Below are 57671 nucleotides of genomic sequence, written 5' to 3'. Positions count from 1 at the left end.
GAGGCCGCGAACGTGCAGCCGCACTCCGGCGCGCAGGCCAACGCGGCGGCGATGTTCGCGCTGCTCAAGCCGGGCGACACGATCATGGGTCTGAACCTTGCGCACGGCGGGCACCTGACCCACGGCATGAAGATCAACTTCTCCGGCAAGCTCTACAACGTGGTGCCCTACCACGTCGACGAGGAGTCCGGTCAGGTCGACATGGGCGAGGTCGAGCGCCTGGCCAAGGAGAGCCGTCCGCAGCTGATCGTGGCCGGCTGGTCGGCGTACCCGCGCCAGCTGGACTTCGCGGCGTTCCGCCGGATCGCCGACGAGGTCGGCGCGTACCTGATGGTCGACATGGCGCACTTCGCCGGCCTGGTGGCGGCCGGGCTGCACCCGAACCCGGTGCCGCACGCCCACGTCGTGACCACCACCACGCACAAGACCCTCGGCGGTCCGCGCGGCGGTGTGATCCTGTCCACCCAGGAGCTCGCCAAGAAGATCAACTCGGCGGTCTTCCCGGGCCAGCAGGGCGGCCCGCTGGAGCACGTCATCGCGGCGAAGGCGGTGTCCTTCAAGGTCGCGGCGAGCGAGGAGTTCAAGGAGCGCCAGCAGCGCACCCTGGACGGCGCGCGCATCCTCGCCGAGCGCCTGACGCGGTCCGACATCACCGAGCACGGCGTCTCCGTGCTGTCCGGCGGCACCGACGTGCACCTGGTCCTGGTGGACCTGCGCAACAGCGAGCTGGACGGTCAGCAGGCCGAGGACCGCCTCCACGAGGTCGGCATCACGGTCAACCGCAACGCCGTCCCGAACGACCCGCGGCCCCCGATGGTCACCTCGGGCCTGCGGATCGGCACCCCGGCACTGGCCACCCGCGGCTTCCAGGCGGAGGACTTCCGCGAGGTCGCCGACATCATCGCCGAGGCGCTCAAGCCGTCGTACGACGCCGAGGCGCTGAAGGCCCGGGTGACCACCCTGGCCGGGAAGCACCCGCTGTACCCGTCGCTGTGACCGGCGCGCGGCCGTCGCCGTGATCGGCTCGACGCCGTCGCTGTAACCCGTGCCACTCGGCTCATCGCGGAGCGCCCCCGTGGCGCACGCGCCGCGGCCGTGTGACGCGTTTCATGAAGTACGCCCCGAAAGGTGCCGTCACGGCGGCGCCCGCGGGGTGAACAGGCCGTGTGCCCGGGGTCGTTGACCTCGGGCACACGGCTTTTCCGTCCGCCTTACGGCGATTTTCCGCCCCATAGGCTGAGAACCGACTCCTCAACGACGCGGAGTCCTTCGCACCGCAGCAGGACGGAACACGTACGGCAATGGACATGAGCGCGGGCAACCGCAAGGGGATCGGCCTCTTCGCCCTGACCATGATCGGCATCGGTTCGATCTTCGGCTCCGGCTGGCTCTTCGGCGCCGGTTCCACCGCGCAGGTCGCGGGGCCCGCGGCGCTGGCCGCCTGGGTCATCGGCGCCGTCTTCATCGGCATGATCGCGATGTCCTACGCGGAGGTCGGTGCCGCGTACCCGATCCCCGGCGGCATGGCCCGCTACGGCCACCTCTCGCACGGCCCGGTGCTCGGCTTCCTGACCGGCTGGGCGGTGTGGATCGCGGTCGCCTCGCTGATCCCGATCGAGTCCATCGCCGCCACCCAGTACATGTCCTCCTGGGGCTTCGGCTGGGCCCAGGGCCTGGTCGACCCGGCCACCAACCACCTGACCCCCACCGGGAGCGGCGTCGCGCTGCTGCTGACCTTCGTGCTGTGGCTGACCTGCTACTGGTCGGTCCAGCTGCTGGCCCGCGCCAACACGGTCCTGACGCTGGTCAAGTTCGCGATCCCGGTCCTGGCCGTGGCCGCGCTGATCGCCTCCGGGTTCCACACCTCGAACTTCACCGCGCACGGCGGCTTCGCTCCGTACGGCTGGCCGGCCGTGCTGACCGCCGTGACCACCTGCGGCGTGGTCTTCGCCTTCAACGGCTTCCAGGCCGTGGTCAACCTCGGCGGCGCCGCCAAGAACCCCGGCCGGGCCATCCCGGTCGCGCTGGTCGGCGCGCTCTCGCTGGGTCTGGTGATCTACCTGGCCCTGCAGACGGCGTTCATCGGCGCCGTACCGCCGGAGCAGCTGGCGCAGGCGGGCGGCTGGCACGGCGTGAACCTCAACTCGCCCTTCGCCGACCTGGCCAAGATCCTGATGCTGCACTGGGTCGTCACGATGCTCCAGTTCGGCGCCTTCATCTCGCCGGCCGGCTCCAACATCGCCAACGTCGCGTCCGCCGCGTACATGGTCCAGAACCTCGCCGAGACCGGCTTCTTCCCCAAGAAGCTGGCCGCCGTCCATCCGCGGTACGGCACCGCCCGGCCCGCGATGTGGCTCAACCTCGGCTTCTCGGTCCTGCTGCTGGTCACCGTCGGCCACAGCTGGAACGCGCTGGCCAGCGTGGTCTCGGCGGCCATGGTGATCTCGTACCTCATCGGCCCGATCGCGGTCGGCGTCTTCCGGCAGACCAGGCCGGACCTGCCGCGCCCGTTCCGGCTGCCCGCCGCGAAGGTGCTGTGCCCGGTCACCTTCGCCTTCGCCGCGTGCGCGCTGTACTGGTCGAAGTGGCCGGACACCGGCAAGGTCGCGCTGCTGACGCTGGTGGCGGCGCCGGTCGCCGCGGTGGTGCTGTGGCGGCGCGGCGAGACGCATCTGCGCAGGCAGTTCGCGCCCGCCTGGTGGCTGGTCGGCTTCCTCGCGTGGATGTCCGCGGTCTCCGCGCTCGGCAGCCCGGACTTCGGCGGCCACGGCGTCATCCCCGGCGGCCTGGACATCGCCCTGGTCGCGCTCTCCGCCGTCGCCTTCTACTTCTGGGCCGTACGCGCCGGGGTCCGCGCCCACGAAACCGGTCTGACCGGCACCGACCCCGCCCTCGACACCGGACGTGGCTCCCCTGCGTCTTCTGCCGTTGCGCCGGAGGACAACCGTCCGATGGCCTCCGTCTGAGAGTCTGTCCGCCGTCCGGGTTAGGCTCGACAGTCGGCGCAGAAACGTACCTCCCGTTTCGTCCGCGCCTTTAGCCCCATTTGCTCCACCGTCCACCACGAGCAGACAAGGGAGTCCGCCACCGTGGCCATCTCCGTCTTCGACCTCTTCTCCATCGGCATCGGCCCGTCCAGCTCCCACACGGTCGGCCCGATGCGCGCCGCCCGGATGTTCGTCGGACGCCTCAAGAAGGACGGCCTGCTCGCGCAGACGACGGCGGTACGGGCCGAACTCTTCGGCTCCCTCGGCGCCACCGGCCACGGCCACGGCACGCCCAAGGCCGTCCTGCTCGGCCTGGAGGGCCACTCCCCGCGCACCGTGGACGTCGAGACCGCCGACGACGAGGTCGAGCGGATCCGCAAGAGCGGCCGGCTGCGGCTGCTCGGCGCGGAGATAGGCACCGACCACGAGATCGCCTTCGACGAGTCGACCGAGCTGATCCTGCACCGCCGCCGCTCGCTGCCGTACCACGCCAACGGCATGACCCTCTTCGCCTACGACGCGGGCGGCGCGCCCCTGCTGGAGAAGACCTACTACTCCGTCGGCGGCGGCTTCGTCGTCGACGAGGACGCGGTCGGCGAGGACCGCATCAAGCTCGACGACACGGTCCTGAAGTACCCCTTCCGCACCGGCGACGAGCTGCTGCGCCTCTCCCGCGAGACCGGCCTGTCCATCTCCTCCCTCATGCTGGAGAACGAGAAGGCGTGGCGCACGGAGGACGAGATCCGCGCCGGACTGCTGGAGATCTGGCAGGTCATGCGCGACTGTGTGTCCCGCGGCACGTCCCGCGAGGGCATCCTGCCCGGCGGCCTGAAGGTACGCCGCCGCGCCGCCAACGGCGCCCGCGCGCTGCGCGCCGAGGGCAACGCCCAGGCCAACGCGATGGAGTGGACCACCCTCTACGCGATGGCCGTCAACGAGGAGAACGCGGCCGGCGGCCGGGTCGTCACCGCCCCCACCAACGGCGCGGCCGGCATCATCCCCGCCGTGCTGCACTACTACGTCAACTTCGTGCCCGGCGCCGACGAGGAAGGCGTCGTCCGCTTCCTGCTCGCCGCCTCCGCCATCGGCATGCTCTTCAAGGAGAACGCCTCCATCTCCGGCGCCGAGGTCGGCTGCCAGGGCGAGGTCGGCTCGGCCTGCTCGATGGCGGCCGGCGGCCTCGCCGAGGTCCTCGGCGGCACCCCCGAGCAGGTCGAGAACGCCGCCGAGATCGGCATGGAGCACAACCTCGGCCTGACCTGCGACCCGGTCGGCGGCCTCGTCCAGATCCCGTGCATCGAACGCAACGGCATGGCCGCCGTCAAGGCCGTCACCGCCGCCCGCATGGCCCTGCGCGGCGACGGCCGCCACCACGTCTCCCTCGACAAGGTCATCAAGACCATGAAGGAAACCGGCGCCGACATGTCCGTCAAGTACAAGGAGACGGCGCGCGGGGGGCTGGCGGTCAACATCATCGAGTGCTGAGGGCCCTCCGGGCCCGGATCGCCGGCCGACAGGCGCGCGCGTCCCGCGCCCGAGACCTGGCGGGCGAGGGCTGGGGGTGCGCTGCGGAGAGCCACCTACGTGTCCCCGCAGCCCGGCCGGTGGGCGGCTCTCCCTTCCTCCGGCCGACTGCTTAAGCGCAGACCTTCCCGACCTCTTGCAGGAACACGGTCCAGTTCGGTATTCGACGGCCGGGGACCGCGTTCTGCAGGGTGCGGCGGAGGGTGGTGTGGAGAGGCCAGGGTGAGCGCAAGATCGCTTCGTTGCGGCGGGCCAGGCGGGTCAGTTCGACGGGCTTCGGCATACGGTCGCTCTTCTCGCGGTTGCACTGCGTGTGGGCCACGGCGAGGTTCCACAGGCTGTCCAGGTCGGGGCCGCGCCAGCCGCCGACACTGGCGAAGCGGCGCATCAGGGCGTGCGGGAAGACGTGGTCCACGGCGGTCGTCGTGCCGGAGTCCAACGGCTTGTCGCAGATGTGGCAGCGCCCGTGCTGGAACCCGGCCACGGCCTGGGCCACGCCGGTGACCGAGCGGCGCCGGTGCCGGTCCGTGACGTGCAGGGTGTCCAGGTCGACGTAGATGCCCTCCTTGATCAGGCTGCGGCCTATACCGGACGCGAAGCTGCTCTCCACGATGCTCCAGCGGGCGTCCAGCTCCGCGCGGAGCCTTCCCCGCTCGTACGAGCGCGCCACCTGTCCGAGGGCTTCGCTCAGCCGCACCGTGCGGTGGCGTCCGCGACCGGCGAGGTCGTAGAAGCGGTGCGGTGTCTCACCGCCGCCGTAGTTGTGGAACTTGCGCATGACCATCCCCGGAATCGACTGCTCCGCGGCGTCCAGCAGTCGGTCGGTGGGGCGGCCGAGCCGACGGGACTCCGCGCTCTCCTGCGCCGTGACGGTCAGGAAGTCCCTCGCGCCGAGCGCCTCTTCGCTCCCCGGCGCCTGCGGAGCCCGGCGTTCGAGGAACGCCATCGCGTACGAGGCGGCCAGGTCGCGCAGCGGGATTTCGGTGTGGCCCTTGGCCGCGTGGCGGAGCAGGGCGTCGCCGAGGGCGAATTTGTAGGTGCGGGCGTTGCGGCCCAGCAGGATGGCCATCCGCCACGATGCGCGGGCGGACGGGTCGGCGGCGTAGAAGTCGTCCTGGGTCATGTCCGCTCCTTTTCGAAGGCGAGGGACGACCAGTGGACGGTGTCGCGGCCGAGGTGGTCCGTGCCGGTGGTCTTCTGAAGTGGGCGCAGGCCGTGGCGGGTGGCCATGGCGACGGTTTCGGGGGCGGGGATGTCGTACATCCGGCGGCCCTCGGGCGGAGGGCCGTGCCGTAGGGAGATGAGCAGGCGACCGCCCGGGGCGAGGAGGGTGTGCAGGCGACGCATCGCGGCCGGGCGGTCTGGCTCCTCCACATGCATCCATACGGCGGAGAGGAGGATCGCGTCGAAGGTGCCGACCGCTCCGTCGAGACGGGCCAGGCCGGGCAGGGAGTCCGCCAGCCAGTGGATCGCCGGAGAAGGGTGCAGGCGGCGGGCGACGCGGTGCAGTTCCGGTACGGGCTCGACGGCGAGGACCTCGTGTCCGAGGGCGGCCAGGGCGGCGGCGTCCCTGCCGGAGCCCGCGCCGATGTCGGCCACGCGGGCAGGGGCCGTGGGCAGCAGGGGCAGGAAATCCCGGTGCACGGTCTCGAAGCGGACGCTCTCGTACCGCTCGGCCAGTGCTTCCGCGGCCTGGGCGTAGTACGGCTGGACGCCTGGTGTCCGCTGTCGTGCGGTGCCGGTTCCGGCGGCTGCTTCCCCGTTCGTCGTCATGCCCGCAGACTACGGCCCGGCACTGACAATCCCCGCCGACCTGCGTGTTCGGCCCTTCACTTGCCTATCTCCCAGGCGAACGGCGGCAGTTCGCGTGCCCGTAGGTAGACCTCCATGGCGCTGCCGGCGGGGACGAACGGGTGGACTCGGGCGCCTTCGAGGCCGGCCAGGAGGCGGGCGCAGTGGTGGACGCAGCCCGCCACCTCCCGGCCGTGGGGGTAGATGAGCGTGGCCGCGTCGTGGGGCCCTTCGCACGGGGTCGGGTCCGGTGCCGGTGCGGCGGGGCAGCGTGGCTGTGCGCAGCGGTGTCGGTTTTCCATGGAGGGCTCCCCCTGGGCGGACGGTGCGTGCGGTGCTGGTGGCCGGCGGTGGAGCGCCGGCGTTCATGGGGGTGTTGCTCGCCTGAGCGGTGGTCCATGCCTTCCTTGGGGAACATCTGGGCCGGTCATGAACTGTTCGGGGGCTGTGGGGTGGCGGTGGGGGTATGTGGGGTTTCAGGGGCGGGTGGGGTTGGCAAGCGGCCTGTTCGTACGAGGTGGAGGGTGAGGCAGAGCCAGGCGGCGGCGAGCAGCCAGCCCGCGAGCACGTCGCCGGGCCAGTGGACGCCCAGGTAGACGCGTGTGGCGCCGACCGCCGCCGTCCAGATGCCGAGCAGGGCGCAGGCCAGGCGGCGGGTGGGTGTTCGCCGGGCGCGGGTCAGCACCGCCCACGTGAGGATGCCGGCCACCAGGAGGGACGTCGTGGAGTGGCCGGAGGGGAAGGAGTGACCGGTGGCGCGGGCTGCCCAGTCGGCCTCGGAGGGGCGCGGGCGGGTGATCAGTTCCATCAGGCCGTAGCGGACCGCCTGGCCGAGGAGAAGGACGGTGAGGGCGGTGGCGGCCGCGCGCAGGCGCTCGCGCGTGTTCCTTCCGGCGAGTGCGCCCGCCAGGAGGGCCAGCGCGTACGGGACGGGGCCGGAGCCGGTGGCCGTGATCACGAGGGCGGCGGTACCCGCCGCGTCCGGCCGGTGGGTCACGGCCCAGGTGTGTGCGGCCCGTTCAGGGCCGAGCGGGGCCCAGCCGTGCGCGGCGAGCAGCGCGGCGGTGGCGGCGAGGGGCAGGGCGCACAGCGCGGCGGCGAGGAGCGGGCCGGGGGTGCGGAGCCGGCCTGGGCTGCGGAGTGGGCCAGGGGCGCGGAGTGGGCCAGGGACGCGTGGTCGTCGTGGGCGGGTTTCGGACGGTGTCACGAGGCCTCCGCCGGGGGCAGGGAGAGCTCGGTGACGGGCCGGGACGGAGTGGGGCCGGCGGGGCGGTCGCCGTCGGGGTGTCGTGCGGCGTGCGTCATCCGGTAAGTCTGCCAAGGTCAGAGATGGTTCGTGCCGGACGGATGTGCCGGGGGCAACTGCGAGGGCGGGGATACGGGCCTCGCGCGCGACGTCGCGGCTCGGTGCGCCGCGCACGCCGGCGGGCGGCCGAAACACGCGGGCGCCCGGTCTGGCCGAACTCCGGCGGTTCTCTGACCGACACGCGCCCCCTCCGTGGCCGGACCGCGCGCCCCCACCCCCAAAATCGAGGCCCGAACCTCTACGTATCGCTACCGAAACGGTAGTCGATCATCCTCGGTCGAAGAACGTCAACCACGGCCGCATGCCCGGCAACAACGCGTTGATCAGCGGAAGTTCGCCGTCAGGCACTGGCGCGAGGCGCCGTGGACATGCTGAACTGCTGATAACACCACGTGACGCATCGTAATCGATCGTTTTCGGTCGGCAGGAGGCCGCACATGCTGCATGGCGTCGACGTCAGCTCCCACAACCCCTCGTACTCGGCGACCGGACTGGACTTCGTCGTCATCAAGGCGACGGAGGGCCGCTCGTACATCAACCCGCATCAGAACGCGCAGGCCGCCAAGGCCCGTCAGGCGGGCTGTGTGGTGGGCTTCTACCACTTCCTGTGGCCGGGCAACATCGCGGCGCAGGCGAAGTACTTCGTCGAGAAGTGCGCGTCCGTGGAAGGCGACCTGCTGGCGGCGGACTGGGAGCGCACCGGCGGCGGCACGTACGCGAACAACGCGCAGAAGGACCAGTTCCTGAAGGAGGTCAAGCGGCTTCGGCCCACACACCGGGTGATCCTGTACTGCAACCGCGACTTCTGGCTCAACCACGACACGACCTCGTACGCCGGCGACGGCCTGTGGATCGCCGACTACGTCTCGGCCGGGCACCCGCGCATCAAGGCGCCGTGGCGCTTCCACCAGTACACGGACCGGCCGCTGGACAAGGACGTGGCCGACTTCCCGGACAGGGCCGCCCTGAAGGAATGGGCATCTCCGTCATAGAGTCTGAGGAGTCCTGTCCGTACCAGCACCGCGCACCCCGCGTACCGCGCTGGCCTCGTCAGAAGGAGCAGCCGTGACCGACCCGGCGTCCACGTCCCAGCAGCAGGAGATCGCCCGGGATCTCCAGGTGTCCGCGTCGTTCGACGTCCAGGCGGAGATCGAACGCCGTGTGGCCTTCCTCACGGAACGGCTGACGGCCACGGGCCTGCGCGCGCTCGTCCTGGGCATCAGCGGCGGCGTGGACTCCACCGCGGCCGGCCGGCTGTGCCAGCTGGCGGTGGAGCGGGCCCGTGACGCGGGGCACGACGCGACGTTCTACGCGATGCGGCTGCCGTACGGGGTCCAGGCCGACGAGCACGACGCGCAGCTCGCGCTGGACTTCATCAAGCCCGACCAGGTGCTGACCGTCGACATCCGCCCGGCGAGCGACGCGATGCTGGAGGCCGCGCTGGCCGGCGAGGTCACCTTCCGGGACGAGCGGCACCAGGACTTCGTCCAGGGCAACATCAAGGCCCGGCAGCGGATGATCGCGCAGTACGCGGTCGCGGGCGCCCAGGACGGCCTGGTCGTGGGTACCGACCACGCGGCCGAGGCGGTCTCCGGCTTCTTCACCAAGTACGGCGACGGCGCGGCGGACGTGGTGCCGCTCACCGGTCTGACCAAGCGCCGGGTCCGGGCGCTCGCCGAGGCGCTGGGCGCCCCGGCCGAGCTGGTCCGCAAGGTGCCGACCGCCGACCTGGAGACGCTGGACCCGGGCAAGCCGGACGAGGACGCCCTCGGTGTCACGTACAACGACATCGACGACTTCCTGGAGGGCAAGCCGGTCGGCGAGCAGGCGTACGAGGCGATCGTCCGCCGCTACCACGCCACGGCCCACAAGCGGGAACTGCCGACGGCTCCCTGAGCGGGCGCGGACGGTGTGCGGGCGCGGGGGCCGGTCCTGGCCCCCGCGCCCGCGCCGTCCTGCCCCGCCCCGTCGCACGTCGCGCACGTCGCCCGTCGCGCACGCCGCCTGTCGACTGCCTGACATGCTCCAGCCAGGGGAAGATCACCTGTGCGGTGCTCGATCTTGGTCCGCGGCGGGCAGGGACGGGGCATGCGAAGCCGTGAAACGCGCTCGGAAGATCGACTGTCAGTGGGGGCCTCTACGCTCCGAAGCATGGGTTACGCAGACCTGCGCGAACTCCAGACCGCGCTGACGACCGCATCCGACATCGCCTCCTCCCTCCAGGCGGCGCCCACCCGGCGGGACGCCGACCAGCTCGTCGACGTCCTGCGGCAGGCGCTGACCGCCGCCAGCTCGCTGAGCACGCTGACCGGCCCGACCGGCTGCGCCATACATCCGCACGGCGCGGTCGATCCGCTGTACGGCGACCCCGACGACCCGCTGCCCCCGGGGTACGGCCGGTGCCTGCTGTGCAACGACCGCCGCCGCCGTGCGGACGCCGGCCCGCACCGGCCGTACCACTGGGACCGGCAGGACCACTCGCTGCGCCGTAGCGCCTAAGGCGCTTCTGCACGCCTGCCGGGTCGTCGCCCGGCAGGCGTGCGGACATGTCGTGGGCGCAGGGCCGGGCTGCTCAGTCCTGTCGCTTCTTCTCCGGGCACAGGGCGATACGCCCCAGTACGGCCGCGACGACGAGTGCCACCAGGGCGACGAGGACGTAGTTCGGTACGGCGTTCCCGACCCGGGTGACCCACTCCTCGACGTGGACCTCCGCGTCCGCGTCCAGGATTCCGGGCAGTGCGCTGGTGCCGTTGAAGGTGAGGAACAGGACGCCGATGCCGATGAAGAACAGACCGGACACCAGGGAGGTGGTGTGCAGCCGCAGCTTCCCGACGCGGAACTCCCGGCCGCGCAGCCAGCCCCGGCTGCCCAGCGAGAACCGGTCCCAGAGCAGGGCGAGCACGAACAGCGGGAGGGCCATGCCGAGCGCGTAGACGGCGAGCATGGACGCGCCGTAGACCGGCGAGCCGCTGACCGCCGTGACCATCAGCACCGCGCCCAGGATCGGCCCGGCGCAAAATCCCGCCAGGCCGTAGACGCAGCCGAGCAGGAACGTGGACACCGCCGAGCGCGGGGTGATCCGGGCCGCCGCCCGCTGGGCCCGCTTGAAGGCGAAGCCGAGGCCGAAGACCTGGGCGACGCCCATCGCGATCACCACCCAGCCGCCGATGGCGACGAGCAGGTCCCGGTGGCCGTTGAACAGCCGGCTGGTGGCCGTGCTGGCCGCGCCGAGCGGGACCAGGGTGGTGGCGAGGCCCAGGTAGAACACGCCGGTACGGGCCAGCAGCCGGCCGGGGTGCGACAGCGAGTAGGCGAAGAAGGCCGGCAGCAGCAGCGCGCTGCACGGGCTGAGCAGGGCGAGGGCGCCGCCGAGGAAGGCGGCGAGGTAGCCGATGTCCGTCACTTCGCCGGCTCCTCCGCCTTGCCGGAGCCCTTGGCCGCGCCGCCGGACTTACCGGCCTTCTTGGCCTGCTCGGCGGCCTGGCGGACCGTCTGCTCGAAGACGTCGGTGGGCTGGGCCCCGGCGATGGGCCGGCCGTTGACGAGGAAGGACGGCGTGGACTGGACGCCGATCCCGTAGCCCTCGTTCTGGTCCTTCTTCAGGGCGGCCGCGGCGGCGGTGCCGTTCAGGTCGCCGCGGAACCGGTCGAGGTCGGCCACGCCGCTCTTGCGGGCCATCTCGACGAGCTTGTCCTCGGCCAGGGCGCTGCCCTTGTTGGTCTTGGCGTACAGCTCGTCGTGCATCTGCCAGAACCTGCCCTGCTGTCCCGCGGCCCACGAGGCGCGGGCGGCCCGCTCGGAGTCGGCGCCGTAGATCGTGAAGTTGCGGAACTCGATGCGCAGGGTGCCGTCGTCCACGAACTTCTTGATCAGTTCGGGCTGGGTCTCCCGGGTGAAGCGCCCGCAGAACGAGCACTGGTAGTCGGCGTACTCGACGAGGACGACCGGGGCGTCCTTCTTGCCGACGGCGAGCGGGTCGCCGTCCGTGCGCCGGCTGGTCTGCTGCGCGAGCTGGTCGTACAGCTGCTGCTGGCCGTCGTCCTCCTGGGGAGAGACGGAGGCGGCGGCGCGGGGGTGTTCGTGCCGCTGTCGGAGTCGCCTTCGACGGCCTTGCCGACGGCGATGCCGATGGCGACGAGTGCCACCACCAGGGCGACGACGGCGCCGATGGCGGCGATCTTGCGGGTGGGGGAAGCGGATGACGAGGAAGTGGGCATGGGGATGCTCCAGACGTACTGGTCGGGAAGGAGGTCGTGCCGTGCTGACGGGCAGCGGCCTAAATCCGCAGTACGGGCAGGAGCGCGGTGTGGTCGGTGGCGGGGGCCGTCCCGGTGGGCGGGCGGGCGAGCGCGAAGCAGGCGGGTGCCGCGGCGGCGAGCGGGGCGGGCGCGGTGGCGGCGGGCGCCAGCGGCTCGCCGCGGTTCGGGGTGGGGACCGGGACCGACTCGTTCTGGCTGGGGGCGTGCTGTCCGGAGCACTTCTTCGGTGCCTGGGCGACGGCGTGGTGCGCGGCCGGACCGACCGCGGCCTGGTCGCCCGCCTGTACGGCGGTCTGCGCCACGGCGGTCTGTACCACGGCAGCCTGCGCCATGGCGGCCGGCCGGACCGGCTCCGGCGGGACGCCGCCCACCCGGCACAGCAGGGGCGCGAAGGTGACGGCGAGCAGGAGCAGCAGGGTCGCGGCGGCCGAGCGGCGTACGCGTTCCATGCCCCTGGCCTCCTTCCGTCTCCCTCTGCCGGGCGCGCACCGGGATGCACCGGTGTGCGGCCGCCCATCCTACGGACCGTCGCCCCGGTGCCCCGCTACCGACCACCGTTCCCCGCCGCCGGGTTAGGTGCATAGCCCATGCTCTTGTTCGCATAACCATAGAGGGAATCGATTACCTAACCACTGAATGCAAGGCTGGTGTCGTAGCTCACCTTTGATCTCGCATCGTTTGATCGACTTTCGAGGACCTTTGTCCGCAATTGCCGCTTTGGCAAGGTCGCGACCGGCCTGCGATAGTCGGTTCCAGCGACCCCCATTGACCCGGGCCACGGTCGTCCAGACCCCGCGGGTACACCCCTTTCGCCCGCCGGCGGTCGACACTGGGGCCTCACCCGCGTACCGCGCGGGAGGGCCCCAGTCGCGTTCCGGGGCCGTACGGACGCACCGGCCGCCGCACGCGGCGCGGCCGCTCAGCGGTCGATGACCCGCATCTCGAACCAGGTCGTCTTGCCGCGCGGCAGCAGATCCACGCCCCAGCGGTCGGAGAGCTTGTCGACGAGGAAGAGGCCGCGGCCGCTGATGTCCATCTCGTGGACCGGCATCAGACAGGGCAGGCCGCGGGACGGGTCGCGGACCTCTATCCGTATCCAGCCACGGCGGCGGAGCATCCGCAGTCCGAAGGTGCGGGCGCCGGTGTGCCGGACGGCGTTGCCGACCAGTTCCGACACCAAGAGCACGGCGTGCTCCGACAGTTGCTGGGGGACGTTCCACCGCTTCTGGAGCACGGCCTGGGTCAACCGGCGGGCGGTGAAGGCCGACTCGGGGCGGGAGGGCAGACGCACCTCGTCCAGCGTGGGGTCGCCCACCAGCTCCAGCGCCCGGACGGCGGGGGCGTCGGCGGGCGGGCCGCTCCGTGCGCCCGCACCGGGGAGACCCTCGGGAAGTCCCCAGCGTGCGGCGGCCGAGCCGCTCCGCGGCCGCGGCTGCTCCATTCCTTCGAGGCCCGCCATGCCCCCCATCATGGCTGTTACCGGGGGGTCACGGGGGCGGAACCGAGGGAATGCCCTGCCCGGAACGCCCGGTTCCGGCCCCCGCCTTGGCATATGCCGAAGGCAGGGGGAACCCGGCTGAATCCATGCTGACCTGCGGTGACTTCATGTGCCAACCCGATGAACGTGCACGGCGGAGGCACCCCCTCGGGGACGTTCCGGCGTTGACTGCAATTCCCCCACACGAGGCATCGATCGTCAGCCACACCTCAGCGGTCCCGCCAACCACGCGGAATCTAGCGGAACTTGGCCTTACCCGGGCCTTCCTCGACAAAGCTGCGCATACCGGTCTCCCGGTCCTCGGTGGCGAAGAGGCCCGCGAACCAGGTGCGCTCGATCGTCAGACCGGTGTCGATGTCAGTCTCCAGGCCCGCGTCGACGGCCTCCTTGGCGGCCCGCAGCGCGATGGCGGGACCGGCCGCGAGCCGGGCGGCCCAGGCGTGCGCCTGCTCGTACACCTCGGCGGCGGGCACGACCCGGTCGACCAGCCCGAGCGAGAGCGCTTCGTCGGCCCGCACCTGGCGGCCCGTGAAGATCAGGTCCTTGGCCTTGGACGGGCCGACGAGCCGGGCCAGCCGCTGGGTGCCGCCGGCGCCGGGGATCAGGCCGAGCAGGATCTCCGGCTGGCCGAGCTTGGCGTTGTCGGCGGCGATCCGGAAGTCGGCGCACAGGGCCAGCTCGCAGCCGCCGCCCAGCGCGTATCCGGTGACGGCGGCGACCACGGGCTTGGGGACGCGGGCCACGGCGGTGAAGGAGTCCTGCAAGGCCTTGGAGCGCTCGATCATGGCCGCGTGGTCCATGTTCTGCATTTCCTTGATGTCCGCGCCGGCCGCGAACACCTTCTCGCCGCCCCAGATGACGACGGCGCGCACGTCGTCGCGGCGGGTGGCCTCCTCGGCCAGCTCGCGCAGCCGGTCCTGGGTGGCGACGTCCAGTGCGTTCATCGGCGGGCGGTCCAGGCGGATGGTGCCGACGCCCTCGGCGACCTCGAAGTTCACAGTCATGAGGGCAGGTTAGTCCGCGTTAACGCGGCACGGACCGGCGCCCTTCGGCCAACGGCACGGACGCCGCCGGTGGAGCCGCACCACCCGCCGGGCGCCACCACCGGGCCGCGCCCACCGCCGGGCCGCGCCCACCGCCGGACCGCGCCCACCGCCGGGCCAAGCCACCACCGGGCCACGTCGTCATCGGACCACGTCGTCACCGAAGCCGCGCGCCCACCACCGGGGCCGCGCCCACCGGCGGGCCCCGTCCGCCACCGGACCGCCGACCGTCCCTACCGGCCGGACCGCCACTTCTCCCAGGACATGTTCCACACATTGAGGCCGTTCTCGGGCGCGATCGTCTCGTCGTGGGAGTTCTTGACCGTGACCACGTCGCCGATCAGCGAGTTGGCGTAGAACCAGGCGGCCGGGGTGGAGCCGTCACCGCCGCCGCGCTGGTCGAAGAGGCCTATGCAGCCGTGGCTGGCGTTGCGGGAGCCGAACGTCGACCTGCCGGACCAGTAGTTGCCGTGGATGAACGTGCCGGACGTGCTCAGCCGCATCGCGTGCGGCACGTCCGCGATGTCGTACTCGCCGCCGAAGCCGACGGTCTCCCCGTTCATCCGGGTGACCTCGTGCTTCTCGCTGATCACCATCTGGCCGTTGTACGTCTCGGTGCCCGGCCCGCCCGCGGTGATCGGGATCGTCTTGATCTTCTTGCCGTCGCGGACGACGGACATCTCCTTCGCCTGCACGTCGACCGTGCTCACCTGGCTGCGGCCGATCGTGAAGGATATGTGCTTGGTCTGCGTGCCGTAGACGCCCGGGCGTCCCTCGACGCCCTTGAGGTCGATGTCGAGCGTGACCTTGGTGCCGGGCTTCCAGTACGTCTCGGGGCGGAAGTCGAGGCGGTCGTTGCCGAACCAGTGGCCCGCGATCGGCACCGCGGGCTCGGCCGTGACCTTGATGCCCTTCTGGACGCGCTCGGGGTCGGTTATCCCGCGGGTGAAGTTGATGGAGACCGGCATGCCGACGCCGACGGTCTGGCCGTCCTCCGGGGTGTACCGGCCGACGAAGGTGTTCTCCGGGACCAGGGTGGTGAACGTCGCGTGGCGGGCGGACTCGCGCAGCTGGTCGTCGACCGCGACGGCGTCGACCTTGTAGGTCGTCGCGGCGCGCAGCTTGCCGGTGGGCTGCCAGACCGAGCCGCCGGTCACCTTGCCCTCGACCGGATTGCCCTTGTCGTCCTGGACCTTGACCGACGTCAGCCGGCCCCGCGAGGAGCTGACCTTCAGCGCGCCGTCGGTGGCCACGTCCTTGGCGCCGTCCTTCGGCGTGATCGTCACACTCGCCTGCGAGGGCTGCTTGTCCGCGTCGGTCCCGCCGCCCTTCTTGTCCTCGCCCCCGCCACCGCAGGCGGTGACCAGTATCAGCAGCGCCGAGAGCAGCAGCGCGAGCACTCCGCCGCTCCTCGACGGCCCTGCCCGCCGCGCCCCCGGCACCGGCTGCCCCTGCTGCACGTTCACGACTGGCCCCTTTGTTCCCTCGCCCGGCCCGCACTCCCCCGTACGCGCATGTCTACCCACGCACGCTCAGCCGATAGATAACCACACCCCACTGACAGTGGCTTCACCCGGCGATGTCACCGTTCGGCCTCAAGTGATATGCGTGGGGCGGGATCGTACGAAAGAGGGTCCGGTTCGCCCCGAAGTCGGCCGGAAACGTCGTCGTCCCGCGGTGGCTCTCAGCGCAGCGCGGAGCCCGCCCGCCACGTCCGCCACGGCATGTTCCAGCCACCGAGGCCGTTGTCCGGCGCGACCACCCGGTCCCGGGAGTTCACGACCTCCACGACGTCACCGACCAGCGACCGCTCGTAGAACCAGCCGGCCGGGGTGTCCGGGCCGCCGCCCTGGGTGTCCCGCAGCCCGATGCAGCCGTGGCTCGTGTTGGCGCCGCCGAAGGTACGCGGCGGCGCCCAGTAGTTGCCGTGCAGGAACGTTCCCGACGTGGTCAGGCGCAGGGCGTGCGGCACGTCCGGGATGTCGTACTCGCCGCCGAAGCCCACCGTGTCCCCGTCCATACGGGTCACCGGGTGCCGCTCCAGGATCACCATCCTGCCGTTGTACGTGGGGCTGGTGAGGCTCCCGGCGGTCACCGGGAGCGTGGCCAGCCGCCGGCCGCCGCGCCACACCGTCATCGTGTGCGCCGCCGCGTCAACCCGGCTGGTCTGATCCCGGCCGATCCTGAACCGGATCCGCTTGCGCTGCGTACCGAGCACGCCGGGGGCGGCCCGGACGCCGCGCAGCCGCAGGTCCATCGAGACCCGCGTACCGGGACGCCAGCGGGTGCGCGGCCGGAAGTCCAGGCGGCGGGCGCCGAACCAGTGGGCGGCGACCTCGGTGGCGGGCCGGGCGGTGACCGAGACGGCGCGCTCGACGGCCGCCCGGTCGGCGACCGGCCGGTTGAACTCCAGCGAGACGATCATGCCGGTGCCGACGGTGGCGCCGTGCTCGGGCGTGAAGAAGCCGACGAGGCGGTGCGGCGGCACGACCGTGGTGAAGGTGGTGCGCCGGGCCGTGCGGCGCCCGTGCCCGTCCACGGCCACCGCGTCGACCGTGTAGCGGGCGGCCGGCGTGAGGCGGGCCGGCCCGGACGGGCGCCAGCTCAGCCCGTCCGGGGTGATCCGGCCCGGCACCGGCGTGCTGCCGTCGTCCTCGATCCGGCTGACGGCGACCCGCTCCAGCCGCCCGTCGGGCACCCGTACGGTGATGCGGTCGGTGTCCCGTACGTCCTTCGCGCCGTCCCCCGGAGTCACCCTGATCGCCTCCTTCGGGGACCGCGGCTTGCCCCCGGTCACCGCCTCGGGAAGCCCGCAGCCGGCCAGCGCCACGGCGGCCGTGAGGACGGCGACGGTGGCGGCCGTCATGGAGGACGGCCCCCTGCCCCGGTGGAGCGGCCGCAGCGGACGGTTCCCCTCCGGGGCCCGCCGCACGGAAGGGGCCGGTACGGGAGGGGCCGGTACGGGAGGTACGGAGGCGGCCCGTCCGGGAGGCCGCCCTACGAGGATCCGCCACTCCATGTCCCGATATGTCACGCCGCGATAGGTCACGGACAGACCAACGAGGCCCCCGGCGCCGAGGAAACGTGAGGCGACGGCCCGTTGCGGGAAGAACTCAGGGGAGGACGGGCCGGGACGCGGCCGGGACGCCGCGCGGTCCCCGTCCGACCGAGCCATGAGCCGCGGGAGGCTGGCCTGTGTCGAGCGCACCCGAGCAGGAGTCGGTACGGGACGTGCGGGGCGAGGACGGCCTGTGGGACGGGCAGGGGGACGGTCAGCGGGACGGCTCCGGCCCCGGATGTACGGCGCCGCCCGCGGGTGCCGCGCCCGTCAACGGCCACCGCGTCCCCGTATCCCCCGCCCAGCCGCCCCACCCGGCCCCCAGGCGGGAAGCGACGGACGCGTCGGACCGGGCCGCCCCGCCCCCCGTGCCGGTACGGCCCGGCAGCCCGCAGCCGCTCGGGGCCCGCTACCGTACGGGCCCCGACGGCGTGGCGGGCACCAACTTCGCCCTCTGGGCGGGCGGCGCGGAGTCCGTCGAGGTGTGCCTCTTCGACGACGAGGACCACGAGACCCGCCACCCGCTCACCGAGCTGACGCACGAGATCTGGCACGGCTTCCTGCCCGGCGTCCGGCCCGGCCAGCGCTACGGCTACCGGGTGCACGGCCGCTGGGACCCGTGGACCGGCGCCCGCTGGAACCCGGCGAAACTGCTCCTGGACCCGTACGCACGGGCCGTGGACGGCGAGTTCACACTGCCCGCCCAGGTGTACGGGCACGTACGCGACTGGCCGCAGCAGCACGTCGCCGACACCGTGCGCGACGACCGTGACTCGGCCCCGTACGTCCCCAAGGGCGTCGTCGTCGCCGACGAGGACCCGGAGGACGGCGCCGACGAGTGGATGGACGACCGGCGGCCCAAGACGCCCTGGTCCGACACGGTGCTGTACGAGACGCACGTCCGCGGCTTCACCATGCTGCACCCGGACATCCCCGAAGAGCTGCGCGGCACGTACGCGGGCCTCGCCCACCCGGCCGCGACAGCCCACCTCACCCGCCTCGGCGTGACCGCCGTCGAGCTGATGCCGGTGCACCAGTTCGCCCACGAGGACCACCTGCTCCGCCGCGGCCTGCGCAACTACTGGGGCTACAACTCCATCGGCTACTTCGCGCCGCACGCCGCCTACGCCGCCTCCGGGACCCGCGGCCAGCAGGTCGGCGAGTTCAAGCGGATGGTGCGGGCCCTGCACGACGCCGGTATAGAGGTCATCCTGGACGTGGTCTACAACCACACCGCCGAGGCGAGCGAGCTGGGCCCGACGCTGTCCTTCCGGGGCATCGACAACCGCGGCTACTACCGGCTGGCGGACGGCAGCCGCCGCTACGCCGACTACACGGGCTGCGGCAACACCCTGCACGTCGTGCAGCCCAACGTGCTGCGACTGATCACCGACTCGCTGCGCTACTGGGTCACCGAGATGGGCGTGGACGGCTTCCGCTTCGACCTCGCGGCGGCGCTGGCCCGCTCCATGCACGACGTGGACATGCTCTCGCCGTTCCTGGCGGTGATCGCCCAGGATCCGGTGCTGCGCCGCGTCAAACTGATCGCCGAACCCTGGGACGTGGGCTCCGGCGGCTACCAGGTCGGCGCGTTCCCCCGTTGTGGACGGAGTGGAACGACCGCTACCGCGACACCGTGCGCGACTTCTGGCGCGGCGCGCACCCCGACGTACGGGACCTCGGCTACCGGCTCTCCGGGTCGAGCGATCTGTACGCGTGGGGCGGCCGCCGCCCGTATGCCTCGGTCAACTTCATCACCTCGCACGACGGCTTCACCCTCCGCGACCTGGTCTCGTACGAGCACAAGCACAACACCGCCAACGGCGAGGGCAACCGGGACGGCACCGACGGCAACCGCTCCTGGAACTGCGGCGTGGAGGGCGGGACCGACGACACCGCCGTACAGGCGCTGCGCCGCCGCCAGCTGCGCAACATGATCACCACCCTGCTGCTGTCCACCGGGGTCCCGATGCTGGTCGCCGGTGACGAGATGGGCCGTACGCAGGGCGGCAACAACAACGCCTACTGCCAGGACAACGCGACCAGTTGGGTCGACTGGTCGCTCCTGGACGACCCGGGCTGGCAGGCCCTGGCCACCCTCGCGTCCCGGCTGATGGCGCTCCGCCGCGACCATCCCGTACTGCGCCGCCGCGCGTTCTTCTCCGGCCGCCCGCAGCGCCCGGACGGCCTGCGGGACCTGGCCTGGTTCACCCCGCGCGGCACGGAGATGACCGAGCGGGACTGGTACGAGCCCACTCCCACCCTCGGTATGTACCTCTCCGGAACGGACATTCCGCAACGCGACCCCGAGGGCCGCCCGGTCACCGACGAGAGTTTCCTCGCCGTCCTGCACACCGGCCACCGCCCGGTCGCCTGCACCCTGCCGGGGCCGCCCTGGGCCGACGCGTACGAACTGGTCGTCGACACCTCGCTGGAGGACCAGGACGGACCGCCGGGGACCATCTGGCGCGCGGGCGTCCGGCTCACCGTCCCCGAGCGGTCGGTGCTGCTGTTGCGCGTGGTGGCGGACTGACGGCTCCGCCGACGTTCTGACGCCTCCGCTTCCCCAACTGCCGCCCGTAGCACGGCGGAAACTCCGTAAGTGTTGTCAGTGGCGGGACGTATTCTCGGTACCGATGGCCGATACAGCGAAGGCGACACGACGACAGCAGCAGCCCGGCGGACCCGCCCCCGACCCTGACGCCCACCCCGACCTCGACGCCCCTCCCGGCTCCGACTCCGCCGCCGGGCCACCCCCTCCGGCCCGGCGTTCCGCCGTGCGCTCCCTGCTGCGGCTGTGGCCGTTCGTCCGGCCGGTGCGGGCGCGGCTGTTCACGGCGGCGTTCGTGGCGGTGCTCGCGTCCTGCATCGGACTGGTCATCCCCCTGGTCCTCAAGTGGCTCGTGGACGGGCCGGTCGCCGACCGGGACCCGGGCGGTGCCTGGCTGGGCGGCGGGTACCTGCTCCTGCTCGGCCTCGCGGAGGCGGGCCTGTTCGGACTGCGGCGCTGGCTGGTGGCGCGGCCGCTGGCGCGCGTCGAGGCCACCATGCGCGACAGCCTGTACCGGCACGTGCAGCGGCTGCCGGTCGCCTTCCACGACCGCTGGGCCTCCGGCCAGCTGCTGTCCCGGGGCACCACGGACCTGCAACTGCTGCGGCTGTTCCTGGCCTTCCCGCTGACGTTCCTGATCGTCAACGCCACCACGATCCTGGTGGGCTGCGTGATCCTTCTGGTGCAGCAGTGGTCGCTGGGGCTGGTGCTGCTGACCCCCATCGTGCCGCTGATCGTGCTGTGCTCGCTCTTCGAGGCGAAGTACGCGGTGGCCGCGCGGCGGGCCCAGGACCAGGTCGGCGACGTGACCACGGTCGTGGAGGAGTCGGTCCTCGGCATCCGGATCATCAAGGGGTTCGGCCGGCACCGCAGCCAGGCCCGCGCGTTCCGGGAGCTGACGGCCCGGCTGCGCACCACCGAGCTGCGCAAGGCCCGGCTGCTGGCCGCCCTGTGGGCCTGCATCATGGCGCTGCCGGAACTCGCCCTCGGGGCGGCGCTGGTGCTCGGTACGGTCCAGGTGGCCGACGGGGACCTGTCGGCCGGCACCCTCGTCGCCTTCCTGTCCACCGCCCTGGCCCTGATGTGGCCGGTGGAGTCGATCGGCTTCCTGCTCGCCATGAGCAACGACGCGGCGGCGGCCACCGACCGGTACTTCGACGTCCTGGACGAGCCGGTGGCGGACCGGGACGACGCCCGAGAGGCGGCGGAGCAGGCGCCCGTCACCGGCCCCGGAGCCACCGGCCTCGCCTTCCACAACGTCACCTTCCGCCACCCGGACGCCCCCGCCGACGCCCCGCCCACCCTCCGGGGCGTCGACCTGCACATCCGCCCCGGCGAGACGATGGCCCTGGTCGGCGCGACCGGCAGCGGCAAGACCACGCTCACCGCGCTCGTCCCCCGGCTGCACGAAACGACCGGCGGCCGCATCACCCTGGACGGCACGGACATCACGGCGCTGCCCCGCGACGAGCTGCGCGCCCGGGTCGCGGTGGCCTTCGAGGAGCCGACCCTGTTCTCCGCGACCGCCGCGGAGAACGTCCTGATGGGCGGCGAGGGCGCAGGCCCCGACGACCTCCGGCGGGCCCTGCGCGTCGCCCAGGCCGACGGGTTCGTGGACGCGCTCCCCGACGGGCCCGGCACCGAGGTCGGCGAACAGGGCCTGAGCCTGTCCGGCGGGCAGCGGCAGCGGCTCGCGCTGGCCCGCGCGGTGGTCGGCCGGCCCCGCTTCCTGGTTCTGGACGACCCGCTGTCCGCGCTGGACGTCCATACGGAGGCGCTGGTCGAAGCGGCGCTGCGGCAGGTGCTGGCGACCACCACCGCCCTGGTCGTCGCGCACCGTCCGTCCACGGTCCTGCTCGCCGACCGGGTGGCGCTGCTGTCCGGCGGCCGGATCGCGGCCGTCGGCAGCCACCACCAGTTGCTGCGCGAGAACGCCGAGTACGCGGCGCTGATGTCCGGCACGGCGGCCGGCGGGGGCGCCGCCGGGCACGAAGACGGGGGCGCCGCCCGGCACGAAGAGGGAGCGGGCGATGACCACGAGCACCGGTACCGGAAAGGCCACGGGCGACGGGCCGGACGGGGGCCGCCCGCCCCACCCGTCGCCTCCTCGCCCGGCCGACCCCGCCGCCCCGGAGGCGTCTCCCGGCACGTCCCCCGACACCTCCCCCGGCACGCCGCCCGACACCTCCCCCGACGCCTTCGCCCAGGACCTCCTGCCCACCGCCGAGGGCGCCTCGCGCGGCCTGCTGGGCTCGCTGCTGCGCCCGCACACGCGAGCCGCGTGGGCGGCGGCCGTCCTCCTCCTGCTCCAGCAGGCCGCCGTCCAGGCCGGACCGCTGCTGGTCGCCTTCGCCATCGACCACGCCGTCCCGGCCCTGCGGGCGGACGACCACGGTCCGCTGATCGCGGTGGCGGCGGCCTACCTGCTCTGCGCGTCGGCGGCCGGCGGACTCCAGTACGTCTTCGTCCGGCTCGCCGCGCGGATCAGCCAGGACGTCCTGCTCGACCTGCGGGGCCGCATCTTCCGGCACGGCCAGGCGCTGAGCCTGGACTTCCACGAGCGCTACACCTCGGGCGGCTGATTTCCCGCGCCACCACCGACGTGGAGGCGCTGCGCGAGCTGCTGAACGAAGGGCTCCAGGAGCTGATATCCATCGTCCTGGCCACGGTCTACATCACGGCGACGCTGCTCTACCTCGACTGGGGTCTGGGGGCCGCCGCCGTCGCCACCGCCGGGCCGCTCTACCTGCTCGTCCGCTCCTTCCAGCGGCGTTCCCAGCGCGTCTACAGCGTGAAGTCGTCGGCGATGGCCGCCGTCATCGTGAAGTTCGCGGAGACGGTCAACGGTATCCGCCCGGTGCAGGCGTTCCGGCGCGAGCGGGCCAACGACGCGGCGTTCGCCCGTCTGAACGGCCGCCACGAACGCACCAACGGCGACGCCGCACTGGAGATGGCCCGGTACGTCATCTCCTCGCGCCTGGTGGCCAACGTCGCGGTGGCCGCGCTGGTGCTGTGGGGCGCGTACCGGGTGGCCTCGGGCAGTCTGGCGCTGGGTGTCCTGGCGGCCGCGGTGCTCTATCTGCGCCGCCTGTACGACCCGATCGACCGTCTCGGGATGTTCCTCAACTCCTACCAGTCCGCCGCCGCTTCCCTGGGGAAGGTCGCCGGGCTGCTCGCCCAGCGTCCGAGCGTCCCGGAGCCCACCGATCCGCTGCCGCTGCCGGAGCGGTCCGGCGCGCTGCCGGGCCGCGAGGTCACCTTCGACGGCGTACGGTTCTCCTACCGCACCGGCGGCGAGGTGCTGCCGCGCTTCGGCCTCACCCTCGCCGCGGGCCGAACGGTCGCCGTCGTCGGCTCCACCGGCGCCGGCAAGTCCACCCTGGCCAAGCTGCTGGCCCGGTTCTACGACCCGTCTCCCAGCGCCCCACCCCGTACGGGCACGGAAGACCTCCGTACCGGCAGCGTCCGCGTCGACGGCGTCGACCTGCGCGACCTGTCCACCGCCGACCTGCGCCGCGCGGTGGTCATGGTCACCCAGGAAGCGTTCCTGTTCTCCGGCACGGTCGCCGAGAACATCGCCATCGGCCGCCCCGACGCCACCCGCGAAGAAGTCGAACAGGCCGCGCGGGCCATCGGCGCCCACGACTTCATCGCCGCTCTGCCCGACGGGTACGACACCGACGTACGCAAGCGGGGCGGCCGGATCTCCGCAGGTCAGCGCCAGCTCGTCGCCTTCGCCCGCGCCCTGCTCGCCGACCCGTCCGTACTGATCCTCGACGAGGCGACCAGCTCCCTCGACATCCCCGGTGAACGTGCGGTCCAGCACGCCATGGACACGGTCCTGCGCGGCCGGACGGCGGTGGTCATCGCCCACCGCCTGTCCACGGTCGAGACGGCCGACCGGGTCCTGGTGATGTCCGCCGGCCGCATCGTCGAGGACGGCACCCCCGCCGAACTGATCGCGGGCCGCGGCCGCTTCGCGGAGCTGCACCAGGCGTGGCGGGAGAGCGTGGTGTGAGCCGCGGACGATCCGGCTCCCGCGGTTCCGCGAGCCCGTGCGCGTGCTCACGGGCACGGTCGGGCACTTCCGTCACGCGGCGTGCGCGTCCGCGGAGGCCGGCCCAGGGCCACGCGGCACTCCTCGGCGGCCTAGTGCAGCACACCGCACCGCGGACCGTCCGCGCCGAGCGCCATGTCGAACGGACGCCTGCCGCCCCCGCGGAAGGTGGCTGGGGCCGGGGCGCCGGGCCCGTCCCGGCGGCCCCGGCGCGTCCTCCGCCCCGCCTCACCGGCGCAGGGCCAGTACCGTCCCCCGCGTGACGGCCTCCTTGAAGCGGGCCGAGGCGCGGCCGGTGAGGATGGCGGACACCGGGCTGTCGTCGGAGCGGGTGAGCTGGGTGAGGCCGTCGTGGCGGCCGAGGCTGATGTTCTGGCCGACGTAGCGGAGTCGGAGCGGTTGGGGGTGCGGCCGGTGAGGGCGGCGGCGACGTTGCGCGCGGCGCGGGCGCCCATCGGCAGGCCCGTCTGGCAGGACATCCGGGACGCGGAGCCGTCGGGCCCGTACGCCGCCACCGCGTCGCCCGCCGCGAAGACCTCCGGGTGGGAGAGCGAGCGCAGGTCCGGGCCGACGGTGATCAGGCCGCGGTCGTCTACGGCGAGCCCGGCCTCGCGCGCCAGATCGGGCACCCGGAAGCCGGCCGCCCAGACGACCGCGTCGGCCGCGACCCCGCCCCCGTCGGCGAGGGCCAGGCCGTGTGCGGTGACCTCGCCGACGCGGGTGTGCTCGTGGAGTGTGACGCCGTGCCGCCGCAGGGCGCCGCGGAGGTAGCGCCGGCCGCGCTCCGAGAGTCCGGGGCCGATCTCGCCCTGGGTGACCAGGTGGACGGTGCGTCCCGGTCGGGCCTCGGCCAGCTCGGCGGCCGCCTCGATGCCGGTCAGGCCGCCTCCGACGACGGCCAGCGCGCCGCGGGCCTCCTGGGCGCGGGCGCGCAGGAGGACCGCGTCCTGGTGGGTGGCCACCGTCGAGGCGTGCGTGGCGGCTCCGGGGACGGTGGTGGTGTCGGCCGTGCTGCCCAGCGCGTACACGAGGGTGTCGTAGGTGAGGACGTACGGTGCGGCGTCGATCCGGACCGTACGGGCGGCGGCGTCGACGGCGGTCACCCGGGCGACGGCCAGCCGGATGCCCGTACCGGCGAGGAGGGTGCTCAGGGGAGGTCCCGCAGCGGCCGGCCCGCGGCGAGCTGGTGCAGCCGGACCCGCTCGACGAACCGGTCCGACGCGTTGACCAGGGTGATGCGTACGCCGCCGGAGCGCCGCAGTCTGCGGGCGGCGCCCTTCGCCGCGATCAGTCCGGCGTACCCGGCTCCCAGAACCACGAGGTGATGTGTCATGCCTCCTGAACCGGCGGGCGGGCCGATCCGTGACAGCCCGCGCTGTGTGGTGGATCACACGAGCTGGGCCGCGGCGAAGGCGAGCTTGTCCGGGTTGAGGATCGTCCGGACCGCGCTGACCCGCCCCTCGTGGATCTCCGGCACGGCGACGGCGAACAGGGTGCCGTCCAGCAGGACGAGCAGCGCCGGTTCGCCGTTGACCTCGGCCGGCAGGAAGGTGGCCACCGCGGCCTCCGGGCCGGATCCCAGGCCGAGCAGGTAGCGGAGCACCTTCGCGCGCCCGGTGATCGGCCGGCGCGCGGCGGTGACCCGGCCGCCGCCGTCGGCCCAGGCGGTCACCTCGTCGGCCAGCAGCCGTTCCAGTCCGGCCAGGTCGCCGTCGAGCGCGGCGGCGAAGAAACGCTCGACGGTCTCCCTGCGCCGGGTGTCGTCCACCGCGAACCGGCCCGGGCGGCCGAGCCGTTCGCGGGCCCGGCGGTGCAACTGCCGGGCGTGCGCCTCCTCGACGCCGATGACCTCGGCGGCCTCGCGGTGGCTGTGGCCGAACGCCTCCCGCAGGACGAAGACGGCGCGTTCGGCCGGGGTGAGCCGTTCCATCAGGGTGAGCAGGGCGAGCGAGACGGACTCGCGCTGCTCGGCGGTCTCCAGCGGGCCGAGCGGGCCGTCGGCGGTGCGGGTCAGGACCGGCTCGGGGAGCCAGGGCCCGACGTACAGCTCGCGCCGGGCGCGGGCGGAGGTGAGCCGGTTGACGCAGAGGTTCGTCATGACCTTGGTCAGCCAGGCGGCCGGGGTGCGGACGGCGGGCCGGTCGGCCGCGCTCCAGCGCAGGTACGTGTCCTGCACGACGTCCTCGGCCTCGCTCGCCGAACCGAGCATCCGGTACGCGAGCGCGAAGAGCCGGGGCCGGTGCGTCTCGAACTCTGCGGCGGCTTCCGTGGTCATGACCGCAGCATGTCAGGACGGGCCGGGGCCCCGGAGGCCGGGCGTCCGTTACAGGCGCGGGCGGGGGTCCGGTGGGCCGCACGGGCTCCTCAGGGACCCACCACCCCGTCGATGCCCTCGCGCAGGAAGTCGGCGTGGCCGTTGTGGCGGGCGTATTCGAGGATGACGTGGAGCATCACGACGCGCAGGGAGACGTCGGCGCCCCAGCGGGGCGCGTGGGCGGTCACGTCCAGGGAGGGCACGGCGCTCTCGATGCGGCGGGCGTGGTCGACTTCGGCCTGCCAGGCGGTGAACGCGTCCTCGCGGGTGGCCGTGCCGGGGTCGTACGCCGCCTGGAAGTCGCCGTCCGGCGACCAGACCAGGGGGACGTCCTCCTGGGCGATCACCCGGCGGAACCAGGTGCGTTCCACCTCCGCCAGGTGCCGTACGAGACCGAGCAGGCTCAGCGTGGACGGCGGCATGGACCGGCTGCGCAGGTCCTCGTCGGACAGGCCGTCGCACTTCATGGCGAGCGTCGCGCGGTGGAAGTCGAGGTAGGCGCGGAGGGTTTCGCGTTCGCTCCCGCGCATCGGCGGGGCGGTTCGTCCGGTGGTCATCTGCTGTCCTTTCGACCGCCCGATCATGCCGTGCGCGCCGTGCCGCCGCACTTGCGTTCCGCTCCGTCCCCCTCCATCGCGATCCGTCCGGGTGGCCGAAGACGACGCTTCGCCGCCGCGGTGGCGGACGGACGGTGTGTCGAACGTGTATGCGCCTTGGGCGTACGGCCCGGACTGCCTGGCGGACCGCAGTGTGCCGGGGCGGCCGTGCGGGGAGGGGCCGGTGGGGATGGACGTACCGTCACGTCCTGTATACGGACCCGGTCCCCCGCTCTACGGACGTTTTCCGGCCAACTGTTGACCGGCCACTGACAACCGTGGTCCCCGGGTGGCACTCTTCCCCGCATCCGTTACGCGGAGCCCCACAGCGCACCACTCCGCACCCACGGCCCGTTCGACGCTCGATGCCCGATGTTCGACGCCCGACGCTCGATGCCCGACGCTCGAAGGCCCGGACCACCCGCACCTGGTGTCTCCCCCACACGTTCCACGTGTTCTGCCTCGCTCTGCCCGGACGGTCACTCCGCCGCCCGGTCCCCCTCGGCCGCCCACCCACCGGTCGCGGCCACCGCAGAAGGAGTCAGTGTGAGACGCACCCCCATAGGCGCGCCGTCGCGACCGGCGCCGTGGTCGCCATGGCCGCGATGCTGACCGTGACCGTGCAGGCAGGCGCCGGGACGGCCGCCGCCCCACGGCCCGGCCAGGTCACCGCGCAGCCCGACCCGGGCGCGCTGCCCGCCAAACTGTCGCCCGCCCAGCGAGCGGAGCTGCTGCGGGAGGCCAAGGCCGGCACCGCCGGGACGGCCAAGCAGCTCAAGCTCGGCCCCAAGGAGAAGCTGGTCGTCAAGGACGTCCTCAAGGACGTCAACGGCAGTGTGCACACCCGCTACGAGCGCACCTACGCGGGACTGCCGGTGCTCGGCGGCGGCCTGGTCGTCCACGAGGCGCCCAACGGCACGCTGCGCAGCGTCACCAAGGCGGTGCGGTCGCTGCTCGACGTGCCGACCACCACCGCGAAGCTCGCGCCGGCCGCCGCGGAGGAGAAGGCGCTGAAGGCGTCGAAGGCGCAGGGCGCGAAGAAGGCGGACGCCCGGGAGCCGCGCAAGGTCATCTGGGTCGCCGACGGCAAGCCGGTACTGGCGTACGAGACGGTCGTCGGCGGCGTCCAGGAGGACGGCACCACGCCCAGCGAGCTGCACGTGATCACGAACGCCACGACCGGCGAGAAGCTCCACGAGTACCAGGGTGTCCAGGAGGGCACCGGCAACAGCATGTACAGCGGCCAGGTCACCCTGGGCACCGCGCCCTCGTACACGCTGACCGACACCACCCGCGGCAACCACAAGACCTACAACCTCAACCGCGGCACCTCCGGCACCGGGACGCTGTTCTCCGACCCGGACGACGTATGGGGTGACGGCACCCCGCAGAACGCCCAGACCGCCGGTGTGGACGCGCACTACGGCGCGGCGCTGACCTGGGACTACTACAAGAACGTGCACGGCCGCAGCGGCATCAGGGGCGACGGTGTCGGCGCGTACAGCCGGGTGCACTACGGCAACAACTACGTCAACGCGTTCTGGCAGGACAGCTGCTTCTGCATGACGTACGGCGACGGCACCGGCAACGTCAAGCCGCTGACCTCGATCGACGTGGCGGCGCACGAGATGACCCACGGCGTCACCTCGGCCACCGCCAACCTCACCTACAGCGGCGAGCCGGGCGGCCTGAACGAGGGCACCTCGGACATCTTCGCCACCGCCGTCGAGTTCAACGCCAACAACCCCAGCGACGTCGGTGACTACCTCATCGGCGAGGAAATCGACATCAACGGCAACGGCACGCCGCTGCGCTACATGGACAAGCCGAGCAAGGACGGCCGGTCCAAGGACTACTGGTACTCCGGCATCGGCGGCGTCGACGTCCACTACTCGTCCGGTGTGGCCAACCACTTCTTCTACCTGCTGGCCGAGGGCAGCGGGCCCAAGGACATCAACGGCGTCCACTACGACAGCCCGACCTACGACAACCTGCCGGTGCCCGGCATCGGCCGGTCCAACGCCGAGAAGATCTGGTTCTCCGCGCTGACCAAGTACATGAGCGCGAACACCAACTACGCGGCGGCCCGTACCGCGACGCTGTCCGCCGCGGCCGAGCTGTTCGGCCAGGGCAGCGCGACGTACAACACGGTCGCCAACACCTGGGCGGCGGTCAACGTCGGCCAGCGCGTGCCGGACACCGGCGTCAGCGTGACCAACCCGGGCAACCAGACCAGCACCATCGGCCAGCCCGCCAGCCTGCAGATCAAGGCCACCAGCAGCAACGCGGGCGCGCTGAAGTACGCGGCCACCGGGCTGCCGGCCGGGCTGAGCATCGACCAGGCCTCCGGGCTGATCTCGGGCAGCCCGACCACCGAGGGCACCAGCAACGTGACGGTCACCGTCACCGACTCCGCCAACAAGACCGGCACCACCAGCTTCACCTGGACCGTGAAGCCGGGCAGCGGCGGTGACGTCTTCGAGAACCTCGACGACGTGCAGATCCCGGACGCGGGCAGCGCGGTCAACTCGCCTATCAAGGTGACCCGGACGGGCAACGCGCCGAGCGCCCTGAAGGTGGACGTGGACATCGTGCACACCTACCGCGGTGACCTGGTGATCGACCTGGTGGCCCCGGACGGCACGGCGTACCGGCTGAAGAACTCCAACGCGGCCGACTCGACGGCGAACGTCAAGGCGTCGTACACCGTCAACGCCTCCTCGGAGGCCGCTGAAGGCACCTGGAACCTGCGGGTCCGGGACGTCTACCAGCAGGACACCGGTTACATCAACAGCTGGAAGCTGACCTTCTGAGCTGACCTTCCGAGGTGACGGCGGGCCGCGCGCGGGCCAACCGCCGCGGCCCACCTGACCGTTCCGGCACCCGCACGACCGGGCGTCGCTCCCACCAGGGGCGACGCCCGTTTCTTTGCGTGCAACACCGGCATACGAACAGTGATGTTCGCTCTACGGACGATTTCCCGCCAACTTCCGGGCCCCCTCCTGACATGCACGCGTTCGAATGGCAGTCTCCCCCGCAAGCACCACCCGCATCGCTTTGCACCCCCACCCCTGGCAAAGTCGAAGGAGCACACGCGTGTCCCCCCACATGTCCCGTAAGGCCCGTACCACCGGAATCTCGCTGGCAGCGGCCGGCGCACTGATAGCAGCGGCCGTCACGGCCGGCACCGCGGGCGCCTCCCCCACCGGCCCCGGCACCACCGCCAAGGCCGCGGCGGCCTCACCGGTCCAGATGACCGCCTCGCACCGCGCCGAACTGCTGCGCGACGCGAGCGCCACCAAGGCCCGGGCGGCGCGGGAACTGGGCCTGAGCGCCCAGGAGAAGCTCGTCGTCAAGGACGTCGTCAAGGACGCCGACGGCACCACCCACACCCGCTACGACCGCACCTTCGCCGGACTGCCCGTCCTCGGCGGCGACCTGATCGTGCACCGGGCCAAGGGCGGTGCGGTCAAGAGCACCACCAAGGCCAACAGCGCGAAGATCGCCGTCGCCTCGACCACCCCGAAGATCGCCCCGAAGGCCGCGGCGCAGGCCGCCCAGGGCACCGCGAAGTCCTTCGGCGCCAAGCAGGCCGCCGCCGTGACGCCCAAGAAGGTCGTCTGGGCCGCCTCCGGCAAGCCGGTCCTCGCGTACGACACGGTGGTCGGCGGCTTCCAGAAGGACGGCACGCCCAACCAGCTGCACGTCATCACCGACGCCGACACCGGCAAGAAGATCTTCCAGTACCAGGGGATCGAGAACGGCGCCGGCACCAGCACCTACAGCGGCTCCGTCGAGATCGGCTCGAAGAAGGGCGGCGACGGCTACGAGCTGACCGACGACGGGCGTGGCGGCCACTCCACGTTCAACCTGGGCGGCAGCGAGAGCGGCGAGGGCAAGCTCTTCACCAACAAGACCGACAAGTGGGGCAACGGCAAGGCCGACGACCCGGCGACCGCCGCCGTCGACGCCGCCTACGGTGCCCAGCTGACCTGGGACTACTACAAGAACGTGCACGGCCGCGCGGGCATCAAGGGCGACGGCAAGGGCGCGACCTCCCGCGTCCACTACGGCCAGAACTACTCCAACGCGTTCTGGGACGACAGCTGCTTCTGCATGACGTACGGCGACGGCGAGGGCAACAAGAAGCCGCTCACCTCGATCGACGTCGCGGCGCACGAGATGAGCCACGGTGTCACCTCGGCCACCGCCAACCTCACCTACAGCGGCGAGTCCGGCGGCCTGAACGAGGCCACCTCGGACATCTTCGGCACCGCCGTGGAGTTCTCCGCCAAGAACAAGGAGGACGCCGGCGACTACCTCATCGGCGAGAAGCTCGACATCGCCGGTGACGGCAAGCCGCTGCGCTACATGGACAAGCCCTCCAAGGACGGCCAGTCCCTGGACAGCTGGAGCCCGGACGCCGGCAACGTCGACGTGCACTACTCCTCCGGCATCGCCAACCACTTCTTCTACCTGCTGTCCGAGGGCAGCGGCGCCAAGGAGATCGACGGCGTCAAGTACGACAGCCCGACCGCGGACGGCAAGAAGGTCGAGGGCATCGGCCGGGACAAGGCCGAGAAGATCTGGTTCAAGGCCCTGACCACGTACATGACCTCGAACACCGACTACAAGGGCGCCCGCGAGGCGACCGTCAAGGCGGCCACCGACCTGTACGGCGCGGACGGCGCCGAGGTCAAGGGCGTCGAGGCGGCGTGGACGGGCGTCGCGGTGAAGTAAGGACGGGAACGGCCGGCCCCTGAGGGCAGGCCCTACCCCTGGGGCACGACCCCACGACCGGGCGGTGTCCGGAGGCTCCCAACCTCCCTTCGGACACCGCCCTTCCATGTGTCCGGCGGCGGCCGGTCGTGGGACGACAGGATCTAGGGTGGCCCGTATGAACGATGTGGGGGCGACCGTTCGGGTACTGCTGGCGGACGACGAGGCGATGATCCGGGCCGGGGTGCGCGCCATCCTCACGGCCTCGCCCGGCGTCGAGGTGGTCGCGGAGGCGGCCGACGGGCGCGCAGCGGTGGAACTGGCGCTGCGGCACCGCCCCGACGTGTGCCTGCTGGACATCCGGATGCCGCGGCTGGACGGCCTCGGCGCCGCGGCCGAACTGAACCGGGTGCTGCCGGAGACGGCGGTGGTGATGCTGACGACCTTCTCCGAGGACGCGTACGTGGCAAGCGCCCTGGGCTCCGGCGCCAGCGGTTTCCTGCTGAAGACCGGCGACCCGCGCGAGCTGATCACCGGGGTGCGGGCGGCCGCCGAGGGCGGCGCGTACCTCTCGCCGTCCGTGGCGCGGCGCGTCATCAGCCAGTTCGGCGGGGTGGCGCTGGGCAAGGCGGCCGCGGCGCGGTCCCGTACCGAGGAGCTGACCGAGCGCGAGCGCGAGGTGCTGGCTCTGGTGGGCGCCGGGCTGTCGAACGCGGAGATCGCCGGGCGGCTGTTCGTCGTCGAGGGCACGGTCAAGGCGTACGTCAGCGCGATCCTGGCGCGGCTGGGGCTGAAGAACCGGGTGCAGGCGGCGATCCTGGCGTACGAGGCGGGGCTGGTGCGGGACGCGTGAGCCCGGCGCCGGCGCCGCTTCCCGCGCCGGTCCTTACTTTCGGCAGGGGCGCCGGAGCGGCCCGGTCGGCGAAGCTGACGTCATGCTCACTCGCCTGACGCGGCTCGCGCCGCCCGCCGCCGAACGCCCCCGCTGGGCGGTTCGGTTGCTGGATCTCTGCCTCTGGCCGGCGTTGGCCGCACCGCTCACCGCCGCCTTCGACGGGGTGTCCCAGGTACGGACGTCGACGGCGGCGCTCGGCGTCCCGCTGCTCGCGGCGGCGGTGATGGTGAGCCGGAAGTGGCCGCTCGTGGCGCTCGCCGTGCCGGTGGCGCTGGGGCTCGCGACGACCCGGGACCTGTTCACGTTCGAGTACACCGCCGCGCTGGCCGTCCTGGCGTACCTCGCCGGGGTACGGCTCGAACGGGCTCGCGCCGCCCTCTGGTTCTGCGCGGGCGTCGCGGCCGTCAGCCTGCCGCTGAGCGTCGTCCTCGTCCGCAACATGTGGCCCTGGTTCACCGCCGTGCTCACCCTGCTCTTCAACATCGTCCTGCCGTGGCTGCTCGGCCGCTACCGCCGCCAGTACGCGGCCCTGGTGCGTACGGGCTGGCAGCTCGCCGAGCGGCTGGAACACGAACAGCAGGCGGTCGCCGACCGCACCCGGCTGCGCGAACGGGCCCGCATCGCCGGGGACATGCACGACTCGCTCGGCCATGAACTGGCGCTGCTCACCCTGCGGGCCGGGGCCCTGGAGGTCGACCCGCGGCTGGCGCCCGACCAGCGGGCGGCCGTCGGCGAGCTGCGGGCGGCAGCCGGCACGGCCGCCGAACACCTGCGGGACGTCATCGGCGTACTGCGCACCGACGACCGCGCCGAACCCTCCCGGCTGCCCGCCGCCGACAGCGTCGAGGCCCTGGTCGAACGCGCCCGGTCGGCCGGCCTCGCCGTCTCGCTGCGGCGGGACGGCGCGGTGGAGGCGGGCGAGGGGGCCATGCCGGTGATGGGCGGGCGCGCGGTCTACCGGGTGGTGCAGGAGGGGCTGACCAACGCCGCCAAGCACGCGCCGGGCGCGCCGGTGGACGTACGGCTGTCCGGCGACGGACGACGGCTGGACGTGACGGTGACCAACGCCCCGCCCCCGCCCGGCCCGGCACCGGTGCCGGGCCGGGGCACGGGCGGCAGCGGTCTGGTGGGGCTGGACGAACGGGTCCGGCTCGCGGGCGGTGAGCTGCGGGCCGGGCCCACTCCCGAGGGCGGTTTCGAGGTCGCGGCCCGGCTGCCGACGACCGGCCGGGCGCCGGTACGCGGCCCCGGCGACCACGCCCGGTGGAGCCGGTCGCAGCGGGAACTGGCGTCCGCCCGTGAGCAGGTGCGGCGGCGGCTGGTGCAGACGGTGACCGTGCCCGCGGCGCTGTTCACCGGGCTGCTGCTGCTCATGGGGATCTTCGCGCTGGTCAGCCCGTCCTGGTCGGTCCTGGACCGCGGGACGTACGACCGGATACGGACCGGCGACGCCCGGGCGGCGGTGGAGTCGCGCCTGCCGTTCTTCTCCATGGACGTACCGCCGGACGGCACCCCCGAACCGCCGCCGGGGCACACGTGCCGGTACTACTACATCCGCCCGTACGCGGAGGACGTGGCCTACCAGCTCTGTTTCGCGGACGGCCGGCTGGCGTCGAAGGGCGTCGTCCACCGCCGGGACCGGCCGGTGCCCGGGTGAGCGGGCCGCCGCGTCACTTCACCTCAAGGACGATCTTCCCCTGGGTACGGCCGCTCTCACCCATCTCGTGCGCCTTCGCGGCCTGCTCCAGCGGGAACGTCGCGGCGATGTGCGCCCGCAGCGCGCCGGACTCGGCGAGGGCGGCGATCTCGCGCATGCCCGCCTGGTCGGCCTCGACGATCAGCAGCGCGAGGCGGACGCCGCGCGCCGCGGCCTTCGCGGTGTCCTCGGGGGCGCTGCGGGCGAGGATCGAGACGACGGTGCCGCCCTCGCGCACCACGCCCAGGGAGCGGGTGAGGGTGTCACCACCGATGGTGTCCAGGACGACGTCGACCGGGCCGGCGGCCTCGGCGAAGTCGGTCTCCCGGTAGTCGATCACCTCGTCGGCGCCGAGGGAGCGCAGGAAGTCGTGCTTGGGGGCGCTGGCCGTACCGATCACGTGCGCGCCCTTGGCCTTGGCGATCTGTACGGCGAGGTGGCCGACGCCGCCCGCCGCCGCGTGGATCAGGACCCGCTGCCCGGGCCGTACGTCCGCGGTGTCCACCAGCGCCTGGTACGCGGTGAGGGCGGCCAGCGGCAGGGCGCCCGCCTGGACGTGGTCGAGGGCGGCGGGCTTGGGCACGAAGGCCCGCGCGGGGCCGGTGACGTACTCGGCGTGGGTGCCGACGCCGTACGGGTACGGGACCATGCCGAAGACCTCGTCGCCCGGCTCGTGCAGGGTGACGCCCATACCGACCGCGACGACGACGCCGGACACGTCCCAGCCCAGGACGCGGGGCAGCGTCCTGACGAAGAGGCCGTCCGCGCGGTGCTTCCAGTCGGTGGGGTTGACCCCGGCGGCCCGGACCGCGATCAGGATCTGGCCGACGCCCGGCTCCGGGCGCGGACGTTCGATCTCCTTCAGGACCTCGGGGCCGCCGGTGACGTCCTGGCTGATGGCACGCATGGTGTGTTCGCTCATACCGTCCAGCATCACCGGGCCCGGCAGATGCGACAATGGCACGATGGCCATCATTCGATAGGATCGTGCCATGCAGCCTCATCGTGTGGTGGTCCTGGCCCTGGACGGCGTCTACCCCTTCGAACTCGGCATCCCGGCCCGGGTGTTCCACGCCACCGACGGCCGGTACGAGGTCCTGACCTGTTCGGCCGACGGCGGCCCGGTGCGCAGCGGCGCCGACTTCTCGATCACGGTGGAGCACGGCCCCGAGATCCTGCGCACCGCCGACACCGTGGTGATCCCGTCCATCGCCCCGGACCACGTCCCCACCGGACTGTCCGAGCCGGTACGGGCCGCGCTGGCGGCGATCCGGCCCGGTACGCGCCTGGTGTCCATCTGCACCGGCGCGTACGTCCTGGCCGCGGCCGGACTGCTGGACGGCCGCCCGGCCACCACCCACTGGCAGCTCAGCGACCATTTCCGCCGCCTGTATCCGCGGGTCAGGCTCACCCCCGACGTGCTCTTCGTCGACGACGGGGACGTCCTCACCTCGTCCGGCGCCGCGTCCGGCATCGACGTCTGCCTGCACATCGTGCGCGCCGACCACGGCGGCGCGGTCGCCAACCACGCGGCCCGCGCCTGCGTCATGCCGCCGTTCCGCGACGGCGGCCAGGCCCAGTACGTCGAGCAGCCGGTGCCCGCGCCGACCGCGACCGGCACCGCGGCCACCCAGCAGTGGGCCCTGGAGCACCTGGACGAACCGCTGACGCTGACCCGGCTGGCCCAGCACGCCGGGATGAGCCTGCGCACCTTCAACCGCCGCTTCCGCGACGAGACCGGCCTGAGCCCCGGCCGGTGGCTCATCCAGCAGCGCCTGCTGCGCGCCCGCCAGCTGCTGGAGACCAGCGACCTGCCGGTGGACCTGGTCGCCGGCCAGGTCGGCTTCGCCGGCGGCGCGTCCCTGCGCCAGCACCTGCACGCCGCGATCGGAGTCTCGCCGCAGGCGTACCGGCGCACGTTCCGGGCACCGCGCGCGGCGGCGGACCGGCCGGCGGTCGGCGCGGGCTGATTCCGCACGGCGTGTCCGGCGGCCGGCTGTACGGGGCCGTGCGGCCGGTCTAGCTTCGGCCGGTACCAAGACATACCCCCGAGAAGGGACATCGCCATGGCATTCGGTTTCGTCGCCTTCCACTACCCGGCCCCCGAGCACGTCGAGGAGTTCGTCGGCCAGTGCCACCAGGTCGCCGAAGCGGCGCGGTCGCAGCCGGGCTTCCTGTCCGTCGGGGTCTGGGTCACGCCGGACGGCGAAGCCGTCGTCACCACCGGCGCCTTCGCGTCCGAGGAGACCTTCCGCGCGGCGGCCGAGGTCGCCCGCGAGCTGGGCGCGACGCCCGAGGGGCTGAGCGACCTGGAGGTCCGGCCCCGCCAGGTCCACTACCTGCTGTCCCGCTGACAAGACGCGGAAGGGGCCGCTGAACGGACCGGCCGGGGCACCGCACGTCGCACGTGCGAAGACCCGGCCGCATACGGGCGGCGCCCGCCCGTCAGCGCATCAGCACCCCCGCCTCCTCCCCCGTCGTCTCCGACGGCACCGCCAGCAGCCCCATCTCGGCGGCGGTGACCAGCAGCCGGTGGGCCGGCAGGACGCGGACCGTGTAGCCGAAGGAGCCGGTGCGGTCGAGGGCGAGCGCGCCTTCGTAGAGCCAGCGGCCCTCCAGGTCGGGGCCGCCGCTGGGCTTGAGCGGCACGGTCGTGGCGTCGGTGATCCGGTCGGACTCGTCCACCCGGCCCGAGGCGACCTGGACCTCCACGTCGTCCGGTGTGAGGTCGCCGAGGGCGACGCGGACCCGCAGCGCCAGGGTGGCGCCCAGTTCGGCGCTGCCGTTGGGCGGGGCGCCCGGCACCCCGGCGGGCTCCGCGCGGTCCACCACCAGGGCCCCGGTCTCCACGTGGTCCACCGCGACCTGCGGCCACGCGGCCCGTACCCGGGTCTTCCAGGCGGCCAGTTCGGTCGCGGCCTGCGGGGTCAGGGAGCGCTGGGAGCGGGCGGCGGGCGCGTACAGCCGCTCCACGTACTCGCGCACCATACGGCCCGCCAGCACCTTCGGCCCCAGGTTGACCAGGGTCTGCCGGACCATCTCGACCCAGCGCTGCGGGACACCGGCCTCGTCGCGGTCGTAGAAGCGCGGCGCGACCCGCTGCTCCAGCAGCTCGTACAGCGCGTTGGCCTCCAGCTCGTCGCGCCGGTTCTCGTCGGTGGCGTGGCCGTCGGCCGTCGGGATGGACCAGCCGAAGTCCGGCTCGTACCACTCGTCCCACCAGCCGTCCAGGACGGAGAGGTTCAGACAGCCGTTGAGCGCCGCCTTCATGCCGGAGGTGCCGCACGCCTCCAGCGGGCGCAGCGGGTTGTTGAGCCAGACGTCGCAGCCGGGGTAGAGCTTCTGCGCCATGGCCATGCCGTAGTCGGGCAGAAAGACCAGCCGCTGCCGTACGCGCGGGTCGTCGGCGAAGCGGACCAGTTCCTGTACGAGGCGCTTGCCGCCGTCGTCGGCCGGATGGGCCTTGCCCGCCACCACGATCTGGACGGGCCGCTCGTGGTGCAGCAGCAGGTCCATCAGGCGGTCGCGGTCGCGCAGCATCAGGGTGAGCCGTTTGTAGGAGGGCACCCGGCGGGCGAAACCGATGGTGAGTACGTCCGGGTCCAGGACGCCGTCGATCCAGCCGAGTTCGGCGGCTCCGGCGCCGCGCTGCCGCCAGGAGACGTGCAGCCGCCGCCGTACCTCCTCGACGAGCTGTTCGCGCAGCACCCGCCGCAGGTCCCAGACGTCCGCGTCCGGGATGTCGGCCACCGCCGACCAGCGCCGGGAGTCGCCGACGGACAGCGCGTCCTCGGTCCGGCCGGCCCCGATCTGGCGGGCGCCCAGCCGGAAGACCTCGGGCGCCACCCAGGTGGGCGCGTGCACCCCGTTGGTGACCGACGTGATCGGTACGTCCTCCGGGTCGAAGCCCGGCCACAGCCCGGCGAACATCTCCCGGCTGACGCGGCCGTGCAGGGTGGAGACGCCGTTGGCGCGCTGGGCGAGCCGCAGGCCCATCACCGCCATGTTGAAGCAGTTGGGCTCGCCGCCGGGGTAGGTCTCCAGGCCGAGCGCGAGGATCCGTTCGACGTCGATGCCGGGCAGCTCCGCCGCCTCGCCGAAGTGCCGGGCGACCAGTTCGCGGTCGAAGCGGTCGATGCCCGCGGGGACGGGTGTGTGGGTGGTGAAGACCGTGCCGGCGCGTACGGTCTCCAGGGCGCCGTCGAAATCCAGCCCGACCGGCCCGCCCGCCTCGCCGGGGCCGCCCTCGCGGCCGGCGTCCGCCAGCTCGCGGATGCGTTCCAGGCCGAGGAAGCCCGCGTGTCCCTCGTTCGTGTGGAACACCTCGGGCGCGGCGTGGCCGGTGAGCCGGCAGTACGTCCGTACGGCCCGCACCCCGCCGATCCCCAGCAGCATCTCCTGCAACAGGCGGTGCTCGCTGCCCCCGCCGTACAGCCGGTCGGTCACGTCCCGCTCGCCCGGCCCGTTCTCCTCCACGTCGGAGTCCAGGAGCAGCAGCGGCACCCGCCCGACCCGCGCCACCCAGACGACCGACCGCAGCTGCCGCCCGCCGGGCAGCGCGAGGGCGACCTGGGCGGGCGTGCCGTCGGCCTCCCGCAGCAGGTCCAGCGGCAGTTCGTTGGGGTCGAGCACCGGGTAGTGCTCCTGCTGCCAGCCCTCGCGGGAGAGCGACTGGCGGAAGTAGCCGTGCCGGTAGAGCAGGCCCACCCCGATGAGCGGCACACCGAGGTCGCTGGCCGCCTTGAGGTGGTCGCCGGCGAGGATGCCGAGGCCGCCCGAGTACTGCGGCAGCGCGGCGGTGATGCCGAACTCCGGCGAGAAGTAGGCGACGGCCTCGGGCAGCCGGCCGTCCCGGCCGCCCAGCTGGGCGCTCTGGTACCAGCGCTGTCCGGAGAGGTAGTCCTGCAGGTCGTCGGCGGCCGCGCCGAGCCGGCGCAGGAATCTGCGGTCCCCGGCCAGCTCCGCGAGCCGCTCGGCGGAGACGGTGCTCAGCAGCCGTACGGGGTCCAGTCCCGCCCGGCGCCGGCCGGCGGGGGCTATGGCGTGGAACAGTTCGCGGGTCTCGGGGTGCCAGGACCAGCGCAGATTGCGCGCCAGGTCGCTGAGGGGTCGCAGGGGCTCCGGGAGGACGGGGCGCACGGTGAACCGACGAATGGCCTTCACGGTACGACGGTAGCGGCGCACTGCCGCCCGATTCGCCCGGTAGCCCGGAATCCGGTCGGATCCGGACGCCAACTGCCATGATCGGTAAGCCTCTTGGGCCGTCACCCGTTCGGCCGAGCCGGTCACCTGAAGGGCGTCTTCCGGCCACGTGCGGGCCCGGCGGGCCGCACCGGGGCGGCGGGATCCGGCCCGCCCCCGCCCCGCCTCCCGGACGCCTCCTGCGGTCTCCTGCCGCCCGTGCCGCGCCTTGCCGTCTCCCGCTGCCGATATGGCCGGATCCGCGTCCCCGTGCACTCTTGTTCGAGGCCGCACCGCGCGAAAGGCTGCCGTAGGGCGCCGCGGGGCCGGGAGCGTGCGGCGGTCACGGCCGGGGCGGGTGACGCCCTCGACCGGTGGGCGGCCTTCTCCGGCCGGGGTGCGCAACTCGGCCTGATCGCACCGGGTGTGGACATCACGTCGGCGTGGAACTCGGGAGACACTGCGGAGCAGGCCCTCTCTCCAGGACGTCCATGGCCGCACCGCACGCAGCCGGCGCGGCCGCGCTCCGTCCGCCGCCCCGTCGGCGGGCCGGACCGAAGGAGGTGCGGAACGTGCCGGCCGCCACGGCGGCCCGGCATCGTGACCACCACGGCGGGCCCAGCCCGCCGACCGCGTCGATGCGGGTCGGCACCGGCTGGTGAGTTCACGACGGCACAGCCCCGTAAGACGCTGTAGCACGTACGGGCAGGACGGCAGCCGTGCGCCCGGGGACGTGCGCGCCACCACGCGCACGCGTCCGGGGCCCCGGTCATATTCCGTTCCGCGGTTACGTGCCGGTAGTGCGCGGACGGCCGGATTGCCCGCCCGCGCGCCACGGGAAGGCTTGTGCGGTACCGCTCTTGCGCCCCGGCGCGCCGCACGGCTTCCCGCACCGCCCCCATCCGCCAACCGAGTGAAAGCGGACAGGAGAGCCCATGCCCGCAGCCCGTCCATCTGTCACAAAAACGATAGAAAGGACAGAATCCGGTTATACCTCCCAACCTTCAGGTGACCCCATGATCGGCCGCATCCCCGTGCTGGACCTCCACCCGCTGATCGACTGCGGCCGTCGCCCGGCGAAAGCGGTGGTCGGCGAGACCTTCACGATCTCGGCCACCGTCTTCCGTGAGGGCCATGACGCGGTCGCCGCCAACGTCGTGCTGCGCGATCCCCTGGGCCGCCCCGGGCCCTGGACGCCGATGCGCGAACTGGCGCCCGGCACGGACCGCTGGGGCGCCGAGGTCACCCCGGACGTGGAGGGCCGGTGGACGTACGGCGTCGAGGGCTGGTCGGATCCGGTCGCCACCTGGCGCCACCACGCCGGCATCAAGATCCCGGCCGGCATCGACACCGAACTGGTGCTCGCCGACGGTGCCGCGCTGCACGAACGCGCCGCCGAGGGGTGCCCAAGAGAGACGGCCGGGAAGCGGTGCTGGCCGCGGCGGACGCCCTGCGCGACCCGCAGTTGCCCGCCGCCACCCGGCTCGCCGCCGCGCTCGTCCCCGAGGTCACCGCCGCGCTCGCCCGCCACCCGCTGCGCGAACTGGTCACCGCCTCGCGGACGGTGCCGCTGCTGGTCGAGCGCCGCCTGGCCCTGTTCGGTTCGTGGTACGAGCTGTTCCCGCGCTCGGAGGGCGCGGTGGTACGCAAGGGCGCGGCACCGGTCAGCGGCACATTCCGGACGGCCGCCGAACGGCTGCCGGCGGTCGCGGCCATGGGGTTCGACGTGGTCTACCTGCCGCCCGTGCACCCCATCGGCACCTCCTACCGCAAGGGCCCCAACAACGCGCTCTCCGCCGCCCCGTACGACGTGGGTTCACCGTGGGCCATCGGCTCGCCCGAGGGCGGGCACGACGCCCTGCACCCGGACCTCGGCACCTTCGAGGACTTCGCGCACTTCGTCCGCACGGCGCGCGATCTGCGCATGGAGGTGGCGCTGGACTTCGCCCTCCAGTGCTCGCCGGACCACCCCTGGGTCACCGAGCACCCCGAGTGGTTCCACCACCGGGCGGACGGCTCCGTCGCCTACGCCGAGAACCCGCCGAAGAAGTACCAGGACATCTACCCGCTGGCGTTCGACACGGACCTCGACGGCCTGGTGCGGGAGACGGAGCGGCTGCTGCGCTTCTGGATGGAGCGCGGGGTGCGCATCTTCCGGGTCGACAATCCGCACACCAAGCCGGTGCTCTTCTGGGAGAAGGTCATCGCGGACGTCAACCGTACGGATCCGGACGTCGTCTTCCTGGCCGAGGCGTTCACCCGGCCGGCCATGATGCGCACCCTGGCACAGATCGGTTTCCAGCAGTCGTACACCTATTTCACCTGGCGCAACGACAAGCGCGAGCTCACCGAGTACCTCACCGAACTGTCGCGGGAATCGTCCTCGTACATGCGGCCGAATTTCTTCGTCAATACGCCGGACATCCTCCACGCCTATCTGCAGCACGGCGGCCGGCCCGCGTTCGAGGTGCGTGCGGTACTGGCCGCCACCCTCTCCCCGACGTGGGGTGTCTACGCCGGATTCGAGCTGTGCGAGTCGACACCGGTACGAAGTGGCAGCGAGGAGTACCTGGATTCGGAGAAGTACCAACTCAGGCCACGGGACTGGGAGACAGCGGCGCGCGAGGGACGTACGATCGCACCTCTCATCACCGCTCTGAACCGCTTGCGACGCCGCCACCCGGCCCTCCAACAGCTGCGTGACCTCCATTTCCACCACGTCGACGACGACGCCGTCCTCGCCTATTCCAAACGGGCCGGGAACGGCGCCGGGGCCGACACGGTGCTCACCGTCGTCAACCTCGACCCGCACCACACCCACGAGGCGACGGTGTCGTTGGACATGCCGGAACTCGGCCTCGATTGGCACGATTCCGTCCCGGTGCGCGACGAGCTCACCGGCGAGACCTACCACTGGGGCAGGGACAACTATGTGCGCCTCGACCCGGGCCGCTCACCGGCGCCCGCGCACGTGTTCTCGCTGCGACCGTCCTCACCGATCGGAGGGTCACCCAATTGATCGTCAACGAGCCCGTCCCCGACACGTTCGAGGACACGCCGGCCAAGGACCGCGACCCCGACTGGTTCAAACGGGCCGTCTTCTACGAGGTCCTGGTGCGTTCCTTCCAGGACAGCAACGGTGACGGCGTCGGCGACCTCAAGGGCATCACGGCCAAACTGGACTATCTCCAGTGGCTGGGCGTGGACTGCCTGTGGCTGCCGCCGTTCTTCAAGTCGCCGCTGCGGGACGGCGGTTACGACGTCTCGGACTACACGGCCGTGCTCCCGGAATTCGGCGATCTGGCCGACTTCGTGGAGTTCGTGGACGCCGCGCACCAGCGCGGGATGCGGGTGATCATCGACTTCGTCATGAACCACACCAGCGACCAGCACCCGTGGTTCCAGGAGTCCCGCAGCGACCCGGACGGCCCGTACGGCGATTACTACGTCTGGGCCGACGACGACAAGCAGTACCAGGACGCGCGGATCATCTTCGTCGACACCGAGGCGTCCAACTGGACCTTCGACCCGGTGCGCAAGCAGTACTTCTGGCACCGCTTCTTCTCCCACCAGCCGGACCTGAACTACGAGAACCCGGCCGTGCAGGAGGAGATGCTGTCCGCCCTGCGCTTCTGGCTCGACCTGGGCATCGACGGGTTCCGGCTGGACGCGGTCCCGTACCTGTACGCCGAGGAGGGCACCAACTGCGAGAACCTCCCCGCCTCGCACGCCTTCCTCAAGCACGTACGGGCGGAGATCGACGCGCATTACCCCGACACCGTGCTGCTGGCCGAGGCCAACCAGTGGCCGGAGGACGTGGTCGACTATTTCGGTGACTACTCCAAGGGCGGGGACGAATGCCACATGGCGTTCCATTTCCCGGTCATGCCGCGCATCTTCATGGCGGTCCGCCGGGAATCGCGCTACCCGGTCTCGGAAATCCTGGCCAAGACCCCGGAGATTCCGGCCAGCTGCCAGTGGGGCATCTTCCTGCGCAACCACGACGAGCTGACGCTCGAAATGGTCACGGACGAAGAGCGTGACTATATGTACGCGGAATATGCCAAGGACCCGCGCATGCGGGCCAATATCGGCATCCGCCGCAGGCTGGCCACACTGCTCGACAACGACCGCAACCAGATCGAGCTGTTCACCGCCCTGCTGCTCTCCCTGCCGGGCTCCCCGATCCTGTATTACGGCGACGAGATCGGCATGGGCGACAACATCTGGCTCGGCGACCGGGACGCGGTCCGCACCCCGATGCAGTGGACACCCGACCGGAACGCCGGTTTCTCCTCCTGCGACCCCGGCCGGCTCTTCCTGCCGACCATCATGGACCCGGTCTACGGCTATCAGGTCACCAACGTCGAGGCGTCGATGTCCTCGCCGTCGTCGCTGCTCCACTGGACCCGGCGCATGATCGAGATCCGGAAGCAGAACCCGGCCTTCGGTCTCGGCACCTACACCGAACTCCCCTCGTCCAACCCCGCGGTGCTGGCCTTCCTGCGCGAATACCAGGACGACCTGGTGCTGTGCGTGCACAATTTCTCGCGTTTCGCGCAGCCCACCGAGCTGGATCTGCGCACATTCAACGGGCGGCATCCGGTCGAGCTGATCGGCGGCGTCCGTTTCCCGGCCATCGGCGAATGGCCCTATCTGCTGACCCTCGCGGGTCACGGGTTCTATTGGTTCCGGCTGCGGAGGGGGTCGGTCTAGGGACCGTACCGGCGCACGTGCAGGGCGGCGGAAAACCGCCGCACGTATCCGCCCGCGACACGGGTACGGGCGTTTTCCGACCGCCCCCACGGGCAGTCTCCCTACTACCGCACGGGCCGGGTGAGCCAGCGCCGAAACCCCGGTGTCAGGGGTAATGCCCACGGACGCCGCTGCCGTACGGACGATCCTCACCCGACACGTCCCGCACCGCCGCACAGTCAAGGCCGCATTCCGGGACACTCTGCCCTATCTGTCGTGTGCCCGGGGAAAGGACGCGACGCCATGTCGGAGACCGCCTCGACCCGTGCCATCCGCAGTTCGCATGACCGCCTCTCGACCACCGCACCCGCGCTGTTGTCCTCACTCGTCCCCCTGCTGAGCGAATGGCTGCCGCGGCAGCGGTGGTTCGCCGGCAAAGGGCGGCCGATCACGGGCTTCGAGCTGGTGTCGGCGACCGAGTTGCTGCCGTGCGCGGCGGGTGGCGCCACGCCGGGGCTGCTGCATCTGCTCGTACGGGCGCAGCAGTCGGCGACTCCCCCGGGACCCCGCCCCCGGCTCCACCGGGGAGCCCGGCCGATCAGGCCGCCGCGCCGGCCGGGGGCCCGGCGGGCGGGGACTGCTACCAGCTGCTGCTCGGCGTGCACAGCGCCCTGCCGCCGCAGCTCGCCCCCGCCGTGATCGGCCGCCCCGCGGGCGGCCCGCTGCACGGGCGCACGGTCTACGACGCCCTGCTGGACAACCGGCTGTGCGCCCTCCTGCTGGAGCGGCTGCGGGTGCCGGGACGGCTCGGCGGACTGCGGTTCTGCCGGGTGGCCGACAGCACCATCTCCTCCGGGATGCCCGCCCGGCCGGTCACCGCCGAGCAGACCAACTCCTCGGTCGTCTACGGGGATTCGTACATCCTCAAGGTGTTCCGGCGCACCGCCCCCGGCCTCAATCCGGACCTGGAACTGCCGCTGGCGCTGGCCCGCGCCAAGTGCGGGCGGGTCCCGGCGCCCGCCGCGTGGTTCGAGACCGACCCGGAGGCGGGCGAGGGCGAGCCGGTGACGCTGGGCGTGCTCCAGCCCTATCTGAGCGGCTCCGCCGACGGCTGGCAGCTGGCCCTGAACGCGCTCGCCGTGCAGGCCGACTTCACCAGCTCCGCGCGGGCCCTCGGGCACGCCACCGCCGAGGTGCACACCGCGCTGGCCGAGACGCTGCCCACCACCGAGCTGCGCCGCCCGCAACTCGACGCGGTCGCCGCCCAGATGAACGAGCGGCTGGTCGCCACCGCGCGTGTGGTGCCCGCGCTGCGGCCGTACTGCGCGCGGCTGCGCACCGCCTTCGACGACCTCGCGGCGCTCGGGCACGACGGCCGCGCCTGGTCCGCCCAGCGCATCCACGGCGACCTGCACCTGGGCCAGACGCTGCGGACCGCCGACGAGGGCCGCTGGTCGCTGATCGACTTCGAGGGCGAGCCGTCCCGGCCGCTGGCCGAGCGGCGGCGCCCGCAGCCCGCGGTCCGCGACGTGGCGGCCATGCTGCGCTCGTTCGACTACGCGGCCCGCAGCGGCCCTTCGGGCGGCGACCCGTGGTCGCTGGAGTGGGCCCGGCGCACCCGGGCCGCCTACTGCCTCGGGTACGCGGAGGCCGGCGGGCTCGACCCGCGCTCGGCGCCCGAGCTGATGCGGGCGTACGAGACGGACAAGGCCGTCTACGAAGTGCTCTACGAGGCCCGGCACCGGCCGAACTGGCTGCCCGTACCGATGGCCGCGGTACGGCGGCTGGCCAGGACGCACGCGTCCCGGGACGCGGCCGGCCCGGACCCCGGCGCCGGCCCGGACCTGGACGGCTCCGATGGGCGCGCATGAAACCGCGGGAGCGGGCCACCCGGAGCGGTACGGAGCACCGGCACCGGCGTGCGCGGCCCCGGCCCGTCCGGCGGGCGCGCGCCCGGTGCGGTCCTGTCGTCACATTCCCGGCGTCCGCCCGGAGGGCGGGCCGCGCGGCGCCTGGTGCGTGCGATCGCAAGGCGGAGGGTCTTCCAGTTACTGGGTGTACCTGGAAGGGCCCGACAACGCAGCGAGCGTGCGTGCCAGGCGTCGCGCGGCAGGCGGGAATGTGACGACAGGGCCCAGACCCCCGCATCTCAGACATCCCTGATCGCTGACATCTGGCCGAGGAGGCTCCTCTCGTGACCGCCCGTTCGTCGTCCCGCCGCCCATCGCAAGAACCCGCGCCCGCCCGTGGCACGGCCGTCCGGGGCACCTCCCCGGAGGCATCCGCCGGCCGGTCCGGTGTCCCGGCGACCTTCCTGCCGGGGCATGATGAGCCTGCCGGGCCCGGCGGGACCGCCTCGCCCTCCGCTCCCCCCGCGCCCGACGCCACCGCCGCCGACACCGAAACCGGCACCGAAGCCCCGTCGTCGGCCGAGCGGCCGCCGCATCAGCGGGACCACGGCGAGCCCCTGCCGGAGCGGCCCGACGGCTCCCGCCCGGACCGTGCGCGGTCCGATCGCGCACGGCCCGCCGGCACCCGTCCTGCCGGTACGCAGCCCGCCGGTACGCCGGCCGACGGCGCGCCGCCCGGCCTCGCGCCCGACCTCGCCCCGGAGCCCAGCGGCGGCAGCCACGGCGTGCGGACCGCGCCGCCGCTCGGCGACGAGGACCGCGGCCGGCTGCTGGCCGGCGCGCACCACGACCCGCACGGGCTGCTCGGCGCGCACCCGGTGCGCGGCGGGGTGCTCTTCCGCGTGCTGCGCCCGTACGCGAAGGCCGTCACCGTCCTCGCCAAGGGGCTGCGGGCCGATCTGCACGACGAGGGTGACGGCCTGTTCGGCGGGGTGCTGCCGCTGTCCGCGGTCCCCGAGTACGAGCTGCTGGTCTCGTACGAGGACAACGACGTGACCGTGCACGACCCGTACCGCTTCCTGCCCGCCGTCGGCGAACTGGACCTGTACCTGTTCGGCGAGGGCCGCCACGAGGAGCTGTGGCAGGCGATGGGCGCCTGGCCGATGGTGCACCAGGAGGTGACCGGCACCCGCTTCACCGTCTGGGCGCCGAACGCCCGGGGCGTGCGCGTCGTCGGCAACTTCAACTACTGGGACGGCACCGGCTTCCCGATGCGCTCGCTCGGCTCGTCCGGTGTGTGGGAGCTGTTCCTGCCGGGGCTGGGCGAGGGCGAGCTGTACAAGTTCGAGATCACCCGGCCGGACGGCTCGAAGACGCTGCGCGCCGACCCGATGGCCCGCCGTACGGAGTGCCCGCCCGCCAACGCCTCCGTCGTGCACGCCTCGCACCACCGGTGGCAGGACGCCGCGTGGCTGGAGCGGCGGGCCGAGCGCCCGGTGCACGCGGCGCCGTTCTCCGTCTACGAGGTGCACCTGGCGTCCTGGCGTCCCGGGCTCACGTACCGGCAGCTCGCCCAGCAGCTGCCCGCCTACGTCAAGGATCTGGGTTTCACGCACGTCGAGCTGATGCCGGTCGCCGAGCACCCCTTCGGCGGGTCCTGGGGCTACCAGGTCACCGGCTTCTACGCGCCGACCGCCCGGATGGGCACCCCCGACGACTTCAAGTACCTCGTCGACGCGCTGCACCGGGCCGGGATCGGGGTGCTGATGGACTGGGTGCCGGCGCACTTCCCGCGCGACGCGTGGGCGCTGGCGGAGTTCGACGGGCGGCCGCTGTACGAGCACGAGGACCCGGCACGGGCCGCGCACCCCGACTGGGGCACGCTGGAGTTCGACTACGGCCGGGCCGAGGTGCGCAACTTCCTGGTGGCCAACGCGGTGTACTGGTGCGAGGAGTTCCACATCGACGGGCTGCGGGTGGACGCGGTCGCCTCGATGCTCTACCTCGACTACTCCCGGGAGAGCGGCGAGTGGACGCCCAACGTGCACGGCGGGCGGGAGAACCTGGACGCGGTGGCCTTCCTCCAGGAGATGAACGCCACCGTCTACCGGCGCTGCCCCGGCGTCGTCACCGTCGCCGAGGAGTCCACCGCCTGGGACGGCGTCACCCGCGCCACCCATCACGTGGGGCCCGGCGGCTTCGGCGGGCTGGGCTTCGGGCTGAAGTGGAACATGGGCTGGATGCACGACTCGCTGGGTTACGTCGGCAAGGAGCCGGTGCACCGCAAGTACCACCACAACGAGATGACGTTCTCGATGGTGTACGCGTACTCGGAGAACTACGTCCTGCCGATCTCGCACGACGAGGTGGTGCACGGCAAGCGCTCGCTGGTCTCCAAGATGCCCGGCGACTGGTGGCAGCAGCGGGCCACGCAGCGGGCGTACCTCGGGTACATGTGGGCGCATCCGGGCAAGCAGCTGCTGTTCATGGGGCAGGAGTTCGCGCAGGGGGCCGAGTGGGCGGAGGGCCACGGTCCCGACTGGTGGCTGCTGGACCCGTCGTACTCCGCCGAGCCCGACCACCGGGGCGTACGGGACCTGGTCCGCGACCTGAACCGCCGCTACACGGACACGCCCGCGCTGTGGGAGCAGGACACCGTGCCGGAGGGCTTCTCCTGGATCGTCGGCGACGCCGGTGAGGACAACGTCTTCGCCTTCCTGCGCTACGGCACGGACGGCACCCCGCTGCTGGCGGTCTCCAACTTCTCGCCGGTGGTGCGGCACGCGTATCCGCTCGGGGTACCGGCGGACGTGCCGGCGTGGCAGGAGGTCCTGAACACGGACGAGGAGCGGTACGGCGGCAGCGGGGTGGGCAACCCCGACCCGCTGAAGCCCGACGCGTCCGTGCCGTGGCACGGGCGGCCGGCGTCGATCACCCCGGTGCTGCCGCCGCTGGCGACGCTCTGGCTGCGGCCGGTGTGAGGGCTCTTCGCGGGCCGGGGCGGTGCCCCGGCCCGCGCGCCTGTCAGCCGCCCATGGCCCGTTTCCAGCCGTCCAGGAAGGGCGCCTCGGCCGGGTCCGGGCGGTCGGTCGCATTCAGGACGCGGTGCCAGTACGGGTAGTAGGCGGGCAACTGGGAGAGTTCGGTGAGGCGGGCGGTCTCGGCCTCGGTCAGCCGCAGCTCGGGGGCGGCGAGGTCGTCGCGCAGCTGCTCCTCGGTGCGGGCGCCGATCACCAGGCCGGTGACGCCGGGGCGGCCGAGCAGCCAGGCGAGCACCACCCGCGGGACCGAGGTGCCGTGCGCCTCGGCGATCCCGGCCAGGCACTCGATGATGTCGTAGGCCCGCTCCTTGTCGACCACGTGCGGTTCGGGCCAGTCGGTGCCCTGCCGGGTGGTGGGCGGCACCGGCTGCCCGCGCCGCACCTTGCCGCTGAGCAGCCCCTCCCCCAGCGGGCTCCAGACCAGGGTGCCCAGGCCCTGGTCCAGGGCGGCGGGAAGGATCTCGTACTCCGCCTCGCGGGCCTCGGGCGTGTAGTAGACCTGCTGGGCCATCGGCGCGGTCAGGCCGTGCAGCCGCGCCGTGTACAGCGTCTTCATGAGCTGCCACCCGTTGAAGTTCGAGACGCCGACATAGCGGACCTTGCCGTCGGCGACCAGCCGGTCCAGCGCGGTCAGGGTCTCCTCGACGGGCGTCTGACCGTCCCACTGGTGCAGGTAGAGCAGGTCCAGGTGGTCGGTCTGGAGGCGGCGCAGGCTGCGCTCGACCTCGCGCAGGACGCTGTATGCCGACGAGCCGCCCTCGTTGGGCCCGTCGCCGACCTGCATCCGGACCTTGGAGGCGAGCAGGACGTCGTCCCGGCGGCCGCGCAGCGCCTCGCCGGTGATCTCCTCGGCCTGGCCGAAGGAGTACATGTTCGCGGTGTCGATCATGTTCACGCCGGCGTCCAGCGCGATGTCGAACAGCCGGCGGGCCTCGTCCGTACCGAGCCCGCCGATCTGCGCGAACTGCTCGCGCGCGCCCATGTTGAGGGTGCCGAGCACGAGCCGGGACACCTTCAGGCCGGACCGTCCGAGCGTGCGGTACTCCACGGTTCCTCCTCGGTCGCTGGTGCGGGTGACGCTCCGCGATCAACCGTAGGGGCGGGAACGGTGGGACGCACGGCGGACCGGGCGCGTGGCGTGGCCGCTCACGGGCGCGGAACCGGTCCGCAGCCCCGGCCGGCGCCTCTGTCACCTCCCCGGTCCGTGGCTCCGGTCAGCTCGGCGCGCAGGCGGGCCAGGTGCGCCAGCCACTCCTGGCCGCCGTCCGTCTCGTCCCACAGCTCGGCCAGTTCGGACTCCGGCGCCAGCACCCGGTCCAGGGCGTGCAGCGCGAGCACGGCGAGCTGGGGCGGCGGTTCGGGGACCGTCAGGTCCGGGGCGTACGCGGCAGCGGCCGGGCACGCGCTCCTGGATCGGGCGGCCGCCGTCAGGGCCGCGGCGGCCACGGCCATCTGGCCTTCCGGGGCTTCGAGATAGCCCCGTTCGGCGGCGGCGGTGGACAGCACGCCCCGTATGGCGCCGAGCCGCCGCTCCACCGGCATGGCGGCCAGATCGTCCAGCAGATCCTCCGCCCCGTCGTTGTCGAACGGCCCCATGCCCGACGTCCCCATCAGCGTCCACCCCTCACTCGTCACCGCCCCGCACGCCCGCACCACCACCGGGCCGATTGCATCGTGGCATCTGCCACTGACAATCGACCCGGTGGTGCCGTGCGGAGCCGCGCGGCCGCGGCTCAGTCGCGCGTGGAGGCGGCGCCGCTGCCCGCCGTGACCGGCTCGCGGGCAGTCTCCGGACCGGCCTCCGGACCGGCGCCCGGCTGCTGCGTACGGCGGCGCCGCGGCAGCAGTACGGCGACCAGCACCGTGCCCACGCCGAGCACGACCGCGCCGATCAGGCTGGTGTGCGCCACCGCGTCGGAGAACGCCCCGCGCACCGCGTCCGCGACCGCCTGGGCCTGCTGGAGGCCGAGCGCCTGCGCCTTCTCCGGGCCCACCTTGGGCGCGGCGCCCTGGGCGACCTGCTTGCCGACCTCCTTGGCGACCGCCAGCCCGGCGCCCACCGAGTCCTGTGCGGTGGACAGGACGCTGCCGGGCAGCTTCGGGCCGCCGTGCGCCGCCGCGGACGCCGCCGCGTCGGACAGCTTGGAGGAGTAGGCGCTCGCCAGGACGGAGCCCAGGACGGCGATGCCGAGCGAGCCGCCCAGTTCGATGGAGGTGTCGTTGACCGCGCCGCCGACGCCGAGCTGGTCCTCGGGGAAGGCGCCCATGATGGCGTCCGTGCACGGCGACAGGGACAGGCCGATGGCCAGGCCCAGCACGATGAGCGGGGCGAGGAAGTCGCCGTACGAGGAACCGGCGTCCACCCGGGTGAGCAGGGCGAGGGCGACCGTGCCGCCCACCATGCCGGCGGTCACCGTGACCTTCATGCCCAGCCGCGGCGTCAGGAAGCCGGTCAGCGCGGCGCCCACGAAGACCGCGCCGGCCAGCGGCAGCATCCGGATGCCGGTGTCCAGCGGGGAGTAGCCCAGGACGAACTGGAGGTGCTGGGTGAGGTAGTAGAACGCGCCGAAGACCGCGAGGAAGAAGAGGGCCACGGCGAGGTTGGCGCCGGCGAAGCCGCGGTGGGCGAAGCGGCGTACGTCCAGGACCGGGCGCGGGTGGCGCAGTTCCCAGACGACGAACAGGACCAGGCCGACACCGGCGGCGACCGCGGCGCCGACGGCGCGGGCGTCCCAGCCGAAGTGCGGGCCCTGGATGAGCATGTAGATCAGCGAGCCGACCCAGATCACGGACAGCAGGCCGCCGACGTAGTCGAGGCGGTCGCTGTGGCCCGCCTTGGACGCCGGGACGACCAGCAGCGCGCCGATGATGCCGAGCGCGGCGACCGGCACGTTGATCAGGAAGGACGAGGACCAGCCGTGGTCCTCCAGCAGCGCGCCGGCGACGAGCGGGCCGACGGCGATGGCGAGTCCGGCGGTCGCGGTCCAGATGGTGATGGCGAGCGCGCGTTCGCGGCGCGGGAAGGTGGCGGCCAGCAGGGACAGCGTGGCCGGCATGATCATGGCCGCGCCCACGCCCATCACGGCTCGGGCCGCGATGACGCCGCCGGAGCTGTCCACCAGGGCGCCCGCGACCGAGCCGCCCGCGAAGACCAGCAGGCCGAGGACGAGGGCACCGCGGCGGCTGTACTTGTCGCCGACGGCGCCGAGCATCAGCATCAGCGCGGCGTACGGGACGGTGTAGGCGTCGATGACCCACTGCAGGTCGGAGCTGCTCAAGCCCAGGTCGGCGGTCATGTCGGGAGCCGCGACGGTCAGCGAGGTGTTCGCCATCACGATGATCAGCAGGCTCAGGCACAGCACGCCCAGTGCCCACCAGCGCTTCGTATAGGGCCGGTCCGTGTCCTGGACCGGCCGGGTCTCCGTAGGAGTCACCCGATTCACCCCTGTCTCTCCCCATGCTTGCGGTGGCGCGCGGCCGCGCGCACGATCTTGCACACGGCTGTGCAATTACACAGCCGTGTGCAATTTACGTCGCTGCACAGCGATGTGCAAAATGAGAGGAGAGCGGGACCGTGACCACACGCGTCCGCCGACCGAGGAGCCGCCGCGCCATGACCGCACTCACCAGCCGGGCCCACGCCAACCGCCGCCGGATCATGGACATCGCGCTGGCCGAACTGCTGCGGCACCCGGACGCGACCATGGACCAGATCGCCCGCGCCGCCGGGGTGGTGCGGCGCACCGTCTACGGGCACTTCCCGAGCCGGGAGGCGCTGATCACCGCCCTGACGGACGCCGCCGTCGAGGACGTGACGACCGCCTTCGCCGACGGCGCGGCCGACCCGTCCGAGCCCGCCGACGTGGCACTGGCCCGGGCCACCCTCGCCACCTGGGCGTGCGCCGACCGCTACCGGCTGCTGGTCTCGCTCGCCCAGTCCAGCGTCACGGACGCGGGCATCCGGGCCCGACTGGAACCCGTACGCAGCCGGGCGACGACCATCCTGAGCCGCGGCCTGGAGGCGGGCCTGTTCCGGTCGCCGCTCACTCCGCGCGCGCTCGCGCACGTGCACGAGCACACGCTGTTCGGGCTGATGCAGGCGGTCAACGACGGCGACCTGGACGCGGCCGTGGCCGGCCCCGCGGCGGCGGAGACGGTGCTGGCCACGTCGGGCGTACCGGCGGAGCGGGCGGCGGAGGCGGTGCGGACGGCGGAGGAGTCGCGGAGGGCCCAGGCGCCCGCCGGGGCGGCAGCGGCGGGCTGACCCCAGGGCGCCCGGGCGCCAAGGCGCCAGCGCGGCCGGGCGGCCGGGCAGCCGGGCAGCCGGGCAGCCGGGCAGCCGGGCAGCCGGAAACGCGGAAGGGCCTCGGCGGGCGTACCCACCGAGGCCCCGGTTCGCGGTCTCAGAGCTTCACCGGCTCCTTCGACCCGCCGGCGCGCTGCTCCGGCGCGGCCGCCGCCGCGTCGTCCGCGCCGTGCCCGTCCGGGCTCAGCGTCCGCTCGTCGAAGGGCAGCCTGCCGCCGAGCACCTCGCCCACCCGGGACTGGTCGATCTCCTTGGTCCAGGTGCCGACGAGGACGGTGGCCACCGCGTTGCCCGCGAAGTTGGTCAGGGCGCGGGCCTCGCTCATGAAGCGGTCGATGCCGACGATCAGGCCGACGCCGTCGACCAGTTCCGGGCGGTGCGACTGGAGGCCGCCGGCCAGGGTCGCCAGTCCGGCGCCGGTGACGCCCGCCGCGCCCTTGGACGCGATGATCATGAAGACGAGGAGCGAGACCTGCTGGCCGATGGAGAGCGGGCTGCCCATCGCCTCGGCGATGAACAGCGAGGACATCGTCAGGTAGATGGCGGTGCCGTCGAGGTTGAAGCTGTAGCCGGTCGGCACGGTGATGCCGACGACCGGCTTGCTGACGCCCAGGTGCTCCATCTTCGCGATCAGCCGCGGCAGCGCGGACTCGGAGGAGGAGGTGGACAGGATCAGCAGGAACTCCCGGCCCAGGTACTTCAGCAGGGCGAAGATGTTCACCCCGGCGATCAGGCGCAGCAGCGTACCGAGTACGACGATCACGAACAGCAGACAGGTCACGTAGAAGCCGACCATGATGACGGCGAGCGACTTCAGCGCGTCCACGCCGGTCGCGCCGACCACCGCGGCCATCGCGCCGAACGCGCCCACCGGCGCGGCCCACATGATCATGGACAGCACGCGGAAGACCAGGCGCTGGAGGTGCCCGATGCCGCGCAGTACGGGCTCGCCGGAGGCGCCCATCGCCTGGAGACCGAAGCCGACGAGCAGCGCCACCAGCAGCGTCTGGAGCACCTCGCCGTGGGTGAGCGCGGAGACCAGCGTCTCCGGGATGATGCCGAGCAGGAAGTCCGTGGTCGACTCGGCGCCGCCCTTGGTCTGGGCCTGGCCCGCGTGCCGCAGCGACTCGGTCAGGTGCAGGCCGGAGCCCGGCTCCAGGATGTTGCCGACCACCAGGCCGATGGCCAGCGCGACCGTGGACATCACCATGAAGTAGCCCAGCGCCAGGCCGCCGACCGCGCCGACCTTGGCGGCCTTGCGGACCGAGCCGACGCCCAGCACGATCGTGCAGAAGATGACCGGCGAGATCATCATCTTGATCAGGTTGACGAAGCCGGTGCCCAGCGGCTTCAGCCCGACGGCGAAGCCGGGGGCGGCGAAGCCCACGGCGATGCCGGCGAGCACGGCGAGGATCACGGCGATGTAGAGGTAATGCGTCCGGTCCCGCTTCTGGCGCGGTGCGGTCTCCTCGGTCGTGCCCCCGGGCGGTGGGGTCTGTGCGGCCACGGCTGACTCCTCGGTCTTCGGTCCTGCGCCGGTCTGCGGCTCTGCAACCCGTACGCGGCCCGTGTCGTGCCGGTACGCGGCCCGTACGCAGAACAGTCCCGGTGACTATGCACGGCGTTGTGGCGCCCGTCACCCTTGTGTGCATTTCGTTCACGCGTCAAGGAACGGGCAGACTGTCGGCCATGCCACGTTCCCGACGGGGGATCCGCCGCGCAGCGCGCGCCCAGCACCTGGTGCGACGGGCGCGCGCCGGCCGCGCGTCCGGTGGCCGCGCAGCCTGGCCGGGCAGCTGTTCGCGGTGCAGGTGGTGCTGGTCGGCGTGGTGGTCGCGGGGTACGCCGTCTTCGCGTACGTGAGCGCCGGGCGGCAGGCCGAGGAGACCGCGCGGCGGCAGACGACGGCGGTGACCGCCGCGGTCGCCGACGCGCCGGCGGTGGCGCGGGCGGTGCGCTCGGCCGACCCCACCGCGGAGCTCCAGCCGTACACCGAGCGGCTGCGGCGGGACGCCGGGGTCGACTTCATCGTGGTCATGGACCCGTCGGGCAAGCGCTGGACGCATCCCGAACCGTCCGCCATCGGCCGCACCTACCTGGGACGTACCGAGGAGGCGCGGGTCGGCCGGACCCACACCGAGACCTACCGGGGCCGGCTCGGCCCGTCCGTACGGGTGATCGCGCCGGTACGGGACCGGGAGGCCGGCGGCCGCGTCGTCGCCCTGGTCAGCTCCGGCATCACCGTCGACACCATCAGCGACGGACTGCGGCAGGAGGTCCTGACACCGGCCGCCGTCGCGGCCGGCGCGCTCGTGCTGGGCGGACTCGGTACGTACCTCGTCAACGCGCGGCTGCGCCGGCACACCCACGGCATGAACGCCGCCGAGCTGGGCCGCCTGCACGACTACCACGAGGCGGCGCTGCACGCGGTGCGCGAGGGGCTGCTGATGCTGGACGGGCAGCGGCGGGTGGCGCTCCTGAACGACGGCGCGCGCGAACTCCTCGGCCTGTGCGGCGACCCCGTCGGGCGCCCCGTCACCGGGCTCGGCCTGCCCGCGCCCCTCACCGACACCCTCCTCTCCCCCGCCCCGCACACCGACGAACTCCACCTCACCGACGACCGGGTGCTGGTCGTCAACACCTCGCCGGTCTCCGGCGGCGAACGGCGCGGCACCGTCGTCACCCTCCGCGACCACACCGAACTCCAGGCCCTCTCCGGCGAACTGGACTCCGTACGCGGGGTCACCCGGGCGCTGCGCTCGCAGGCGCACGAGGCCGCCAACCGGCTGCACACCGTCGTCTCCCTGGTCGAGCTGGGCCGTACGGACGAGGCCGTGGAGTTCGCCACCGCCGAACTGGAGCTGGCCCAGGCCCTGACCGACCAGGTCGTCGGCGCGGTCGCCGAACCCGTCCTCGCCGCCCTCCTCCTCGGCAAGGCCGCGCAGGCCAACGAGCACGGCGTCGAGCTGGAGCTGACCGCCGACAGCCGGATCGACGACGGCGTGCTGCCGTCGTCCCTGCCGGCGCGCGACCTGGTCACCGTCCTCGGCAATCTCCTGGACAACGCGATCGAGGCGGCGCCGGAGGGCGCCCGGGTGCGGGTCACCGCGCTGGCCGACGGCGGGGAACTGCTGCTGCGGGTGGCGGACAACGGCGGCGGCGTACGGGGAGCGGCGGACGCCGAGGACGTGTTCCGGTGGGGATGGAGCACGAAGGGCGGCGCGGGCCGGGGGCTGGGGCTGGCGCTGGTACAGCAGGCCGTGCGACGGCACGGCGGGACCGTACGGGTGGGTGAGGTGTCCGGGGGCGGCGCCGAGTTCACGGTACGTCTGCCGCTGCGGGTCCCTGCCGGGGCGGACACCGCCGGATGACCGGGCCGGACACGGAAGCCGCGCCACCGCTGCGGGTGCTCGTCGTCGAGGACGACCCGGTGGCGGCGGACGCCCACGCCCTGTACGTGGGCCGGGTGCCGGGGTTCGCCGTGTCGGGGACGGTGCGTTCCGTCGCCGGGGCCCGGCGGCACCTGGACCGGCACCGCGTCGATCTGATCCTGCTGGATCTCTTCCTGCCGGACGGGCACGGTCTGGCGTTCGTCCGGTCGCTGCGGGCGGCCGGGTACGGCGCCGACGTCATCGCCGTCACCTCGGCGCGTGATCTGGCCGTCGTCCGGGAGGGTGTCTCGCTCGGCGTCGTGCAGTACGTGCTGAAGCCGTTCACGTTCGCCACGCTGCGCGACCGGCTGCTGCGGTACGCGGCCTTCCGCGCGGCCGCCGGGGAGGCCAGCGGGCAGGACGAGGTGGACCGGGCCCTCGCGGCCCTGCGCTCGCCGCAGCCCGCCGCGCTCCCCAAGGGGCTGACCGCGGCGACCCTGCGCCTGGTGACCGACGCGCTGCGCGCCGCCCCCGGCGGTCTCGGCGCCACCGCGGCCGCCGAGCAGATCGGTATCTCCCGTATCACCGCACGCCGTTACCTCGAACATCTCGTCGACACGGGGCGGGCCGCCCGCGCCCCGCAGTACGGCCAGGTGGGCCGTCCGGAATTGCGGTACCGCTGGATGGGGCATTGACCTCCCCTTATCCCTGACTTACGGTCACCGGGCAGCCAGCCGTGGCTAGTTGGAGGTCATGCCGTGCGCCGCACCGCTCCGATGACGTGGCTCACCGCCGCCGCGCTGGCCGCGGGCGCGCTCACCGCCTGCGGCGGTGGCTCGGGAGGCGACAAGGACACCGTCGAGGTCGCGTTCATCAAGGACACCAACACCAAGGTGACGGTCCGGGACGACTACATCGAGACGGTGGCCCGCG

Annotated in this window: 41 protein-coding genes and 4 pseudogenes (2 of these 45 running past the window's edge); 24 read left to right on the top strand and 21 right to left on the bottom strand. The window is 72.8% G+C overall.

The features are described 5' to 3' along the window. From glyA to ACEXOX_RS32955, 3 genes are all read left to right on the top strand, one after another. Positions 1-996 carry the 3' portion of a serine hydroxymethyltransferase gene (gene glyA, locus ACEXOX_RS32965; RefSeq protein ID WP_406524618.1) on the top strand. Its footprint begins 264 nt before the window's first position, so only the last 996 of its 1260 coding nucleotides appear in the window; the start codon falls outside the window, past its left edge; its stop codon occupies positions 994-996. 305 nt (positions 997-1301) lie between these two features. Continuing rightward, the gene (locus tag ACEXOX_RS32960) at positions 1302-2966 is read left to right on the top strand and encodes an APC family permease (protein ID WP_406524617.1); all 1665 of its coding nucleotides are present in this window, start codon (positions 1302-1304) and stop codon (positions 2964-2966) included. Positions 2967-3089: 123 nt separating this feature from the next. After that, entirely contained in the window at positions 3090-4472 is a 1383-nt protein-coding gene (locus tag ACEXOX_RS32955) for an L-serine ammonia-lyase (RefSeq protein ID WP_406524616.1), read from the top strand. Between the two features lie 151 nt (positions 4473-4623). Here the strand turns inward: ACEXOX_RS32955 and ACEXOX_RS32950 are convergent, their stop codons facing one another. From ACEXOX_RS32950 to ACEXOX_RS32935, 4 genes are all read right to left on the bottom strand, one after another. Then, on the bottom strand, positions 4624-5634 hold the full coding sequence (locus ACEXOX_RS32950; RefSeq protein WP_406524615.1) for an HNH endonuclease: 1011 nt from the start codon (positions 5632-5634) through the stop codon (positions 4624-4626). Continuing rightward, the gene (locus ACEXOX_RS32945; RefSeq protein WP_406524614.1) at positions 5631-6284 is read right to left on the bottom strand and encodes a class I SAM-dependent methyltransferase; all 654 of its coding nucleotides are present in this window, start codon (positions 6282-6284) and stop codon (positions 5631-5633) included. Before ACEXOX_RS32945 ends, ACEXOX_RS32950 begins: the two co-directional genes overlap by 4 nt. A gap of 56 nt (positions 6285-6340) precedes the next feature. Beyond that, a complete protein-coding gene (locus ACEXOX_RS32940) occupies positions 6341-6604 on the bottom strand; it encodes a hypothetical protein (RefSeq protein ID WP_406524613.1) in 264 nt (87 codons plus the stop codon). A gap of 125 nt (positions 6605-6729) precedes the next feature. Further along, positions 6730-7509 (bottom strand): phosphatase PAP2 family protein, encoded by a 780-nt coding sequence (locus ACEXOX_RS32935; RefSeq protein ID WP_406524612.1) that lies wholly within the window; start codon positions 7507-7509, stop codon positions 6730-6732. A gap of 536 nt (positions 7510-8045) precedes the next feature. Between ACEXOX_RS32935 and ACEXOX_RS32930 the strand changes: the two genes are divergently transcribed. The 3 genes from ACEXOX_RS32930 to ACEXOX_RS32920 all read left to right on the top strand — a co-directional run bounded on the left by ACEXOX_RS32930 (position 8046) and on the right by ACEXOX_RS32920 (position 10107). Next, positions 8046-8600, top strand: a complete 555-nt coding sequence (locus tag ACEXOX_RS32930) for a GH25 family lysozyme (protein ID WP_406524611.1) — start codon at positions 8046-8048, stop codon at positions 8598-8600. A gap of 73 nt (positions 8601-8673) precedes the next feature. Beyond that, positions 8674-9504 (top strand): ammonia-dependent NAD(+) synthetase, encoded by an 831-nt coding sequence (nadE, locus tag ACEXOX_RS32925; RefSeq protein WP_406524610.1) that lies wholly within the window; start codon positions 8674-8676, stop codon positions 9502-9504. A gap of 255 nt (positions 9505-9759) precedes the next feature. Continuing rightward, positions 9760-10107: a hypothetical protein gene (locus ACEXOX_RS32920; RefSeq protein ID WP_406524609.1), complete on the top strand. Its 348-nt coding sequence runs from the start codon at positions 9760-9762 to the stop codon at positions 10105-10107. Positions 10108-10180: 73 nt separating this feature from the next. Here ACEXOX_RS32920 and ACEXOX_RS32915 read toward each other — a convergent pair whose 3' ends face one another. The 7 genes from ACEXOX_RS32915 to ACEXOX_RS32885 form a co-directional block, all read right to left on the bottom strand. After that, the gene (locus tag ACEXOX_RS32915; RefSeq protein WP_406524608.1) at positions 10181-11011 is read right to left on the bottom strand and encodes a cytochrome c biogenesis CcdA family protein; all 831 of its coding nucleotides are present in this window, start codon (positions 11009-11011) and stop codon (positions 10181-10183) included. After that, positions 11008-11631, bottom strand: a complete 624-nt coding sequence (locus ACEXOX_RS32910; protein WP_406526548.1) for a DsbA family protein — start codon at positions 11629-11631, stop codon at positions 11008-11010. Before ACEXOX_RS32910 ends, ACEXOX_RS32915 begins: the two co-directional genes overlap by 4 nt. 253 nt (positions 11632-11884) lie before the next feature. Further along, positions 11885-12316 carry a hypothetical protein gene (locus ACEXOX_RS32905; protein WP_406526700.1) on the bottom strand — a complete coding sequence of 144 codons (432 nt, stop codon included), beginning with the start codon at positions 12314-12316 and terminating at the stop codon, positions 11885-11887. Between the two features lie 470 nt (positions 12317-12786). Beyond that, a complete protein-coding gene (locus tag ACEXOX_RS32900; RefSeq protein WP_406524607.1) occupies positions 12787-13338 on the bottom strand; it encodes an ATP-binding protein in 552 nt (183 codons plus the stop codon). A gap of 263 nt (positions 13339-13601) precedes the next feature. Continuing rightward, positions 13602-14369, bottom strand: a complete 768-nt coding sequence (locus ACEXOX_RS32895) for an enoyl-CoA hydratase/isomerase family protein (RefSeq protein WP_406524606.1) — start codon at positions 14367-14369, stop codon at positions 13602-13604. 272 nt (positions 14370-14641) lie between these two features. Continuing rightward, positions 14642-15868: an Ig-like domain-containing protein gene (locus tag ACEXOX_RS32890; RefSeq protein WP_406526547.1), complete on the bottom strand. Its 1227-nt coding sequence runs from the start codon at positions 15866-15868 to the stop codon at positions 14642-14644. 224 nt (positions 15869-16092) lie between these two features. Further along, positions 16093-17274 carry an Ig-like domain-containing protein gene (locus tag ACEXOX_RS32885; RefSeq protein WP_406524605.1) on the bottom strand — a complete coding sequence of 394 codons (1182 nt, stop codon included), beginning with the start codon at positions 17272-17274 and terminating at the stop codon, positions 16093-16095. 329 nt (positions 17275-17603) lie between these two features. On the opposite strand from ACEXOX_RS32885, the pseudogene glgX reads away from it, so the two are divergent. The 3 pseudogenes from glgX to ACEXOX_RS32870 all read left to right on the top strand — a co-directional run bounded on the left by glgX (position 17604) and on the right by ACEXOX_RS32870 (position 24035). Beyond that, positions 17604-19999, top strand: a pseudogene (gene glgX / locus ACEXOX_RS32880) (glycogen debranching protein GlgX). Between the two features lie 103 nt (positions 20000-20102). Beyond that, a pseudogene (locus tag ACEXOX_RS32875) lies at positions 20103-21992 on the top strand (ABC transporter ATP-binding protein); the annotation flags it as partial. Between the two features lie 55 nt (positions 21993-22047). Then, positions 22048-24035: pseudogene (locus ACEXOX_RS32870) on the top strand (ABC transporter ATP-binding protein). A gap of 131 nt (positions 24036-24166) precedes the next feature. On the opposite strand, the gene ACEXOX_RS32865 reads toward ACEXOX_RS32870, so the two are convergent. The 4 genes from ACEXOX_RS32865 to ACEXOX_RS32850 all read right to left on the bottom strand — a co-directional run bounded on the left by ACEXOX_RS32865 (position 24167) and on the right by ACEXOX_RS32850 (position 26945). Beyond that, positions 24167-25177, bottom strand: coding sequence for an NAD(P)/FAD-dependent oxidoreductase (locus tag ACEXOX_RS32865; protein WP_406524604.1), 1011 nt, complete (start codon positions 25175-25177; stop codon positions 24167-24169). A 44-nt stretch (positions 25178-25221) separates the two neighbouring features. Continuing rightward, positions 25222-25407 (bottom strand): hypothetical protein, encoded by a 186-nt coding sequence (locus ACEXOX_RS32860; RefSeq protein ID WP_406524603.1) that lies wholly within the window; start codon positions 25405-25407, stop codon positions 25222-25224. Positions 25408-25461: 54 nt separating this feature from the next. Continuing rightward, positions 25462-26349, bottom strand: coding sequence for an RNA polymerase sigma-70 factor (locus ACEXOX_RS32855; RefSeq protein ID WP_406524602.1), 888 nt, complete (start codon positions 26347-26349; stop codon positions 25462-25464). 89 nt (positions 26350-26438) lie between these two features. Then, positions 26439-26945 carry a DinB family protein gene (locus ACEXOX_RS32850; protein ID WP_406524601.1) on the bottom strand — a complete coding sequence of 169 codons (507 nt, stop codon included), beginning with the start codon at positions 26943-26945 and terminating at the stop codon, positions 26439-26441. A gap of 644 nt (positions 26946-27589) precedes the next feature. On the opposite strand from ACEXOX_RS32850, the gene ACEXOX_RS32845 reads away from it, so the two are divergent. The 4 genes from ACEXOX_RS32845 (at position 27590) to ACEXOX_RS32830 (ending at position 34255) form a co-directional block, all read left to right on the top strand. Then, positions 27590-29797 (top strand): M4 family metallopeptidase, encoded by a 2208-nt coding sequence (locus ACEXOX_RS32845; RefSeq protein WP_406526546.1) that lies wholly within the window; start codon positions 27590-27592, stop codon positions 29795-29797. Between the two features lie 283 nt (positions 29798-30080). Next, complete coding sequence (locus ACEXOX_RS32840) at positions 30081-31724, top strand: M4 family metallopeptidase (RefSeq protein WP_406524600.1); 1644 nt, start codon at positions 30081-30083, stop codon at positions 31722-31724. Positions 31725-31881: 157 nt separating this feature from the next. Beyond that, positions 31882-32556 (top strand): response regulator, encoded by a 675-nt coding sequence (locus ACEXOX_RS32835; protein ID WP_406524599.1) that lies wholly within the window; start codon positions 31882-31884, stop codon positions 32554-32556. Between the two features lie 82 nt (positions 32557-32638). Continuing rightward, on the top strand, positions 32639-34255 hold the full coding sequence (locus tag ACEXOX_RS32830) for a histidine kinase (protein WP_406524598.1): 1617 nt from the start codon (positions 32639-32641) through the stop codon (positions 34253-34255). 13 nt (positions 34256-34268) lie between these two features. On the opposite strand, the gene ACEXOX_RS32825 is transcribed toward ACEXOX_RS32830, so the two are convergent. Continuing rightward, positions 34269-35201 (bottom strand): NADP-dependent oxidoreductase, encoded by a 933-nt coding sequence (locus ACEXOX_RS32825; protein ID WP_406526545.1) that lies wholly within the window; start codon positions 35199-35201, stop codon positions 34269-34271. Between the two features lie 85 nt (positions 35202-35286). Here ACEXOX_RS32825 and ACEXOX_RS32820 point away from each other — a divergent pair, with 85 nt between their 5' ends. Further along, complete coding sequence (locus ACEXOX_RS32820; RefSeq protein WP_406524597.1) at positions 35287-36264, top strand: GlxA family transcriptional regulator; 978 nt, start codon at positions 35287-35289, stop codon at positions 36262-36264. 96 nt (positions 36265-36360) lie between these two features. After that, positions 36361-36648 carry an antibiotic biosynthesis monooxygenase family protein gene (locus ACEXOX_RS32815; RefSeq protein ID WP_406524596.1) on the top strand — a complete coding sequence of 96 codons (288 nt, stop codon included), beginning with the start codon at positions 36361-36363 and terminating at the stop codon, positions 36646-36648. A gap of 91 nt (positions 36649-36739) precedes the next feature. Here the strand turns inward: ACEXOX_RS32815 and glgP are convergent, their stop codons facing one another. Then, on the bottom strand, positions 36740-39457 hold the full coding sequence (gene glgP / locus ACEXOX_RS32810) for an alpha-glucan family phosphorylase (RefSeq protein WP_406524595.1): 2718 nt from the start codon (positions 39455-39457) through the stop codon (positions 36740-36742). 1034 nt (positions 39458-40491) lie between these two features. On the opposite strand from glgP, the pseudogene ACEXOX_RS32805 reads away from it, so the two are divergent. The 5 genes and pseudogenes from ACEXOX_RS32805 (at position 40492) to glgB (ending at position 49001) form a co-directional block, all read left to right on the top strand. Beyond that, positions 40492-42494, top strand: a pseudogene (locus tag ACEXOX_RS32805) (maltotransferase domain-containing protein). Further along, positions 42491-44191 carry a maltose alpha-D-glucosyltransferase gene (treS, locus tag ACEXOX_RS32800; RefSeq protein ID WP_406524594.1) on the top strand — a complete coding sequence of 567 codons (1701 nt, stop codon included), beginning with the start codon at positions 42491-42493 and terminating at the stop codon, positions 44189-44191. Before ACEXOX_RS32805 ends, treS begins: the two are co-directional and overlap by 4 nt. 282 nt (positions 44192-44473) lie before the next feature. Next, positions 44474-44869, top strand: a complete 396-nt coding sequence (locus ACEXOX_RS32795) for a maltokinase N-terminal cap-like domain-containing protein (RefSeq protein ID WP_406524593.1) — start codon at positions 44474-44476, stop codon at positions 44867-44869. After that, positions 44830-46041 carry a maltokinase gene (locus ACEXOX_RS32790; RefSeq protein WP_406524592.1) on the top strand — a complete coding sequence of 404 codons (1212 nt, stop codon included), beginning with the start codon at positions 44830-44832 and terminating at the stop codon, positions 46039-46041. The genes ACEXOX_RS32795 and ACEXOX_RS32790 overlap by 40 nt, the downstream gene beginning before the upstream one ends. A gap of 323 nt (positions 46042-46364) precedes the next feature. Beyond that, positions 46365-49001, top strand: a complete 2637-nt coding sequence (gene glgB, locus ACEXOX_RS32785; RefSeq protein WP_406524591.1) for a 1,4-alpha-glucan branching enzyme — start codon at positions 46365-46367, stop codon at positions 48999-49001. 43 nt (positions 49002-49044) lie between these two features. Here the strand turns inward: glgB and ACEXOX_RS32780 are convergent, their stop codons facing one another. The 3 genes from ACEXOX_RS32780 to ACEXOX_RS32770 all read right to left on the bottom strand — a co-directional run bounded on the left by ACEXOX_RS32780 (position 49045) and on the right by ACEXOX_RS32770 (position 52495). Further along, positions 49045-50109, bottom strand: a complete 1065-nt coding sequence (locus ACEXOX_RS32780) for an aldo/keto reductase (RefSeq protein WP_406524590.1) — start codon at positions 50107-50109, stop codon at positions 49045-49047. A 98-nt stretch (positions 50110-50207) separates the two neighbouring features. Next, positions 50208-50672: a DUF4259 domain-containing protein gene (locus ACEXOX_RS32775; RefSeq protein WP_406524589.1), complete on the bottom strand. Its 465-nt coding sequence runs from the start codon at positions 50670-50672 to the stop codon at positions 50208-50210. Positions 50673-50794: 122 nt separating this feature from the next. Beyond that, the gene (locus tag ACEXOX_RS32770; RefSeq protein WP_406524588.1) at positions 50795-52495 is read right to left on the bottom strand and encodes an MFS transporter; all 1701 of its coding nucleotides are present in this window, start codon (positions 52493-52495) and stop codon (positions 50795-50797) included. 179 nt (positions 52496-52674) lie between these two features. Here ACEXOX_RS32770 and ACEXOX_RS32765 point away from each other — a divergent pair, with 179 nt between their 5' ends. Next, complete coding sequence (locus tag ACEXOX_RS32765; RefSeq protein WP_406524587.1) at positions 52675-53325, top strand: TetR/AcrR family transcriptional regulator; 651 nt, start codon at positions 52675-52677, stop codon at positions 53323-53325. A 139-nt stretch (positions 53326-53464) separates the two neighbouring features. Here the strand turns inward: ACEXOX_RS32765 and ACEXOX_RS32760 are convergent, their stop codons facing one another. Next, the gene (locus ACEXOX_RS32760; protein ID WP_406524586.1) at positions 53465-54874 is read right to left on the bottom strand and encodes a cation:dicarboxylate symporter family transporter; all 1410 of its coding nucleotides are present in this window, start codon (positions 54872-54874) and stop codon (positions 53465-53467) included. 298 nt (positions 54875-55172) lie between these two features. On the opposite strand from ACEXOX_RS32760, the gene ACEXOX_RS32755 reads away from it, so the two are divergent. From ACEXOX_RS32755 to ACEXOX_RS32745, 3 genes are all read left to right on the top strand, one after another. Then, positions 55173-56738, top strand: coding sequence for an ATP-binding protein (locus tag ACEXOX_RS32755; RefSeq protein WP_406524585.1), 1566 nt, complete (start codon positions 55173-55175; stop codon positions 56736-56738). Then, complete coding sequence (locus tag ACEXOX_RS32750; protein ID WP_406524584.1) at positions 56735-57433, top strand: response regulator; 699 nt, start codon at positions 56735-56737, stop codon at positions 57431-57433. Before ACEXOX_RS32755 ends, ACEXOX_RS32750 begins: the two co-directional genes overlap by 4 nt. 63 nt (positions 57434-57496) lie before the next feature. Next, positions 57497-57671: the beginning of an extracellular solute-binding protein gene (locus ACEXOX_RS32745; protein WP_406524583.1), read on the top strand. The gene runs 1190 nt beyond the window's last position; the window shows 175 of its 1365 coding nt (coding positions 1-175); the start codon lies at positions 57497-57499; its stop codon lies off the right edge, out of view.

This window comes from Streptomyces sp. Ac-502 (assembly GCF_045222935.1).
Taxonomy (GTDB): domain Bacteria; phylum Actinomycetota; class Actinomycetes; order Streptomycetales; family Streptomycetaceae; genus Streptomyces; species Streptomyces monomycini.
This window is presented reverse-complemented; position numbering and strand designations above follow the sequence as displayed.

What these genes read in the sequence shown, in the direction of transcription:
- ACEXOX_RS32775 (WP_406524589.1), bottom strand. Translation starts at nt 50,672, where the DNA reads ATGGGGACGTCGGGCATGGGGCCGTTCGACAACGACGGGGCGGAGGAT.
- ACEXOX_RS32765 (WP_406524587.1), top strand. Translation starts at nt 52,675, where the DNA reads ATGACCGCACTCACCAGCCGGGCCCACGCCAACCGCCGCCGGATCATG.
- ACEXOX_RS32830 (WP_406524598.1), top strand. Translation starts at nt 32,639, where the DNA reads ATGCTCACTCGCCTGACGCGGCTCGCGCCGCCCGCCGCCGAACGCCCC.
- ACEXOX_RS32905 (WP_406526700.1), bottom strand. Translation starts at nt 12,316, where the DNA reads ATGGAACGCGTACGCCGCTCGGCCGCCGCGACCCTGCTGCTCCTGCTC.
- ACEXOX_RS32885 (WP_406524605.1), bottom strand. Translation starts at nt 17,274, where the DNA reads ATGACGGCCGCCACCGTCGCCGTCCTCACGGCCGCCGTGGCGCTGGCC.
- ACEXOX_RS32835 (WP_406524599.1), top strand. Translation starts at nt 31,882, where the DNA reads ATGAACGATGTGGGGGCGACCGTTCGGGTACTGCTGGCGGACGACGAG.
- ACEXOX_RS32960 (WP_406524617.1), top strand. Translation starts at nt 1,302, where the DNA reads ATGGACATGAGCGCGGGCAACCGCAAGGGGATCGGCCTCTTCGCCCTG.
- ACEXOX_RS32820 (WP_406524597.1), top strand. Translation starts at nt 35,287, where the DNA reads ATGCAGCCTCATCGTGTGGTGGTCCTGGCCCTGGACGGCGTCTACCCC.
- ACEXOX_RS32815 (WP_406524596.1), top strand. Translation starts at nt 36,361, where the DNA reads ATGGCATTCGGTTTCGTCGCCTTCCACTACCCGGCCCCCGAGCACGTC.
- ACEXOX_RS32855 (WP_406524602.1), bottom strand. Translation starts at nt 26,349, where the DNA reads ATGACCACGGAAGCCGCCGCAGAGTTCGAGACGCACCGGCCCCGGCTC.
- ACEXOX_RS32900 (WP_406524607.1), bottom strand. Translation starts at nt 13,338, where the DNA reads ATGATGGGGGGCATGGCGGGCCTCGAAGGAATGGAGCAGCCGCGGCCG.
- ACEXOX_RS32860 (WP_406524603.1), bottom strand. Translation starts at nt 25,407, where the DNA reads ATGACACATCACCTCGTGGTTCTGGGAGCCGGGTACGCCGGACTGATC.
- ACEXOX_RS32750 (WP_406524584.1), top strand. Translation starts at nt 56,735, where the DNA reads ATGACCGGGCCGGACACGGAAGCCGCGCCACCGCTGCGGGTGCTCGTC.
- ACEXOX_RS32850 (WP_406524601.1), bottom strand. Translation starts at nt 26,945, where the DNA reads ATGACCACCGGACGAACCGCCCCGCCGATGCGCGGGAGCGAACGCGAA.
- ACEXOX_RS32920 (WP_406524609.1), top strand. Translation starts at nt 9,760, where the DNA reads ATGGGTTACGCAGACCTGCGCGAACTCCAGACCGCGCTGACGACCGCA.
- ACEXOX_RS32825 (WP_406526545.1), bottom strand. Translation starts at nt 35,201, where the DNA reads ATGCGTGCCATCAGCCAGGACGTCACCGGCGGCCCCGAGGTCCTGAAG.
- ACEXOX_RS32930 (WP_406524611.1), top strand. Translation starts at nt 8,046, where the DNA reads ATGCTGCATGGCGTCGACGTCAGCTCCCACAACCCCTCGTACTCGGCG.
- ACEXOX_RS32845 (WP_406526546.1), top strand. Translation starts at nt 27,590, where the DNA reads ATGCTGACCGTGACCGTGCAGGCAGGCGCCGGGACGGCCGCCGCCCCA.
- ACEXOX_RS32945 (WP_406524614.1), bottom strand. Translation starts at nt 6,284, where the DNA reads ATGACGACGAACGGGGAAGCAGCCGCCGGAACCGGCACCGCACGACAG.
- ACEXOX_RS32950 (WP_406524615.1), bottom strand. Translation starts at nt 5,634, where the DNA reads ATGACCCAGGACGACTTCTACGCCGCCGACCCGTCCGCCCGCGCATCG.
- ACEXOX_RS32895 (WP_406524606.1), bottom strand. Translation starts at nt 14,369, where the DNA reads ATGACTGTGAACTTCGAGGTCGCCGAGGGCGTCGGCACCATCCGCCTG.
- ACEXOX_RS32795 (WP_406524593.1), top strand. Translation starts at nt 44,474, where the DNA reads ATGTCGGAGACCGCCTCGACCCGTGCCATCCGCAGTTCGCATGACCGC.
- ACEXOX_RS32940 (WP_406524613.1), bottom strand. Translation starts at nt 6,604, where the DNA reads ATGGAAAACCGACACCGCTGCGCACAGCCACGCTGCCCCGCCGCACCG.